The 57476-nt window shown below is 70.0% G+C and carries 54 protein-coding genes and 1 pseudogene (1 of these 55 running past the window's edge); 32 read left to right on the forward strand and 23 right to left on the reverse strand.

Annotated features, from left to right (window positions below; translation table 11 throughout):
• Positions 1-265: 265 nt before the first annotated feature.
• From AF1_RS08210 to AF1_RS37010, 9 genes and pseudogenes are all read left to right on the forward strand, one after another.
• Positions 266-1072 (forward strand): helix-turn-helix domain-containing protein, encoded by an 807-nt coding sequence (locus AF1_RS08210; protein WP_255218788.1) that lies wholly within the window; start codon positions 266-268, stop codon positions 1070-1072.
• Complete coding sequence (locus AF1_RS08215; protein WP_067794559.1) at positions 1063-1251, forward strand: DUF397 domain-containing protein; 189 nt, start codon at positions 1063-1065, stop codon at positions 1249-1251. Before AF1_RS08210 ends, AF1_RS08215 begins: the two co-directional genes overlap by 10 nt.
• Positions 1252-1389: 138 nt before the next feature.
• Positions 1390-1587 (forward strand): annotated as a pseudogene (locus tag AF1_RS33085) (YbaK/EbsC family protein); the annotation flags it as partial.
• A gap of 54 nt (positions 1588-1641) precedes the next feature.
• On the forward strand, positions 1642-1821 hold the full coding sequence (locus AF1_RS35755) for a hypothetical protein (protein WP_067794561.1): 180 nt from the start codon (positions 1642-1644) through the stop codon (positions 1819-1821).
• Positions 1787-2005, forward strand: coding sequence for a cupin domain-containing protein (locus AF1_RS37005; RefSeq protein WP_207393900.1), 219 nt, complete (start codon positions 1787-1789; stop codon positions 2003-2005). Before AF1_RS35755 ends, AF1_RS37005 begins: the two co-directional genes overlap by 35 nt.
• A gap of 288 nt (positions 2006-2293) precedes the next feature.
• Entirely contained in the window at positions 2294-3601 is a 1308-nt protein-coding gene (locus AF1_RS08225; protein ID WP_067794564.1) for a pentapeptide repeat-containing protein, read from the forward strand.
• Between the two features lie 389 nt (positions 3602-3990).
• Positions 3991-4185: a carotenoid oxygenase family protein gene (locus AF1_RS36195; protein ID WP_067794567.1), complete on the forward strand. Its 195-nt coding sequence runs from the start codon at positions 3991-3993 to the stop codon at positions 4183-4185.
• 428 nt (positions 4186-4613) lie between these two features.
• Positions 4614-5075, forward strand: coding sequence for an NUDIX domain-containing protein (locus AF1_RS08235; RefSeq protein WP_131732281.1), 462 nt, complete (start codon positions 4614-4616; stop codon positions 5073-5075).
• Between the two features lie 153 nt (positions 5076-5228).
• The gene (locus AF1_RS37010; RefSeq protein ID WP_131732282.1) at positions 5229-5618 is read left to right on the forward strand and encodes a WD40 repeat domain-containing protein; all 390 of its coding nucleotides are present in this window, start codon (positions 5229-5231) and stop codon (positions 5616-5618) included.
• Here AF1_RS37010 and AF1_RS08240 read toward each other — a convergent pair.
• Positions 5567-7780: a DUF262 domain-containing protein gene (locus AF1_RS08240; protein ID WP_165488292.1), complete on the reverse strand. Its 2214-nt coding sequence runs from the start codon at positions 7778-7780 to the stop codon at positions 5567-5569. The genes AF1_RS37010 and AF1_RS08240 overlap by 52 nt on opposite strands.
• Before the next feature lie 237 nt (positions 7781-8017).
• On the opposite strand from AF1_RS08240, the gene AF1_RS08245 reads away from it, so the two are divergent.
• Genes AF1_RS08245 through AF1_RS08255 form a run of 3 tightly spaced genes read left to right on the forward strand, consistent with a single transcriptional unit; the run spans position 8018 to position 10873 of the window.
• Entirely contained in the window at positions 8018-8353 is a 336-nt protein-coding gene (locus AF1_RS08245) for a DUF6879 family protein (protein WP_067794575.1), read from the forward strand.
• A gap of 14 nt (positions 8354-8367) precedes the next feature.
• A complete protein-coding gene (locus AF1_RS08250; RefSeq protein WP_067794578.1) occupies positions 8368-8658 on the forward strand; it encodes a DUF6082 family protein in 291 nt (96 codons plus the stop codon).
• A gap of 10 nt (positions 8659-8668) precedes the next feature.
• Positions 8669-10873 (forward strand): hypothetical protein, encoded by a 2205-nt coding sequence (locus AF1_RS08255; RefSeq protein WP_067794581.1) that lies wholly within the window; start codon positions 8669-8671, stop codon positions 10871-10873.
• A gap of 254 nt (positions 10874-11127) precedes the next feature.
• Here AF1_RS08255 and AF1_RS08260 read toward each other — a convergent pair whose 3' ends face one another.
• The 3 genes from AF1_RS08260 to AF1_RS34175 form a co-directional block, all read right to left on the reverse strand.
• A complete protein-coding gene (locus tag AF1_RS08260) occupies positions 11128-12747 on the reverse strand; it encodes a hypothetical protein (protein ID WP_067794584.1) in 1620 nt (539 codons plus the stop codon).
• Positions 12748-13252: 505 nt separating this feature from the next.
• On the reverse strand, positions 13253-14653 hold the full coding sequence (locus AF1_RS08265) for an MFS transporter (RefSeq protein ID WP_067794587.1): 1401 nt from the start codon (positions 14651-14653) through the stop codon (positions 13253-13255).
• Complete coding sequence (locus AF1_RS34175) at positions 14650-14817, reverse strand: hypothetical protein (protein ID WP_157419150.1); 168 nt, start codon at positions 14815-14817, stop codon at positions 14650-14652. The genes AF1_RS08265 and AF1_RS34175 overlap by 4 nt, the downstream gene beginning before the upstream one ends.
• Positions 14818-15082: 265 nt before the next feature.
• Between AF1_RS34175 and AF1_RS08270 the strand changes: the two genes are divergently transcribed.
• The 6 genes from AF1_RS08270 (at position 15083) to AF1_RS08295 (ending at position 20384) form a co-directional block, all read left to right on the forward strand.
• Positions 15083-15910, forward strand: coding sequence for a TauD/TfdA dioxygenase family protein (locus tag AF1_RS08270; protein WP_067794589.1), 828 nt, complete (start codon positions 15083-15085; stop codon positions 15908-15910).
• 74 nt (positions 15911-15984) lie between these two features.
• Positions 15985-16482 (forward strand): MarR family winged helix-turn-helix transcriptional regulator, encoded by a 498-nt coding sequence (locus AF1_RS08275; RefSeq protein WP_165488293.1) that lies wholly within the window; start codon positions 15985-15987, stop codon positions 16480-16482.
• 121 nt (positions 16483-16603) lie between these two features.
• Positions 16604-17455 carry a VOC family protein gene (locus AF1_RS08280; RefSeq protein ID WP_067794595.1) on the forward strand — a complete coding sequence of 284 codons (852 nt, stop codon included), beginning with the start codon at positions 16604-16606 and terminating at the stop codon, positions 17453-17455.
• Positions 17456-18721, forward strand: coding sequence for a CaiB/BaiF CoA transferase family protein (locus AF1_RS08285; protein WP_067794598.1), 1266 nt, complete (start codon positions 17456-17458; stop codon positions 18719-18721).
• A 262-nt stretch (positions 18722-18983) separates the two neighbouring features.
• Positions 18984-19751: an SDR family NAD(P)-dependent oxidoreductase gene (locus tag AF1_RS08290; protein WP_165488294.1), complete on the forward strand. Its 768-nt coding sequence runs from the start codon at positions 18984-18986 to the stop codon at positions 19749-19751.
• A gap of 72 nt (positions 19752-19823) precedes the next feature.
• The gene (locus AF1_RS08295) at positions 19824-20384 is read left to right on the forward strand and encodes a cysteine hydrolase family protein (protein WP_067794605.1); all 561 of its coding nucleotides are present in this window, start codon (positions 19824-19826) and stop codon (positions 20382-20384) included.
• Positions 20385-20514: 130 nt separating this feature from the next.
• Here AF1_RS08295 and AF1_RS08300 read toward each other — a convergent pair whose 3' ends face one another.
• The 9 genes from AF1_RS08300 to AF1_RS08340 form a co-directional block, all read right to left on the reverse strand.
• Positions 20515-21648, reverse strand: a complete 1134-nt coding sequence (locus AF1_RS08300) for an ABC transporter ATP-binding protein (RefSeq protein WP_131732285.1) — start codon at positions 21646-21648, stop codon at positions 20515-20517.
• On the reverse strand, positions 21645-23387 hold the full coding sequence (locus tag AF1_RS08305; RefSeq protein WP_067794608.1) for an ABC transporter permease: 1743 nt from the start codon (positions 23385-23387) through the stop codon (positions 21645-21647). The genes AF1_RS08300 and AF1_RS08305 overlap by 4 nt, the downstream gene beginning before the upstream one ends.
• Before the next feature lie 132 nt (positions 23388-23519).
• Positions 23520-24566, reverse strand: a complete 1047-nt coding sequence (locus AF1_RS08310; RefSeq protein WP_067794611.1) for an ABC transporter substrate-binding protein — start codon at positions 24564-24566, stop codon at positions 23520-23522.
• Between the two features lie 219 nt (positions 24567-24785).
• Positions 24786-25256 carry a VOC family protein gene (locus tag AF1_RS08315; RefSeq protein WP_067794614.1) on the reverse strand — a complete coding sequence of 157 codons (471 nt, stop codon included), beginning with the start codon at positions 25254-25256 and terminating at the stop codon, positions 24786-24788.
• Positions 25253-25738, reverse strand: coding sequence for a VOC family protein (locus AF1_RS08320; protein WP_084262589.1), 486 nt, complete (start codon positions 25736-25738; stop codon positions 25253-25255). The genes AF1_RS08315 and AF1_RS08320 overlap by 4 nt, the downstream gene beginning before the upstream one ends.
• Before the next feature lie 75 nt (positions 25739-25813).
• Positions 25814-27268: an aldehyde dehydrogenase family protein gene (locus AF1_RS08325; RefSeq protein WP_306303157.1), complete on the reverse strand. Its 1455-nt coding sequence runs from the start codon at positions 27266-27268 to the stop codon at positions 25814-25816.
• Entirely contained in the window at positions 27265-27579 is a 315-nt protein-coding gene (locus tag AF1_RS08330; protein WP_067794620.1) for a Dabb family protein, read from the reverse strand. The genes AF1_RS08325 and AF1_RS08330 overlap by 4 nt, the downstream gene beginning before the upstream one ends.
• A gap of 4 nt (positions 27580-27583) precedes the next feature.
• Positions 27584-28501, reverse strand: coding sequence for an alpha/beta fold hydrolase (locus AF1_RS08335; protein ID WP_067794623.1), 918 nt, complete (start codon positions 28499-28501; stop codon positions 27584-27586).
• Between the two features lie 95 nt (positions 28502-28596).
• A complete protein-coding gene (locus AF1_RS08340) occupies positions 28597-29742 on the reverse strand; it encodes an acyl-CoA dehydrogenase family protein (RefSeq protein WP_067794626.1) in 1146 nt (381 codons plus the stop codon).
• A gap of 247 nt (positions 29743-29989) precedes the next feature.
• Here AF1_RS08340 and AF1_RS08345 point away from each other — a divergent pair, with 247 nt between their 5' ends.
• From AF1_RS08345 to AF1_RS08355, 3 genes are all read left to right on the forward strand, one after another.
• Positions 29990-30958 carry a substrate-binding domain-containing protein gene (locus AF1_RS08345; protein WP_067794629.1) on the forward strand — a complete coding sequence of 323 codons (969 nt, stop codon included), beginning with the start codon at positions 29990-29992 and terminating at the stop codon, positions 30956-30958.
• Between the two features lie 31 nt (positions 30959-30989).
• Positions 30990-32078, forward strand: a complete 1089-nt coding sequence (locus AF1_RS08350; protein ID WP_067794632.1) for a zinc-dependent alcohol dehydrogenase — start codon at positions 30990-30992, stop codon at positions 32076-32078.
• 99 nt (positions 32079-32177) lie between these two features.
• Positions 32178-33173 (forward strand): alpha/beta hydrolase, encoded by a 996-nt coding sequence (locus tag AF1_RS08355; RefSeq protein ID WP_255218789.1) that lies wholly within the window; start codon positions 32178-32180, stop codon positions 33171-33173.
• Between the two features lie 108 nt (positions 33174-33281).
• Here AF1_RS08355 and AF1_RS08360 read toward each other — a convergent pair whose 3' ends face one another.
• Positions 33282-34253 (reverse strand): PDR/VanB family oxidoreductase, encoded by a 972-nt coding sequence (locus AF1_RS08360; RefSeq protein ID WP_067794638.1) that lies wholly within the window; start codon positions 34251-34253, stop codon positions 33282-33284.
• Positions 34254-34255: 2 nt separating this feature from the next.
• A complete protein-coding gene (locus AF1_RS08365; protein WP_067794641.1) occupies positions 34256-35518 on the reverse strand; it encodes a cytochrome P450 in 1263 nt (420 codons plus the stop codon).
• A 451-nt stretch (positions 35519-35969) separates the two neighbouring features.
• Between AF1_RS08365 and AF1_RS08370 the strand changes: the two genes are divergently transcribed.
• The 5 genes from AF1_RS08370 (at position 35970) to AF1_RS08390 (ending at position 40382) form a co-directional block, all read left to right on the forward strand.
• Positions 35970-36719 carry a FadR/GntR family transcriptional regulator gene (locus tag AF1_RS08370; protein WP_067794644.1) on the forward strand — a complete coding sequence of 250 codons (750 nt, stop codon included), beginning with the start codon at positions 35970-35972 and terminating at the stop codon, positions 36717-36719.
• Between the two features lie 303 nt (positions 36720-37022).
• Positions 37023-37787, forward strand: a complete 765-nt coding sequence (locus tag AF1_RS08375) for an enoyl-CoA hydratase/isomerase family protein (protein WP_067794647.1) — start codon at positions 37023-37025, stop codon at positions 37785-37787.
• A gap of 162 nt (positions 37788-37949) precedes the next feature.
• Entirely contained in the window at positions 37950-38789 is an 840-nt protein-coding gene (locus tag AF1_RS08380; protein WP_067794650.1) for a TauD/TfdA dioxygenase family protein, read from the forward strand.
• A gap of 50 nt (positions 38790-38839) precedes the next feature.
• Positions 38840-39769, forward strand: coding sequence for an NAD(P)-dependent oxidoreductase (locus AF1_RS08385; RefSeq protein ID WP_067794653.1), 930 nt, complete (start codon positions 38840-38842; stop codon positions 39767-39769).
• A gap of 130 nt (positions 39770-39899) precedes the next feature.
• Complete coding sequence (locus tag AF1_RS08390) at positions 39900-40382, forward strand: MarR family winged helix-turn-helix transcriptional regulator (RefSeq protein ID WP_067794656.1); 483 nt, start codon at positions 39900-39902, stop codon at positions 40380-40382.
• Between the two features lie 157 nt (positions 40383-40539).
• Here the strand turns inward: AF1_RS08390 and AF1_RS08395 are convergent, their stop codons facing one another.
• Complete coding sequence (locus AF1_RS08395; RefSeq protein WP_067794659.1) at positions 40540-41769, reverse strand: cytochrome P450; 1230 nt, start codon at positions 41767-41769, stop codon at positions 40540-40542.
• Between the two features lie 99 nt (positions 41770-41868).
• Here AF1_RS08395 and AF1_RS08400 point away from each other — a divergent pair, with 99 nt between their 5' ends.
• Complete coding sequence (locus AF1_RS08400) at positions 41869-42075, forward strand: ferredoxin (RefSeq protein ID WP_207393901.1); 207 nt, start codon at positions 41869-41871, stop codon at positions 42073-42075.
• 81 nt (positions 42076-42156) lie between these two features.
• Here the strand turns inward: AF1_RS08400 and AF1_RS08405 are convergent, their stop codons facing one another.
• Positions 42157-44766 carry a DUF4132 domain-containing protein gene (locus AF1_RS08405; protein WP_067794662.1) on the reverse strand — a complete coding sequence of 870 codons (2610 nt, stop codon included), beginning with the start codon at positions 44764-44766 and terminating at the stop codon, positions 42157-42159.
• 163 nt (positions 44767-44929) lie between these two features.
• On the opposite strand from AF1_RS08405, the gene AF1_RS08410 reads away from it, so the two are divergent.
• Entirely contained in the window at positions 44930-45775 is an 846-nt protein-coding gene (locus AF1_RS08410) for an SAM-dependent methyltransferase (RefSeq protein WP_242608555.1), read from the forward strand.
• Positions 45776-45784: 9 nt separating this feature from the next.
• Here AF1_RS08410 and AF1_RS08415 read toward each other — a convergent pair whose 3' ends face one another.
• Both AF1_RS08415 and AF1_RS08420 read right to left on the reverse strand, forming a co-directional pair.
• Positions 45785-46426, reverse strand: coding sequence for a bifunctional 4-hydroxy-2-oxoglutarate aldolase/2-dehydro-3-deoxy-phosphogluconate aldolase (locus AF1_RS08415; protein ID WP_067794668.1), 642 nt, complete (start codon positions 46424-46426; stop codon positions 45785-45787).
• A 341-nt stretch (positions 46427-46767) separates the two neighbouring features.
• Positions 46768-49290, reverse strand: a complete 2523-nt coding sequence (locus tag AF1_RS08420) for a collagenase (protein ID WP_242608556.1) — start codon at positions 49288-49290, stop codon at positions 46768-46770.
• Between the two features lie 267 nt (positions 49291-49557).
• On the opposite strand from AF1_RS08420, the gene AF1_RS08425 reads away from it, so the two are divergent.
• The 4 genes from AF1_RS08425 to AF1_RS08440 all read left to right on the forward strand — a co-directional run bounded on the left by AF1_RS08425 (position 49558) and on the right by AF1_RS08440 (position 54248).
• On the forward strand, positions 49558-51138 hold the full coding sequence (locus AF1_RS08425; RefSeq protein ID WP_207393902.1) for an alpha/beta hydrolase: 1581 nt from the start codon (positions 49558-49560) through the stop codon (positions 51136-51138).
• 262 nt (positions 51139-51400) lie between these two features.
• The gene (locus tag AF1_RS08430) at positions 51401-52252 is read left to right on the forward strand and encodes a DUF72 domain-containing protein (protein WP_067794726.1); all 852 of its coding nucleotides are present in this window, start codon (positions 51401-51403) and stop codon (positions 52250-52252) included.
• Positions 52253-52384: 132 nt separating this feature from the next.
• Positions 52385-52981 (forward strand): CBS domain-containing protein, encoded by a 597-nt coding sequence (locus AF1_RS08435; RefSeq protein ID WP_067794670.1) that lies wholly within the window; start codon positions 52385-52387, stop codon positions 52979-52981.
• A 34-nt stretch (positions 52982-53015) separates the two neighbouring features.
• Positions 53016-54248: an acetyl-CoA hydrolase/transferase family protein gene (locus AF1_RS08440; RefSeq protein WP_067794673.1), complete on the forward strand. Its 1233-nt coding sequence runs from the start codon at positions 53016-53018 to the stop codon at positions 54246-54248.
• A gap of 6 nt (positions 54249-54254) precedes the next feature.
• Here the strand turns inward: AF1_RS08440 and AF1_RS08445 are convergent, their stop codons facing one another.
• From AF1_RS08445 to AF1_RS08460, 4 genes are all read right to left on the reverse strand, one after another.
• Positions 54255-54821, reverse strand: a complete 567-nt coding sequence (locus AF1_RS08445) for an HU family DNA-binding protein (protein ID WP_067794675.1) — start codon at positions 54819-54821, stop codon at positions 54255-54257.
• Positions 54822-54902: 81 nt separating this feature from the next.
• On the reverse strand, positions 54903-55691 hold the full coding sequence (locus tag AF1_RS08450) for an SAM-dependent methyltransferase (RefSeq protein WP_067794678.1): 789 nt from the start codon (positions 55689-55691) through the stop codon (positions 54903-54905).
• Between the two features lie 8 nt (positions 55692-55699).
• Positions 55700-55879 carry a hypothetical protein gene (locus AF1_RS08455; RefSeq protein WP_067794681.1) on the reverse strand — a complete coding sequence of 60 codons (180 nt, stop codon included), beginning with the start codon at positions 55877-55879 and terminating at the stop codon, positions 55700-55702.
• Positions 55880-55985: 106 nt separating this feature from the next.
• Positions 55986-57476, reverse strand: partial view of an RNA polymerase sigma factor gene (locus AF1_RS08460; RefSeq protein WP_067794683.1) — the 3' portion only. Its footprint extends 99 nt past the window's final position; only the last 1491 of its 1590 coding nucleotides appear in the window; its start codon lies off the right edge, out of view; the stop codon is at positions 55986-55988.

Consider the following 57476-nt stretch of genomic DNA (forward strand, 5'->3'; position numbering starts at 1 on the left):
ACCAGGCACGGCACGAAGTCGTCCATGCCCCACCGGCCGGTGACCAGCCGCACGAACCGCCGCACCTCCGCGACAACTCTGAGGTCCTGCTTCACCACCATCTCGTTCTCCGCCGCCGCCTGGCCCATGACCTCTCCTCACTTTGTGTGGCGAACCCCACACATTGAGCCACTATCAGGCTTACGATTGGGCTTACCGCTTCGAAGTGGCTTGGAGCGGTAAGGAGATCCGGTCGGCGACAAGTTGCCGAGAGGGGAAAATGATCATGCCTCCACGGCGCCAGCATCCCAGGGAGTCGGCTGCACTCATTGCCTTCGGTCGACAGATGCGCCGCCTGCGGGAGGCCAAGGACATCAAGCAGGAGACGATCGCCCATCACACGAAGGTCAGCCCTGCGCAGGTGAGCCGGATCGAGGCAGGCAAGAAGCGTGCCACGCGCCCCTTCGTGGAGATCGTGGACGACTACCTGGAGGCCGGTGGAGCGCTGATCAGCCTGTGGGAGGACTTGAACAAGGACGGCCACCCGGTTCCGATCTGGTTCGACTGGCCACAGATAGAGGGTGATGCGGCGATCCTGGTCTGCTGGGAGCACGGCGTGATCCCTGGACTGCTCCAAACCCTGGCTTACATGTCAGTCCTGCTGAAGGGGAACCAGGAGGCGATAGACCTCCGCCTGCGACGCCAGTCCATCCTCACCAGGGACGACGGAACTCCCCCCACGCTCTTTGTGCTGTTGCTCGACGAGCATGCCCTTTACCGGCAAGTCGGCTCCGCCGAGACGATGAAGGAGCAGTTGGAGCACCTGCTCGACATGAGCATGTTGCCGAACGTCACGATTCAAGTAGTCTTGGCAAGCGGTGAGCACTCCGGCAACTCGGGCGACTTCATGATTGCAACGATGGAGGACCGCAGCGAGGTTGCCTACGTCGAGACGGCCATCCGCGGCATCGCTACGGACAATCCAGCGGACTTGTCCACTCTGGCGCGAACTTTGATCGAGCTTCGTGCACGGGCACTCACCGAAGATATGTCGCGCGAGGTGATTAGGAAGGCAATAGAAAAGTGGACCTGAGCAACGTTGCCTGGCGCCGGAGCAGCCGCAGCACCTCCAGCGGAGGCAACTGCGTCGAGCTGGCGGACGTGGCCGGTGCGGTGGCGGTGCGGGACAGCAAGGACCCGGACGGTCCCGTCCTCCTGCTGACCCGCGCGGCCCTGCGCACCGCCGTCCAGTCCGCCGCCGACACGCACTGACCCCCCGGCCCCAACCACCCCGCCGACCCCCGATCCACCAAGCAGCGGCGAGTCGTCCCGTCCCCGCCCCCCGACCCGGACGACCCGCCGCACCCCACTCTCCCCGCGGGCACCTATTCCGCCCAGGACAAGGCCGAGGAACTGGCCGACAGCCCCAGCGGCACCATGCTGCCCTTCAGCCACCACCCCGGGCTGGAGGTCATCGCCGACCCGGCGCTGCTGCGGGCACCGGAACTGTTCTTCAACGCAGCCCGGCTCGACCGCTCGATCGCCCTGCGTACCGACGACTACGTACGCCTGGCCGCCCACCGCCTCGCCCCCATCACCGCTCCCTGACCTGGCACCGCCCAGCCCAGGGGGACTCGACCCGCCGTCCGCCAGGAGGACACCGTGCCGCAGGCCGACTACGCGATCCACTACCAGCCGCTGTTCACCGCCCTGCAGACCATGGACGTCCAGGCGCTGATCGACCAGGTCGAGGAGCCCTGGTACAACCAGACCCTCATCCAGGTCGGGGTGGGTGCGGCTGGGAGTCATGCAGGGCGAGTTCCACTGGCACGAACACGATGAGCAAGGTGAGTTCTTCTTCGTCCTGGACGGACTGTTCCGCATCGAACTGGAGCATGCCGACACCGTCGAACTCGGTCCCCGCCAGGCATTCACCGTCCCCGCGGGGATGCGGCACCGGCCCCGACGTCCCCGTCCGCAGCGCCGTGCTGATGATCGAAAAGGCGGGCGTCATCGCCACCGGTGACTGACCCGCGGTCGGCCGGGGATCCCGGGCACGCATCACTTCCGCCGGACCGACGTGCAAGGGCCGGCCCACCGGTTCCGCCGCACCCGGCGCCACCGCCTGATGACCTGGGCACCGACGCCGAACGGGGCCTGATCTTTGGCTGCCGGAAATGGCGGGTGGCCATAGAGGAGTTTGGCTGGGTGGGGACAGCGCGGTTTGGGCATGGATTTGTGGCGCATCCCGTGATAGGGAGCGAGTATGGCACCACCTTGCCCGTTCAATACTCAGCTTCATGTCAACCCGAGTGTGATCGGCCTGGATATCACACGCCTGGTTGCGCACCTGCCTCGTTGGGCGGGTCGGCAGGCCACTGAGCCGGCCGACCGGCCCCGTGCCGAGGCCGCGATTCGGGGGCTGTACGAACTGGTCGGCGCGCCGCAGCCGCGGCTGGTGTGGATCGACTCTCCTCGCGATGACTCCGATTGGGACTGGAGCGAGTTCGGCACGCCGAAACCCAGGGCGATTGCGGCCGCTCACGGTGAGCCGGAGCCGGGTAAGTTCCTCCTGTATCTGCTCAGCGGCGGTCAAGCCAAGAAGGGCGGCCGGCTCGCTCGTAAACGTCGGCGGGGGATCTGGGATCGCCGGCTGGCGCTGTGGAAAGAGCTCGTCGAGTCCTGCGGCGGCTGGTGGCCTTTCGAGGAAGTCTGCCTTGTGTGCGAGCGCCCCGCCGAGGTCCGTCTCGCCTCCGCGCCACGGCTCGGGGAAGAGCTTCCGGTGCTGCATTGCCGCACGGGACCGGCGATACGCTACCGCGACGGTTTCCACCTGTACGCGCTGCACGGCAAGGTCGTCGACGAGAGCGCTGTCACCGGAGACCGGACAGAAACCAGTCGGCCATCCGGCCCACCCGGGGACCTGGCGGCACTGATCGAAGACAACAGTGCCGAGGCCATGGCCCGCCTCGCCGGCAAGGACCTGCGCGGGGCCGACCTGCGGGGCGTCCGGTTCCCCGAGGGCGCCGACCTCACCGGAGCCGACCTCAGCGGAGCCGATCTGCGTCACGCCGATCTGTCCGAGGCCGACCCGGGCCAGGCCGGGCGCCTGGGAGCTCAGTTCACCGGCGCCAAACTCATCGGCGCGGACCTTCGCGACGCCGAGTTCGGCATTGTCGGCGGTTTCGTCGGCGCCGACCTGACCGATGCCGACCTGAGCGGTGTCGGTCTCGGCGGCGCCCCCGAGGTCGGCTTCTGGTGTTTCAATGACGCCAGACTCGTGCGGACCAAGCTCATCGGCGCCCACCTGGTGGGAGCCATTTTCACCGGTGCCGACCTTACTGGCACGGATTTCTCCGGCGCTCTCCTGAATTACATTTCTGGACCGCTTCATACGAACGACGTAATGCACCACTTCGCTCGCTGCCGGTGGGACTCCACGACGAAATGGCCGAACACGGGCTGGGCCGAGGCTGTTCGCAAGGCATCCGATCCCGTCGACGGCCTGGGCACCTTCCGAGTACGCGAAGAGTCACCAGCCTCTCCAGCCGCACGACAAGAACCTCTCCCGCAGTCGAGCGCCCTTCCGGACGGCGACCCCTTCTTCGACTTCGGCCGCTGATCGGCGGTCGCGGGCGGTGGCCTCCCGTCCAGGACCGGCCCATCCGGACAGATGCGCCACCCCCGGTACGCCCCGATACCGGGCGACCAGGTGAGGCACTGGTCCAGGCCGCGGAGACCTTCGCGATCCTGGAGGACGCCGTGACCGCCTGCGCCGCCGCCGGGCTGCTCACCGGCGGCGAGCCGCGCGGAGTGGTACCGCAACCGGTGGGTCCGGTCCCGGCGCGTCGCCGCCGGACTCGACGAGAAATGGCCCGAAGGGCCGGTCTTCGACAACTTCGACTTCGCCCCGAACACCAATGTGCTCGGCCACGGTGGACACACGTTCGCCCTGATGGTGGGCGGCTGCCGGCCGTACGAGCTGAGCCGCGACCTTGACACGCTCGGACCGTGCGACTTCGGCGGCACGCTCAAGGGCGGCCCGCCGGGACGGTCGCACGGGAGACCCTCGACGACCGCGCGCAGGAGTTCCCCCGCGTCGACGAGCGCCTGACCTCGCTGCCGCATCGCTATAGCTGCACGGTCACCTCGTCCGCGACCGCCGAACTCGGCGGCGAGGGGCTCCTCAAACACGACCGGTACTGATCGATCATCTGCGCCGGTGAGCCGCCGTACCGACCCGCGGGCATCACCGCCGAGCCGACCGCCGCGTCCGCCGCCGGGCGCCGGGTGGAGGGGCGCCATGAGGCGGGCGATACGAGCGCTGTCCCTACTGACCGGCGGCCGACTCAAGCCGTGCCTCGGTATCCGGCAGGGCGGACGGCGACCGGGGACACCGGCCCGCCGACCTCAGCCACATGCGGGTGGAGAAGACCGGCGAGCACGACCTATGAGGCGCCCTGCGTCCGCTGTGATCTGCGGGTCGCCGAACGCCTGGCCGCAACCTCGCTGCGGATCGCCGTCCCCACCGAGGACAGTCCAGACGCACGCGCATACATCGACACCGCGATCAGCAACCTCGGCCAAGTCCTCAACACCCTCACATCACCGGCCGGCCGGACTACCCTGCCCACGTGACCACTTCATCGGGCATGGACGTCCAGCAGTTGCATGCCGACGCCGAGCGCGACGACATCGCCGAACTCGTGGTCGGCGCTGTCGTCCACACCGGCGGCCAAGTGCTTATCCTGCGCCGCTCGGCCGACGACGCGTTCATGGCCGGCATCGAGGAACTCCCCTCCGGCGGCGTCGAACCGGGCGAGGACCTGCTCACCGCGCTGGAACGTGAACTCGCCGAAGAGATCGGCGGGACCGGACCACTGCACATCGACCCTGGCTTCGTCACCCACTTCGACTACGTTTCCGGATCCGGCCGCAAGTCCCGCCAATACACCTTCGGCGTCGCCCACAACGACGGCCCCATCGTCCTGAGCACCGAACACACCGGCTACCGCTGGCTCCACCCGACCGACCTCGCCGACTCCGACGTCACCCCCGAAACCGCCCAGACAATCCGCGCCTGGGCCGCCTCCTGACCATCCGGCCCCCGGCTGCCCCGAACCCATGGCGAACGCCGCCGGGGTGGTGGCGGTGCAGGACAGCAGACCCCGGACCGTCCCGTCCTCCCACTGACCCGCGCGGCTCTGCGGACAGTCGTCGCCGGGGCTTCCGGGAGCGGCAAGTCCTCGATGGTGCAGGCGGGGTTACGGGCGCTTGCGTCCTACGACCGCACCGTCCGTCTCTGGGCGGGCAGGACCTACGCCGAGATCGGCGTGATCGGTGTCCATCGCGGTCCGGTCGTCTCCGTCACCTGGACTCCGGACAGCCGGGCCGTCGTCTCCGCCTCCATCGACGGCACCGCCCGGCTCTGGCCCTCTGGAATCCGCGGTGTCGACCAACCCCCTGCCCTACAGAACTCAGACAACCACGGGCCATCTTCGGCATCTGTCTCTGGGTACCGTGTGTCCAGGCCCGCCGAAACGATCCCAGGTCCCGCGTTTGCGCGAGCGCTTGACGTAGGAGGCGGTCAGTCGCGGATATTCATCCAGTGTGACGCGACGGCAGGGTCCATGCGGTAGTGCCAGCGGCCGTTGGCGTAGACGAATTCCAGGGGCGGGTTGCTGCGCCGGTAGTCCTGGTAGGTCTTACGGGCCATCGCGCCGGTAATGCCCGCGATCTGGCCGGTGACGTACCCGGATCCTTCCAGGTCCTCCCCGAGGAACAATTCTCCGGCTTTGTTCCCGGCGACGTAGTCAAGGAATCCCCGCGTGAGGTCGGTTGTGGACGCCGCGAATTCGGAGAGCTGCTCCCTGGTCCATTCCACACGCGGCAGTGCAATATCTTGGTCTGGGCTGCCGGTCTTTTCGATCACCTCGAGTGCCGGCACGCCTGAGGGCGGTCCCGGCCAAATCTCGCACAGGTGCGTGGTCATCTCGACTGCGCGCGTGTGAATATCGTCATCGGTCCAGGCATCCGGGTGATCGTTGATGAGGTTCTTCGACAGCACCAGCAGGCTGTATTTCTCCAGCAGGCTGCGTTTACCGAGTCCCGCTTCGCCACCGGTGGTCAGGCCCTCGGCCTGGCTGTCGGTCCAGGGACGGTGCGACAGCGCCCCGTTCAGACTCTTGGTCACCAGGGTCAGGTTCCCGAGCGTCTGGATCCGCCGGTCCCGGTCGGCGGCCTGTTCGGGGGTGAGCCGCGGCTCGGGATTCCAGTACATCGGCCACGCCTGCGGCATGACGTGCTCGATCTCCAGCTTCGCCGGCAGCACGACGTCCTCATGGAATTCCGTGCGCAGTTTCCGCTCGATGACCTCCAGCACCACGCGCAGGCGAGACTGGCGAAGATAGCCGTAGAGTTTCAGATGGGGGAGTTCCGCTTTCATCTGTTCATCGGACGGCCACAGCCGCGTGTCAGTCACCTGCGCGGCCAGGAAGGTGCGGACCGTATCGCCGGCCACGGTCACCTCGCTGCGGTCGAGCAGTTTGAGGATCGAGACCATCATACGGTTGACATCTTTCATCGTCATCCGCAGCAGCGTGCGCCGCAGCACCCAGCTTTCCAGGGCACGCAGCGCGATCTCGATCTGCTGCTCGGGCACCTTATGGTTGTCCGAGAGCAGCCACAGCAACAAGGGACTGGTTGCTGCCAACCCCATCATCTCGATGACACGAGAGTGGAAGGATCCCTGTGCCGTGTCCTCCGGCAGATTGGCCAGTGCCCGATAGGTATCAGCGTCCTTGCGGAACTCGCGGAGCAACCTGTCCGCGCTCGGCTCGTCGGCCATATGCGGTCCTGCATGCGTTGTGAACACCCGGAACACCTGTTCGGTCTTCACTTCTTCGCTCAGCCGCATGGTAAGCCAGTACTGCATGAAGATGTCGATCCGGGACCGCTGGTGACGACCCTGGGTGATCTCCGCTCGCCACCAGTCATCGTCGAAGTCGACCCAGTGGGTCTCCGTCCAAGCATCGACATCGGCCCCGATCCGGTCCCCCTGCTGAAACACCCAGTTCTTGATCAGATCGGCCTTCAGCAACGGCGTCCCCCGGTCGTTGAGGGTCTCAAAGATCAACTGTGGATCGTCGTGACCGGTGAGGTTGATCGCCACCAGAAAAAGGCGGTCGCGGAGCGTGGCCGACAGCGCGGTAGCCCGCTGATCCTCGGTTCCCGGGGGCTCGTTGCCGTCCAGATCGGGCGTGCCGGTCAACCAGGTGCGCGCCTCGTTGCCGAAGAACTTGTGCGCTTCCAGGATGCGGTGTTCGCCGCTCCAGTCAGGATCAGGGTCCATCGCCTGGGCGAACGCCGCCCGATCCTGCTTCGACGGCCACAGTTTGAACCGCTCTGGCCTTCCCCTGAACACCGATGACCGGTTCAGGATGAGTTCCTCGAGATCTTCAGCGAGAAGTTCGTGACCGCGCTCGGCGACAACCGATTGCACCGCATCGATCATCAACTGCAGCGTGGTGGTGCGCTGCTGCCCATCGATCACCCTGTGCCGGGTGACGTCACCCACGACTGGGGGCTTCGATTCGTAGACGACCGCGCCGAGAAAGTGGTGCGGCACTGCGGGCTGGTTACCGTCTGCGATAATTAGGCTTTCGGCGACCCGGATGACATCGGCCCACAGTGGCGCCCACTGATCCTCCTCGTTCCACACGTAGGGGCGCTGGAAGGGCGGGATCTCGTAGTGCATCTTCCCGTCGAACAACTGCCGAGGGCTCAGCGCATCAGCCTTCACGGTACCTACTCCCATGCCCACACGATTTGACACGTGCCACTTTTCCAGAAGCCACCGACAGTGCGAAACCCATTCGAGGCATGAGTGGTCATGGCCAGGCGCAGGTAGTAGGGACGACGGTTCACGAGGATGTCCGGGAGGGACCACGCTTGTGTGCCCAGCGCTCGTGTCCACGGGGAAGCGGAAGGTCTCCGGCCGCCTACCACGCCCACTTCGTCCGGGAGACGGCGCGTCCGCGTGGTCGAATTCCCCATCACCCCCTACGTCCAATGGGAACTGCACGCCCTCAGACTTCTCGCGGACGAAGGCTTCGGACTGACCGTCCTCACCGCCGAACAGGTCGCCTCACTGGAAACCCGCGCCCAGCTGCCCGAGGTGCTCGTCGTGGGCGACCTCGTCCTCTACGAGGTCCAGTACGAACCCGGCTGGACGCCCTGCGGAGCCCGCCGCATCACCGCACCCGACGTGATCCACGCGGCCACATCCGAAATCAAAGCCCTGTACGAACGCGGAGAACCCTTCCTGGACTTCTTCCACCGCGAAATCGCGCCCCTACCGGCCCCGGCCGTGTGAGTCACCATCCGTAGATGCCCCCGACCCGCCCCGGCCACGGCACGGAGAGGACACTCGGCCTCACCTTCACCACCCTGGCCGTCCTCGCCCTGCTCGGCATAGCCGCCACCCTCGACCTCCAGGCACCCGACACCAAGATCGCCCGCGAGGAGGCACGCCGCTCCGCCATCACCGGCCTGCTCAAAATGGCCATGGACGACCCCGACCTGGACAAGGCGTGGGGCCCGTCCCGGAAGGCGAAACCCGCAAAGCCCGGCGGCATCGTCAGCGCACTCGATCCTCCTGCCCTGCCGTGTGATCCTTAGGCTCACGAATGTGCCGTCCGGCTCGGGCCTCGGCGGCGGTCTGGACGGGGCGGGGATGAGCGGAAGACGCGAGGTCGACCAAGCCTCGAAGAGGTACGGCCTCAACAGTCTCAGGCGTTTTGCGGTCTCCCAGCTCTTGATCGGCGTCGGGCTGCTGATGATCTGGCCCTACGCCTTCGGCCTCATGGTGGAGGAAGTCGCGGCCACCAAGCGCGCCGCGAGAGGCGAGGGGGTTCCGGGCACGTTCACCGCACAAGCAAAGGAGTGCAGCCGAGGCGGATGTTCCTGGTACGGCGCATTCACGACCGACGGCCCCTTTCAGTTGACCGGCAGGACAGTTCAGCTGAGGGGGAAGGGCGACCATTCCGTTTACGCCGGGGAGGAGATCCCCGCCCTCGACGTCGGTTCAGGGATGTTCGTCCAGATGAAGGGCGGGTCGCCGGATTGGGGGCAGCCGTTCGGCACCGTGGTCCTCGCCGCTTTTACCGGAAGCCTCGGGGTGGGGTTGAACGCCGCGGTGCTGTGGGGCGTTCACCGGACACGGCCTTCTCGCGCGGCGCGCAGACGGCAGGCGGGGGAACGCGGGCGCCCCGCGCTGCGCGACCTCGCCGGCCGAGACAGGTGGGGCTGGTCGGCGCGGCCCGGCTCCTCCACGATCAGGGTGAAGATGGCCAGGTCCAAGGGGCGGACCCTGGCCGGGACGGTCTGCCTGCTCTCACTGGTGGCGTCGCTGCTGCTGTTCGGCCTGATCTGGGTCGTGTTCAACAAGGAGATCACCCGGGCCGAGCTGGTCGCGGGCTTGTGGGCGCCGCTCTTCGCGGTCGTCCTCGTGGGCGTCGCGGTCCAGACGCTCAGGCTGGTGCTGGTACGGCCCCGGATGTGGGTGACCGACGATGAGATCGTCATCTGGGACGGGCTGCTGCTGTGGAAGGTGCTGCGGATCCCGCGCACCGCAGTCGCGGCGGTCCACTGCGGCGACGAGCCGGGGCGGGGCCAGGTCAAGGGGGGCGTGGCCCAATTGACGCCGTTCCGGGAGGAACTCAACCTCGTCCTGCGGATGCGGGACGACATTTCTCTTCCCGCACGTCGGCTGCGGTGGGGGAACTGGTTCTGGGTCATGTTGACTCTGAAGGATCCGGATCCGCAGACGGGCATGCCTCAGCGGGGGCGTCCGGTCCGCCGGTTGTGCCTTCGGGTGAAGGAGCCGCGCAGAGTGGCCGCCGACCTCGACCGCTGGCTGGCGGAGGACGAGACACTTCCGTCGCCGGGGTTCGCGCCGGTCGATCACGCCCGTCACGGCACGGTCCGCACACACCGTGGCGTCGGCGGTTCGCGCGTCAAGATCAGGGGACGGCTTCCTCAGCCGGTGCTGGCCGAGTTCGTGAACGAGGGCCCCGGGACGCTGCGGGCCTGGCTTCGACGTACCGAGTTCGGCCGGGGGACCCCGGTCGTGGTGTGCGGCCCCGGCGCCCCGCCCGCCACAACCGTCCTGGACGACCGGCTTGTATCCGACAAGGCGCTCACGAAGAGGTTCCTGTACGTCGAGTCCGAGGGCCGGTGGACCGTCACGGTCAGCGGACCGGAACGCGCACGCGGGTTCACCGGCTCGGCCACGGGCAGCGGGTCCGAAGTGCTCGCCTACCAGGGGCCGGCTGGAATCGCCGTCGTGACATGCCCAGGTGGGCAACCCCACCAGGTCCACCTGCACGGGCCGAACCTGGCCGCGCTCCACGGCTGCGACCCGGTCGCGTCCACCGCCGTGCTCAGCCCGCCGGCGGGGGACGAGTCCCCGCCGAGCCGGAGCACGTTCGCCGTTCCGGCGCGGGCGATACTCCAGGTGAGAACCGCCGGGGCGGACTGGCGGATCGACGTGACACCCCTGGGACAGGCCGACGTGGACGCCCTTGCCCAAGCCAGAGAACAGGACGCCATCACCGTGCCGCCCACCGGCCACGTCCGGCCGTTCGAGCACTCCATAGCGGGTGACCGAACCGCAGTAGTGCGCTACCTGGGCCCACCGGGACCTGTGCTGTTCCGCAGCGGAGACACCTTCGGCCTCCTGCACCTCGACGCCACGCTGACCCCTGTTCGGACACTCGCTCTCCCGGACGGCGACACGGAAATCCGACTCCGCTCCCACACACTCCTCCAGGTCACCGGAGGCCACGGCACCTGGTCCCTGGAAGAGACCCACATCCTCCACCCGCCTCACTGACAAAGCAGGCCCAGACCACTCCCGCTTGAGCGCCCAGGTCGCCGCCCCGGGCAGTGGACAGCGAGGAGGCCGTCATGGGCGGCCGTTCCCTGCCGTTTCAGCGCGGCGAGCATCACCTGGGCCGCTCGCCCGGCACGCGCCGGCGAGAACTCCGATGTCGAAGGCCGCGGCTGGTCGCCGCCGGTCGCCACGCGGACGGACGGCGGTCATGCCGGTACCCCGGGCGGCGGCTCCGTCCGGGGTACCGGCGTGGATCAGCGGACGTCCACGTAGTCCCCGGTGCCGGTGGCGGAGAGGTAGGCGGCGCTGCCCGGGTAGACGGCGCGCCAGGTGCCGTCCAGCTTGGCGGTGAAGGATGTGCGGAACACCCCGTCGGAGGCGCTGCGGGTGGTCCCGGCCAGCGCCCACGACGACGTCCCCGCCCGCCGGAAGTAGATCTTCACCGTGGCGCCCGACCCCGGCTTCCAGCCGCCCACGTACCGGCTCAGCTTGCCCTGCACCGTCAGCGCCCGCCCCTTGCGAACCGGCTCCGGGGCGGCGTTGAACGAGGTGATGGCCGTCCGGTACCGCGCGTCGACGAAGTCGGCCCCGCTCACCGCCGGACGGTAGGCGGACGACCCCGCGTAGCGCACCCGCCAGTACCCGTCGCGCGTGGCGGGCGCCCCCACCGAGAACGCCCCGGTCGAACTGGTCGTCCCCTGGCCCGCACGCGTCCACCCGGACGTGCCGTTCGCGGAGAACTCGACGTCCACGGTGGCGCCCTTCACGGCCGCGCCGCCCGCCAGCAGCCGCCCTGACATCGTGACCGTCCCATCGAGCGCGACGGGCTCCGGCCCGGCGTTCGCCCCGCTGAACGCGGTGACGGCCCGCGCGGTCCCGACCTCCAGCGGCTGCCGGATCTCGCTCCGCACGAACAGGCCGGTCGAGTTGGGCACGTACTGGACGAGCAGCTCACCCGGGGACGCCGTGAACGAGAACTCGAACGAACCACCGTCGCCGAGCTTCTCGACCTTCCCGAGGTACCTGGAGCTGCCGCCGTCGAACGGCCTGCTCCAAGCCTCGACGGACTCACCCGGCCCCAGGAACACCGGCCCGCCCGTCCCCGCGCGCGTCAGCTCCCCCCGGACGGTGACCGTGCCGCCCGCCGGAACGGGGTTGGCGACGCCGACCCGCGCCGAGATCGCCGTGGCGGTCTGCCGGACCGTGACCGGGGTCGTCCCCCAGCCGTGGCACACCACGCCCTTCGCGTCGTTGGAGAGCTGGGGCCGTACCTCGGCATCGCCCCGCACGGTGAACCGCCCGTCGGCACCGGTCTCGGTGGCCCCCGGGGTTCCCAGGAGCTTCACGGGCAGCCCGCCCGCAGGCTGCAAGGGGGCGGCCTTGGACGTCCGGTAGGAGATGCCGCCGGACGCCGTCACCGTCCGGTGGTCGGCGTCGATCACCGCCGGCGTCGCGGTGACACCGGAGTAGACCGGCGTGTAACACGCCTGGAAGACGTTGCCGCTTTGCGCGAGCAGGCCGCCGTTCGCGTCATCCACGTTGACGACGGCCCAGTGCTCTCCCGGGTGCTCCTCAACGGAGATCGGCAGGCTCCCCTGCCAGGTGCCGTCCTGCGCGGTCCCACTGATCAGCCGGAGATCTCCCACCGCCGCCCAGCTCCCGCCGAACCGCGAATCGGTGAACCACGCCTGCACTCGTCCCACGCCCTCGCCCCGGACGTTCACCGTGACGGTCACCGGATGCGCGGGGTCGTCCCGATCCATCGCGGCGTGCACATACACATAGGGCGCCGCGGACGCGGCGGGCGCGGCGATCACGACAGCGGGCACCGCCAGGACGGCGGCGGAAACCAGGGTGAGAAAACGTCGCTGCACAGAGTCCTCCAGGGCTGCTCACCCTGGAGGACGTCCCGGCCCACCCCCGCGGATCACCTTGGAACGATCACAACTTGATCTCCAGGCCCCTCGGGCGGGCCGGGGCGACCGGGGCTCGCGCCAGGTGACGCCCGCGGCCGCATCGGACGGACGTGTCAGTTCAGATACCCTAGGGGGTATATTGGTGGAAGTGGAACCTCCCACCCAGCGGTCAGGGCCAACCGGCCCGCGACCCGACCCGAAGGAGAAAGCCCATGTGCCAGCGCGCCGTTTGCCGAAAGTGCCAAGGCGCCACCTACCGGGGCTGCGGCCAGCACGTCGAGCAGGTGCTCGCCGGAGTCCCCCGGTCCCAGCGCTGCACCTGCGGACAGAAGGAAGAGGCCGCCGGAAGCGTCTGGACGCGCCTGTTCCGCCGGGGCTGACCTCCGCCGCCTACCGGCTCATCGTCTTCGCCGAACTGACCGGAACCCGCCCGTTGCGGCCGGCCGGCTTCTGAGCCGACAGGTCACGGCCCGGACCGCAGCGTGCGCGGCAGCCTGCGGTCGAGGACGGTCAGGACGAGGACGAGGGCGGTCACCGCGATGAGCACGTCACCGATGCGGTGCAGCCCCGCGTCGTCCGGGCCGTCCCGGAACACCAGGCCGACAAGGCTGCCGGAGGCGATCGCACCCACATAACCGGAGGTCCTCAGCAGTCCCGCGGCGATACCGGTCTCCTGCGGGCCGGCCTGGGCGAAGACGGCGGCCTGGTTGCCGACGGTCGCGAGGCCGATCGCCACTCCCACCAGGGTCGTCAGGGCGACGATCAGTACCAGCGGTGTGCCACCGCCGGTGAACCTGATGGCCACCCCGACGGCGAGGGCCAGGGCGGCGCTCGCCGTGAGCGGCGCCTTGACCAGGCCGCGTTTCGAGACGGGACGGGTGACGAGGGCGCCGGCCGCGCTCATCGGCACGATGAGCATCCCCGCCAGCGTCGCCGGCAGGCCGCGGTCTTCCTGGAGCCACTGGGTGAGCCCGTACATCACGCAGTACGCGACGAGCATCGTTCCGGCGGTCCTCACGTAGGTGAGGGTGAGGCTTGCGTTGTCGAGGAGTGAGCGCACGTCGATGAAGGGATGGCGGGCCTTCGGCTCCCACCAGAGGAGCCCCGCGCCCAGCCCCGCTGAGGCGGCCGCGAATGGCCAGCGCGCGAGGTGCGGGTCGGCGAGGAAGGCGACCAGGAGGCAGAGCATGCCGCCGAAGAGCACCATGCCGGGGACGTCGAGGTCGGCGACGATTCGGCGCACGCCCCGGGCTGGTACGGGCCCGTCCGCGGGCGACCATCTCCAGGCCATGGCGAACACGGCCAGCGCCAGGGGGATGTTGATCCAGAACGTGGACCGCCAGCCGGCGAGGCTGACCAGGAGCCCGCCGAGCGGGAGCCCGAGCAGGACCGTCACCTGACTGGCGATCACGAGCGCGCCGAGTGTGCTTCCGGCCGGTGCGCCGCTGGCGTCGGCGCGGCGGCGGATCATGAGCATCGCCGTCGGGAAGGCGGCCGAGGTGCCGACTCCGAGCAGGACGCGTGCGGCCAGGAGGGTCGTCAGGTTCGCGGCGAGGGCGCCCACCGCGCCGCCGGCCGCCACGAGCAGTGTGCCCGCCAGGAACAGGCGGCGCGGGCCGAGCAGTTCGGCGAACCGTCCCATGGCGGGTTGCGCCACCGCGCTGGCGACGTACAGGACGGTCACCAGGAGCGCCACCCGGCCGACCGAGGAGTCCATGGCCGCCGCGATCGGAACGAGCGCGGTGGCGACGATCGAGCTGTTGACGGGGTTGAGGGTGGCGCCCAGGATCAGCGGGGTCGAGAACCGCCGGCCGAACGGGGGCCCGGGGTTCTCGGTGACGCGGGCCACCGGATGCGAGGTCATGGCCGCCGGGTCCCGGACGCCGTGTCGCGGCGGTCCCCGGCGGCGTGCTCGCGTCCGCGGACGGGGTCCGCCGAGGTCCGGACCGGCGGGTCGCGCTCCAGTACGGCGATCGTCTCGATGACCGGCCTGGCGGGGGCGAGAGGGGGCGGCGTATGGATGTTCATTGTAAGCAGGTTACCTGCTAAACAGGCAACCTAAACAGGTTGCCTGTTTAGTTGAGATACGGCACTTCGAGGGACGCGGAAGGCTCCCGAAGTCCTCCCTCCGATTCACTCCCCTCTTGCCAAGGATCCTGAACATGCTTAATGTGATCAGCATAAGGGTGTTCAGGGCTCCTGAACATCAGATGGCCTGATCCCGGTCGCCGGCGACTCTCGCCGTGGTGCGGAAGCAAGCCGACGTTGCCCGCTACTCGAGAAAGGCACCAGCATGAGGGCAGTCCCACTCACCGACAGCATCGGCGTCGAGCTCCAGGACCTCGACATGTCCAAGCCCTTCGGCCCCGACGAGGTCGAGGTCCTGCGAGAGGCGTTCGACACCGGGGGCGTCGTGCTGGTCCGAGGCCAGAAGCTCGCCGACGAGGACCAGGACCGGTTCGTCACCACGCTCGGCGAACTGCACACCTTCCGGTGGGGCACGACCGTCGAGTACCTCTCCAACGTCATCGAGGACAACCCGAGCCTGGCCGGCAGCCGCCGCCTGCTCTTCCACAACGACGGCGCCTACCGCGAAGACGTCGCGGCCGGTACCTGCCTCTACGCCCAGGACGTCTCGCCCACGTCCCCGCCCACCGCCTTCGCGAACAGCGTGCGCGCCTACGAGAACCTGCCGGAAGAGATCAAGGTCAAGATCGAGGGCCTGCACGCCTACAACATGTTCGACCTCAACGACGCGGACGCCGAGCAGAAGCGGATGCGGCTGTCCGACTACCCCGAGGGCGCCGACCTCTCCAGCGTCCAGGCCGCCGAGCACCCGGTCGTGATCACCGTGCCGCACTCCGGGCGGAAGGCGCTGTTCGTCAACGAGTTCAACACCAGCCACATCGTTGAGTACGGCCCGGATTCCGAGGAGGGGGAGGAGCTCCTCCAGACCCTTTTCGCCGCCCTCTACGACGACGCCAACGTCTACACCCACCACTACGAGAACGACGATCTCGTCCTGTTCAACAACCGCGCGGTCCAGCACGCTCGAACGGGTCAGGTCGACCACAACCCGCGCACCCTGCGCCGGCTCGTCCTGAAGACCCTGAACTGGTGAGCCGTCCGGCGGGGCCCGCGGCGGTGAACCGGCCGCGGGCCCCCGCCACCCCACCCGTCACCGAAGGGCGGATCGTGTCTCGTGAAACGGCGACGGCCGGCATCGTCTCGCCCGTGCCGCCGGCGGGCGACGCGGCGAAGCTCGCCGCCGACATACGGGCGGCCGCGGGGCGGCTGATCCGGCGCGTCAGGCACGAGAGCGGGACGACGCTCACCTGGTCCCAGAGCGTCCTGCTGAGCGGACTGGCGAAGCACGGTCACGCGACGGCCAGCGAACTCGCCGTCGAGAACGGCCTGCGGACGCAGACCGTCTGGTCGAGCCTCGTCACCCTGGAAGAGCGCGGGCTGGTCACGCGCCGGCGCGACGCGGCCGACCGCCGGAACGTGCACGCGTCCCTGACCCTGAGCGGCCAGAAGGAGCTGGAGGCGGACCGGCGGGCCCGCGAAGCCTGGATCGAGGGGGTCCTCGAACGCGAGTTCACCGTGGCGCAACGGGAGGTCCTCGCCCAGGCGGTACCCCTGCTCGTGCGGCTTGCCGGCTCCGCCGGCCAGACCGCGCCGGGCGGCGGCTGACCGGCGGCCGGGCCTGGAGCGGCCGCTTCTTGTGGCGGGCGGCCACCCTCTCTAGAATATGCGCATGGTATCCATATTTGGATGCCCGCGCCGCGTCGCCCCTCGAACACGTGGAGTCAACATGCTTCTGTCGCGTCTGGGCTACATCACCCTCACCGTCGCCGATCTCGCCCCCGCGGTCGACCTGTTCGAGACGTGCGGCCAGTTGCAGCTCAACGGGAGAACGCACGACCGTGCCTTCCTCGGCGGCGCCGGCGAACACCACTGGATCGAGCTTCGCCAGGATCCCTCCCGGCCACCGGGCCTCGCGAAGATGGCGTTCGAGCTCGATCCCGGCGCCGCGTTCGAGGACGTCGAGAAGGCCCTCGCCGGGGTGGGAGTCGGCTACGAGCGCTCCCGCAGCCTCCGGGAGGACTTCGTCCAGGAGGCCCTCCGGTTCACCGACATGGACGGCACCGAGGTCGAGGTGTTCAGGGGGATGGCGCGCATCGCGGGCGGTGCCCAGCCGAAGTGGGCGCGGCTCGAACGCCTCGTGCACGTCGCGGTGTCCGCGTCCGACTTCGACGCCTCGCTGGCCTTCTACACCGAAGTACTCGGGCTGGGCGTCTCCGACTTCATCGAGGACACCACCGCCTTCCTGCACGCGTCCGACGGCGCCCATCACTCCCTGGTGCTCCAGCGCCGTCCCGGCGCGCCCCGCTCGGTCGACCACGTCTGCTTCCAGACCGAGACCTTCGACGACGTCATGCGTGCCAGGGCGGTGGTCCGCCGCGCGGGTCTGGAACTGCGCGACGACCTCATCCGCCACGAGACCTCCGGGTCCATCGGCTTCTACTTCGAAGGACTTCCGGAAGGACTGGGCATCGAGTTCTGCTTCGAGCACGGGACCGTCGACCCGGCCACCCACCGCCCGAGGACGTTCGTCCGGAGCCTGCAGGCCAAGGACGTCTACGAACCGCCGGCAGGGTTCTGAGTGGACGGCGAACGCGAGGCCGCGCCCGCCGCCGCACCGGCCGAGGCGGCCTGCGAGAACGCGCGGGGGCCGCTGCACGGTGTCCGCGTGCTGGATCTGACCGGCACCATGTCCGGGCCCTTCTGCACGCTCCTGCTCGCCCAGCTCGGCGCCCGGATCGACAAGATCGAACCCCCCACCGGTGACGTCGTGCGGCACCTCACCCCCGGCAGGACCCCCGCCATGTCGCCGATCTTCCTCGCGCTCAACGCGGGGAAGCGGTCCATCGTCCTCGACCTCGCGAGGGAGCCCGACCGCGAGCTCCTCATGAGTTCGCTGCCCGAATACGACGTGGTCGTCCACAACATGCGCCCGCGGGCGGCGGCGCGGCTCGGGCTCACGGCGGAGAAGCTCGCCGCGGCCGGGTCCGAAGCCCTGCTGTGCGAGCTGGTGGGATTCGGGCCAGGCCCCTACGAGGACCGGCCCGCCTACGATGACACGATCCAGGCCGAGTCCGGCATGGCATGGGTGCAGGGCAACGGCGGGGAACCCGCCTACGTCCGCACGGCGGTGGCCGACAAGACCGCGGGCATGTACGCGGCGCTCGCGATCTGCGCGGAGCTGGCGTCCCGGGCGGCCGGCGGGCCGCGGCGCTCGGTCAAGATCCCCATGTTCGAGACCATGGTGGCCTTCACCGCCGTCGAGCAGATGGGCGGTCTCACCTACGAGCCCGCCAACGGCCCCGCTCTCTATCCGAGGACCGCGTCACCGCACCGCAAGCCCTTTCCCACCCGTGACGGCCACGTCAGCCTGATGCTCTACACCGACCGGCACTGGGCGGCCTTCCTGAGCCGGATCGGCCGGTACGACCTCGTCGACGAGCCCGCGTTCGCCACGCTCGCCGGGCGTACGGCGAACATCGACGAGGTCTATGCACTCGTGGCCGCCGAACTGCTCCAGAGGACCACGGCGGAGTGGCTCGACATCCTTGAGGAGATAGACGTCCCTCACGCGCGCGTCCGCTCGCTGCCTGATCTGCTCACCGACCGCCACCTCGCCGCCGCCGCGCTGTTCCACGAGGTGGAGCACCCGACCGAAGGGACGGTCCGGTCCGTGCGCGCCCCCTTCCTGTTCGACGGCCGGCGACCCGCGGACCTGGCCCCGGCGCGAGCGCTCGGCCAGGACTCCGCCGGCTTCAGGCGGGCCGGGCGGGGACGGACCGCGACGCAGCGGACGTCGCCGCCGGCCGAAGCGTCCCTCGGCTCCACCCCGCCCGATGAAGGGTGATCGGAGTGCCGCCCTCCCCGTTCGGCCGGCGCCGCCGCCGGACGGGGAACCTCCGCATCCGTTGCGGCAGGGCACGGATCACGCTTCGACCGAGGGCTGCGAATCCTGGCTCGGATGTATTGCTCGTCACACCACGGGGTTGTACTGTCTATCGCATGAACAGTCCTAACATAGGCATATTTACCCGCTTTTAGCGGGGGTGCCCCGGCAGAAGGGAAGCACGATGACGTCAACCCGACCCCACGACCCCTCGGAGGAGCAATTGAGCTCGCGGAACGGCGCCGGCCGCCTGGACGGTCGAGTCGCGATCGTCTCCGGAGGCGCGGGCGGGATCGGCCAAGGCGTGGCCGGGCTCTTCGTGGCGGAAGGCGCCTCCGTCATGGTGTGCGACCTGCCCGAGTCCGAGGGCAAGGCCGTCGCCCAGTCCCTGGGGCCCGCCGCCGGGTACACGGCGCTCGATGTACGCGACCCCCGGCAGTGGCGGAACGCCGTCGAGGCGTGCACCGCTCAGTTCGGCGCCGAACCCGACATCCTCGTCCAGACGGCGGGGATCATGGTTTTCGGTCCCGTCGACACGGGCGACCCCGAGCAGTTCCGGACCGCTTTCGAGGTCAATGTCATGGGAACCCTGAACGGCATCCAGGCGGTCGCACCCGGCATGCGGCGGGGAGGCCGGGGCGCCATCGTGGTGGTCACGTCCATGGCGGGTGTGACCTTCGCCTGCAAGGCCATGGGCCCCTACGCCGCCAGCAAGGCCGCGGCGTCCTCGCTGGTGCGAACGGCGGCCCTCGACTTCGCCGGCACCGGCATCCGGGTGAACTCCATCGTGCCGGGCCAGATCGACACGCCCATGTCGCGAGCGGCCGGCGTGACGGCCGAGTTCTTCGAGCAGATGCCCATTCCCCGCATCGGGCAGCCGCGCGACATCGCGAACGCGGCCCTGTATCTCTCCTCGGACGAGAGCTCCTGGGTGACCGGCACGGATCTGCTCGTCGACGGCGGCATGGAGGCCGGGCCCGTCCTGGGGTGAGCACCGCTCCCGCCGCACGGTCGTGACGAACCCGCCGCAGACATCGACCCCCGACAACATGAGGAAGCACACATGAGTGACCAGGCTCTGCTCGTCATGGACTTTCAACCCGCCGTCCTCCAGGCCGTCGGAGGTGATGAGAGCCCTGCCCTCGCGGCGGCCGTCTCAGCCGTCGAGGCCGCCCGCCGGGCGCAGGTTCCCGTCATCTTCGTCCGGGTCGCCTTCCGCTCGGGCTACCCGGAGGTGAACCCCTCCAACAAGGGCCTGTCTCCCCTTTCCGGGTACGGCGACCTCTTCGTCGAGACCGAACCGACCACCCAGGTGCACTCGGCCCTCGGCGGCGACGCCGGGGACATCATCGTGACCAAGCGTCGCATCAGCGCGTTCGCCGGCACCGACCTCGGCTCGATCCTCACCGGGCTCGGCGTCTCCCGCCTCGTTCTCGCCGGCGTCGTCACCAGCGGTGTCGTGCTGTCGACCGTCCGCCACGCCGGCGACGCCGACTTCGAGATCACCGTTCTGTCCGACGCGTGCGCCGACACCGACGACGAGGTCCACCAGGTCCTCATGGAAAAGGTCTTCCCCGGCCAGGCCGATGTCGTATCGACCAAGGAGTGGGCCGCCTCCCTCTGACCACGAACCGCAGCGGCGGGGCCCGGCCTCTTCGGCCGGGCCCTTCACATGCCGTCCGCCGAGTCGGCGAGGATCGAACCCCCGCACCCCGTGCGTGGGCCCTTCGAGTGCCGCGCGGGTCGAACCGGCTTCAGATGCGGAACGCGAGGAGTTTCGAGCCGGGCACCGAAACGTAAGCCTCACTGCCCGCCGCGGGGAGGTCGCGATCCACACTCCACACGCGCTGCTTCAACGGCCCCACGGACAGATCGGCCTCGGTGTGCGTACCGACGAACACCGAGGCGGCCACTGAGGCGAGCCAGGTGTTGGGAGAATCCGCCGGTGCCTCAGGCGCCACCGTGGCGCTTTCCGGACGCCAGATCAGCACCAGCTCGTCACCGACCGCCAGAGCGCGATCCCGATCGGTCGCCGACACCTTCCCGAGAGGCGTGTCCGCGATCACCTGCCCGTCGCCGTCCACCGACAGGACGGTGCCGGGGATCTTGTTCGCGGTGCCGATGAACGTCGCGACCTCCAGGGAGGCCGGCCGCGTGTACACGTCCCGAGGCGAGCCGAGCTGCCGGATCCTGCCACCGCCGAGGACCGCGATCCGGTCGGCCATCGCCATGGCCTCGCCCTGGTCGTGCGTCACGTACACGGCCGCGAATCCGATCTCCCGCTGCATCTCCAGCAGCTCGAACCGCAGTTCGTCCCGGACCCTCGCGTCGACGTTCGACAACGGCTCGTCGAAGAGGACGAGTTCGTCGTTGGTGACCAGGGCCCTGGCCAAGGCGACGCGTTGCTGCTGCCCCCCGCTTATCTGGGACGGGTAGGAGTTCCTGAGATCCCCGATGCCGATCCGCTCGAGAGCACGCGCCACCCGCCCGGGTATGTCATGCCTGGCGACCTTGCGGTGGCGCAGCGGGAACGCGATGTTGTCGTAGACGGTCATGTGCGGCCACAGCGCGTACGACTGGAAGACCATGCTGAGGTTCCGTCGTTCCGGTGGGACGAAGACCCGCGATCGGCCCGAGAAGTAGGTCCTGCCGCGCATCCGGATCTCCCCGCCATCGGGCTCTTCGAGACCCGCGAGGCAGCGCAGCAGCGTCGTCTTGCCGCAGCCGCTGGGCCCGAGCAGGACGACGAACTCCCCCTGGGCGATCTTCAGCGACACCCCGTCCATCGCGGGCACGGTCTGACCGTCTCGCCGTGTGAACGACTTGTGCAGGTCCTCGATCTCCACCAGGAGGTCCGGGGAAGGCCGCGCGGGGGTCACCTTGCTCACTTGTTCCTCGCTGTCCTGACTCGGCGTTCGGAGCGGCCGGAGAGCCGCCTGCCCAGGCCGGTTCCGATCAGGACGCACAAGGTCGTGATCAGGACGAGCATCAGGGCCATGGCGGCGAGATCGGCGAACTCTCCCTTGTTGTAGGTGTCGAGGAGCTGGAATCCGACGACGGGTTGCCGGCTGGAGGCGAGCATCGAGGCGACCTCCATGTCGCCGGTGATGTTGACGAAGACCAGCGTCCAGCCGGCGACGAGTCCGGGAGCCATGAGCGGAAGCTGGACGCGGCCGAAGATCCGGCCGTCTCCGGCGCCCGACACCGACGCCGCCTCGACCATGTCGTCGCTCACCTGGGCCGCCGCGGCGTCGGAGACGATCGACGCCTGGGGGATGGACGTGGCCATGTAGGCGACGACGAACAGGACGAACGTGCCCTGCAACTCGAAGGGTGGCCCCGAGTACGCCAGGATCATGCCGACGATCACGATGAAGCCCGAGACCACGATCGGCAGCCGGATGGCCGCCTCCAGCAGGCGTGTGACCACGCCGCCGTCGCGGCGGACGTGCACCGCCATCAGCGCGGCGAACAGGATGATGCCCGTGCCGGCCACGGCACCCAGCAGCAGGCTGTTGCCGAAGGCCGAAACGGTCAGTTCGTCCTCCCAGACCCGCCGGAAGGAGTCGAATCCGAGGTCGCCCCAATGGATGTTCGGGGTCCAGAATCCGTTGAGCGCGGTGATCAGCAGCCCCAGCACCGGCAGGATGCCGGAGACGACGAGGAAGCCGGCGATGAAGGCGCGGGCCGGCCATCGCAGCCGTCCGAGGCGCACCGTGCTCGCGTGCGCCCCGCGACCACCGGCCTGGACGAACATCCCGCTCTTCATGATGCGCACCTGGAGAGCCCAGGCGCCTCCGACGATCACCAGGATGAACAGGCTCAACGAGACGGCCAGGTCGGTCCGCGGCGGATAGGTGAAGTTGATGAGGCGGACGATCCGGACCGTCAGGACGTCGATGCCGGCCGGTGTGCCGATGATGAGCGGGATGGAGAACATCGCGAACCCGAACCAGACGACGATGACCGACGCCGCGGCGATGCTCGGCTTGAGGCCGGGGAGCGTGATGCGCCAGAACGTGCCGGCGGAGCCGGCGCCGGCGACACGGGCCTGCTCTTCGAGGTCTCCGGGCATGTTGCGCAGTCCGGCGGAGACGAACAGGAAGACGTACGGCACGAGCACGACGAAGTAGCAGAAGATCATGCCGTGGATCGAGAAGATGTTCAGGGGGCCGGTCTCGATCTCGATGCCGGCCAGGCCCAGAAGGTCTCGAAGCCACACGTTCAGCAGGCCCGCGCGCGGGGAGAGCAGCAGCGTCCAGCCGATGGCCATGGCGATCGAGGGAAGCAGGAACGGCAGCAGCGGAACGATGCCGGTGATGCCCCGGATCCGGGCGTCGGTTCGCTCGTTGAGCCAGGCCAGCAACGAGCCGATGACGACCGCGCATGCCCCCGCGACAGCGACGATGAGCGTGGAGTCGCGGACCAGCTCGCCGACGCCCGGCGCGGTGAACGCCCGTTCGACCGGATCGACGCTGGGCGCGCCGTCCACCCAGAACAGGCGCCACACGACCCGCACGAAGGGATAGGCGACCACCACCGCGACCACGGTGATGACGGCCAGCGAAGCGATCTTGAACGGGGTGGGCCGGCGCGTCGCGCGCGTTCTCGATGCGGCTGCGTTCATGTGGGGCTCTCTCGGAGGCTCGTCGGCCGGTGCGGGCGGCTGGGCGGCGGCCGGGCGAGAACGCCCGCCGGGCCGGAACGCCCGAGCGTTCCCGCCCGCTGCCGTTGGAACCCGTGCGAGGGCGGACGGCGCTCAGCCGGTGCCGAGTGCCGCGCCGACCTTGGCGGCCGTCTCCTCGGTCACCGTGGCCGGCTGCTTGTACTTCTCTCCCAGCTTGACGCCCTGGTCGAACGGCCCCGCCGTGTAGAGTTCCTCGACTCCGTTGACCGCTTCGCTACCGGACTTCGACAGCAGGTAGCTCAGGAAGAGGCGGGCGGCATTGGGGTTCGGGGCTTGGGCGCTCAATCCGGCGCACAGCGGGGCGCCTGTGGTGTCCTCGGGAAGGTTGAAGGCAAGGGGCGCCCCCTTCTTGGCGCCGGCCCCGGTCACCTGACCGGCGGTCGGAATGAGGATGGCGCCCTCACCGGCCGCGAGAGCCGCCACGGCCTGGCCGGTGTCGGGGTAGAAGCGTGCAGCCTGGGCGCCGAGGTCGCGCAGGAACCGCTCGCCGCGGCTCTCCAGGAGGAAGTCGTACACCTGGACGCGCGTCGCCGACCCCTTCGGGCTGGTCATGAGGATCCTGCCTTTCCACCTGGGATCGAGCAGGTCGTCCCACGTGGTCGGTGCTTCGGCCTTGTTGATCTCGTCCGTGTTGTACCCGATGCCGTAGGGAGCCGTCTGGATCGACGGCACCGCTCCACCGTCGAGCTTGAAGTTCTCTGGGTACTTCTCGTAGCCGGGCACGTTCGCCTTGTTCATGGCCACGACGATGCCCTTGCCGACCTGGGCTCTGACGAAGGAGCAGTCCGCGCTGACCAGGATGTCGGCCCGCACGGCACGGGCTTCGGCCTCCGAAGCGAACCTGGTGTTGATGGAGGAGCTGGCGATCTTCTCGATGGTCACCGGCAGGCCGATGGCCTTGGCATAGCCGTCGCTGAGGCGCTTGTTGAGGACCTCTTCGAGGTTCGAGTAGACGTAGACCGCCTTCTCGTCGACGGCCTTGTCGAACAACGCGGCTTGGTCGGGGTCCCGGGGACGTTTGGCGTCCTCGGCCGCGCCGCCTCCGCAGCCGACCAGCAGCGCTCCGGTGACGGCCAGGGTGAGCGCCGTCGCAGCGGCACGACGGATCAGTGAGGTCATGGGGGGCTCCTGCGGGTGAGACGGAGGTCACCGACACTTCATTCTGCTTATTCTAATCATGATTGTCAACTATTGGGTGACAACCTGCCGGCTTCTCACGACCGAGGGGGACGATGCCCCCTACCCCCTGACGGCAACGCCCGGCTTCATGAGGCGACCCCCAAGCCCGGCGGAGTGCGGCCAGCCGCCGCTTGACGAACAACGAATTAAAAGTGACTATCATCCGCCCTGATGCGGCTGCTTCATGCCCGGTGCCACGCCGGGGTAGTACTTTGCGAGCCCCGGACGCTCGATGGTGGAGTTGCAGCCCTCGATGAGGATGCCGAGCGTGCTCGCGAAGAACGCCGCCCGGGAGTCGGGTTCGGTGGGCCCGCCCCGGTGCAGCCAGTCGCACGCGGCGAGCCGCTCGCGCTCCTTGGACAGGTCCTCGGTCCAGTAGCCCATGTGGTGGAACGCCGTGCCCTTGGCCGGCTCGTTGGGTGTGCCCGGCACTCGTTCGAACAGTTCGAGCGCGCATGGCCCGGCAGTGGCGAAGGTCAGGCGGGTCTTGAGGGTGTAGGGCCGGCCGTTCTGGTCGACCGACTCTCCGACGTAGTGCTTCACCGGGAGCCAGTCGAGGTTGAGGGCGGCGCCGAACCGCTCCATTCCCTCTTCGAGGTTGTCGAGGGCGAAGGCGATGTGCCAGATCAACGCGATCCTCCGTTGGGGTAGAAGTGCTCCAGGCCGGGACGCGAAGTCAGCGTGCTGGTGGCCTCCAGCAGCACGTCGTAGGGACCCTGGGTGATCAGGATCCGCCGCAGCGCGGTCTCGGTCTGGTCGGCGAGGAAGGCGACGCACGGCAGGCCCAGGTCGGCCAGCCGTCGCTCTTCGGCCATCAGGTCGTCCGCCCAGTAGCCCAGGTGGTGGAACGCGGAATCGCCCCGGCGGACGTTGGGCGTGCCGGGGGAGGGCTCGATCAGCTCGATGGACAGGGGCAGGTCGAGGGAGAAGACCACGCGGGTGTCCAGCTCCCACGCGGCTCCGCCGGGGCCCTCAAGGGTCCGCTTGACGGTGTGGAGGTCCGCCCACTTCACGCCGAGGGCCGCCGACAGTTCGTCCATGGCGGGTTCGAGTTCGTCCACGATGAATCCCGCATGCCAGATCTGCCGTGCGGTCGGCGCTACTATGTTCATGGTATGCAGATTATCTAAGCGGAGCCCTCTCGTCCAGACGGGGCGCCGACATCGCTGGGCGATCGGGTGGGAAGTTCAGGGCGTGGACCACGTGATCCGGTCGGCGGACGGGAAGTTGACGGACTTGAGTTCCAGGAACTGCTCGATGCCGAACCTTCCGAACTCGCGGCCGTGCCCCGACTGCTTGTAGCCGCCGAACGGAGCCCTGACGTTGAGACGGCCGCCGTTGACACCGACCATTCCCATGCGCATCCGGGCGGCCGCCTCGGCGGCCTCGGCGTCCGGGCCCCAGACCGCGCCGACGAGGCCGTACTCGCCGTCGTTAGCGATCGCGATGCCCTCCTCGACGTCGTCGTAGGCCAGCACGCACAGCACCGGTCCGAAGACCTCCACCCTGGCGATCGTCATGGCGGGATCGACATCGGAGAGAACGGTCGGAGCCACATAGTGCCCGCCGCCGGGCACCGGGCCGCCGGGACCGCCGGCCACGACGCGCGCGCCGTCCTCGATTCCCCGGGTCAGCAACGCAAGGACCCGCTCCTTCTGCGCGGCGGAGATCAAGGGGCCGACGGTGACGCCTTCGGTGAACGGGTCGCCGATCCGCTGGGCCTCCACGAAGGCGGCCAGTGCCGCCTCGGCCGGGCCGACCTGATCGCGAGGGACGATGAGACGGGTCAGCGCCGCGCACACCTGGCCGGAGTTGGTGAAGCAGCGGGCGGCCGTCGCCGCCGCCGCGGTCTCGGTGTCGGCACCGGGAAGCACCAGCGAAGGGCCTTTGCCGCCCAGTTCGAGGGCGACTCGTTTCACCGACCGCGCGGCGACCGCTCCGATCTGGCGGCCGACCGCGCTCGACCCCGTGAACGAGATGCCATCGACGTCCGGATGCGCCGTCAGCGCCTCTCCGACGGTGGAGCCGAGACCGGTCACCACGTTGAGCGCTCCCGCCGGAAGGCCCGCGTCGTGCAGCGCGTCGGCCAGCGCGTAGGCGCTCAACGGCGCCAGCTCGGACGGCTTGAGGACGACCGTGCAGCCGGCCAGCAACGCCGCGCCGACCTTGGCCACCACCTGGTGGAGCGGGAAGTTCCACGGGGTGATGGCCACCACCACCCCCAGAGGCTCGCGCACGACCACCGTGCTGTCGATCCGCTCGGACCAGGCGACCTCCGAGGCCGCGTCGCAGAGCGACCCGAGCACCTCGATGGGCCGGACGACCTGGGCGGCCCTGGAGACCGGCAAAGGCGTCCCCACCTCTTTGGAGATGAGCTCGGCGAGATCGTCCACCTCGTTCGAGAGCCGCGCGCAGGCGTCCCGGACGATCCGGACGCGAGTCTCCAGGGGAGTCGCCGACCATCCGGGAAACGCGCTCCGGGCGGCACTGACCGCCTGTTCCGCGTCCGCGGAATCCCCCGTGCAGACACGGGCGAGGATCTCGCCCGTGGCGGGATTCTCAACATAGATCCGGCCGATCGAGGCCGAGCGCTCCCAGCGTCCGCCGATGAACTGGCCGCCGGCGCGGCCCACCGGGTTCACGCCGCACCCTCCCCGGCGGGGGTGAACTCGAACTGGACGACGGCCTGGGACGCGACGAGCCCGCGCATCACCTCGCGCACCACGTCATGCGCGGGATGAGCGCTGTAGGCGCGCCAGCCGCCGGCGTCGTCGAAGTCCGCGACGAGCGCGTAGTCACCGCCGCCCGGCCGCACGCCCGCGTCGGGCCCGTGGCTGAACGACCGCACGTCCGGCGACCGGGCGCCGAGGTCGTCCAGTGCGGTACGCACCCGCGCCGCCTGGTTCTCGTCGAGTGCCTGCTTCCAGGTCATCAGGACCACATGGCGGAACATCCGTTCACCCCGCACTCGTCACGGCCGCGGGCTGGGCGCTCTGCGCCGGTTCGCCGCGGAGGAACCCGACCTGCACGCGGTTGTACTCCTCGGGCTGCTCGAACTGCGGCCAGTGGGCGGCCTCCTTGATCAGGTGGAACCGCACGTCGGGAATGTGGGAGAACCCCGCGCGGGCGTCCTCCCACGAGTGGATCGGATTGCGGTCGCTCCAGATCACCAGCGTCTGGGCCTGCACCCGGTTCAGCCGCTCGGGAGTGAGCCAGTAGTTCCGCGCGTCCTCGGGATCGAAGATCTTCTCGAACAGCTTGGTGAGGGACTTCTTGATCCCCGGTCGCGCGTAGATCGCCTGCCGGATGCGCACGAACTCCTCGGGGACCTGCGCGGGGTCCGCGAACAGCCACGCGATCCGGGAGCGGACGGCCTCGTCCGTGGTGTGCCGCAGCGAGGCGGTCGTGCGCGCGAGCAGGTCGCCCACGTCCTCGGCCTGCCGTCCCCCGGTCGCGGGGAGGCCGCCGGAGGTGTTGAGGACCAGCTTGTTCACGCGGTCGGGATGCTTGATCGCCATCCACGCGGAGACGCGCCCGCCGAACGACTCGCCGCAGAAGTCGGCCTTGTCGATGCCGGCGACGTCAAGGAACCGCACCACGTGGTCGAGCACCTCCGCGGTGGTGTAGTCGCTGGTCTCGGGAGCGTCGGTGTAGCCGTGGCCGAGCATGTCGATGGCGTAGCAGCGGCGGTCCCGGCTGTGCGCCCCGAGATTGCGGACCCACGTTTCGGCGTGTCCGCCGCCGCCGTGCAGGAACACGATCGGGGCGCCTTCGCCCGCCTCGATGCTCCGGGTGCGCACACCGCCGACGTCATAGAAGCGCTGCTCGAAAGCGGTGCCGAGGAGATCGACCCAAATGGTGTCGCTGGGTGCCATATCGCTGCCTTTCGTTGCGGGAGAGTCGGGCCCCGCGTGCCGGAGGGATGACGCGGCTCGCGGCCCGCAGGGGCGGGGGCCGCGAGCCGCGGGATTCAACCGCGGGGATTCAGTAGCGCGCGCGAGATGAGGAGCCGGTGGATCTCGTTGGTGCCCTCGACCAGCTGGAAGACCTTCGCGTCCCGGTAGGCGCGGCCGACGCGGAACTCGGGGGAGACGCCATAGGCGCCATGGATCTGGACGGCCTCGGTCGCCACCCGCTGGGCGACGTCGCTGGCGAACATCTTGGCCATGCTCGCCTCCGTCCGCGCGCGCGAGCCGCGGTCCATCTCCTCTGCGCACCGGCGGACGAGGAGCCTGGCGGCCTGGATCCCGGTGGCCATGTCGGCGAGCTTCTGCCGGATGAGCTGGTGGTTCCCGATGGGCGTCCCGGCGATGACCCGATCGCGCGCATATGTGATCGAGTCGTCGAGGCAGCCCTGTGCGAGGCCGACCGCTCGTGCGGCGACGGAGAGCCTGCCCCGCTCGACGGCTCCCATGGCGATGCGGTAGCCCTCGCCCTCTTCGCCGAGAAGGCACTCGGGACCGACGCGAACATCCTCCAGCACGACCTCCCCGCTGCACAGGGGACGGAAGCCGAGCTTGTCCTTGAACGGATGGGTGGACAGGCCCGGAGTGTCGATCGGGATCACGAACGCGCTGACTCCGGCGCGTCCGAGGGCGCGGTCGCGCGTGGCGAAGGTGACGATGAAGCCGGCGATGTCGATGTTGGTGATCCACGTCTTGGCGCCGTTGATCACGAACCCGTCGCCGTCGCGGCGGTAGGCCGTCTCCATCGCGGCCACATTGCTGCCGGACTGGGGTTCGGTGACGCCCGCGCATCCGAAGATCTCGCCCGCGGCCAGCGGAACGAGCCATCTCTTCTGCTGCTCGGCCGTGCCGTGGTCGAGCAGGCCCGAACCGACGAGTGCGGAAGGCATGCTCATCAGGACACCGAGGCAATGGTCGGCGGTCGACATCGCCTCGATGACCGCCGCGTACGTGACGTGGTCCAAACCGGCGCCGCCCAGTTCCACCGGAACGGTCCCGCCGAACAGCCCGAGTTCGCGCATGCGGTCGAGGATGTCGCGGGGCAGTTCCTCGGCCTTGTCGTAGCCGGCGACACGCGGGGCCACGACGTCTCGTGCGAACGAGGACACCAGGTCCACCAGCGCTGCGGACTCTTCGGCGGAAGTGCTCACGGTGTCCTGCCTTTCGAACGGGCGGTCCGGTCATTCGCGGAGCGGCGGGACCGGGCTCGGCGGAAACGGGAGGGGACGGGGACGCGAGCCGGCGCTCATCGGCACCCGCCCAGCGCCGTGTCAACGTCCAGCGGCCCCGTCCGGCACGTTGACGACGAGCCGAGTCAGGTCTCTATAATATGAGCATGGTAACTATGATTAATCACCCGATCAAGCGCCGCCCCGCGCCGGTACGGGCCCCCGCTCGATGAGCGGGTCCCTGAAGTTCGTCTTCGGCGGCCGTTACGACCGCCTCGCCGACGTGCCGGAGGTCGCCGCTCGCACCGGGATCGCGTTGGAGCTGGAGACGCTCGCCAGCCCCAAGGACGCCTTCGCCGCCCTGCGCGACTCCCCGGACGTCGCCGGCGGCGAGATGTCGGTGTCCTTCTATATGACCGAGCGATCCCGCCTCCGGGACGCCTGCGATCTCGTGGCGCTTCCCGTGTGGGTCTCGCGCGCGTTCCGGCACTCCAACATCTACGTGCGGCGGGACTCCGGCCTCCGCACGCCGGCCGACCTGCGGGGCAAGCGCATCGGGTTGCCCGAGTACGGGATGACGATGGCGGTCTGGCTGCGCGGTCTCTTCGCGGACGAGTACGGCCTGGCGCCCGGGGACGTGCGATGGATCACCCACCGGGCCGCGACCGGACTGACCGAGGACGCGGTGAAGTACCCGTCCGGGGTCGAGATCGTGGCCGCGCCGCCGGGACGGTCCCCGCAGCGGCACCTTCTCTCAGGCCACATCGATGCCTGGATCGGGGCCGGGGTCGCCCCGCCGGCGCCCGGAGTGCGCCGCCTCTTCGAGGATCCGTTCGCCGAGGAGCGCGAGTACTTCGCCAAGTCCGGCGTCTTTCCGGTGATGCACGTGCTCGTGGTCAAGCGCGATGTCCTGGACGGTGACCGCTCCCTGGCGCCCCGGCTCTTCGCGATCTTCGACGAGAGCAAACGCCGGGCACAGGAGCGGCTGTGGTCGACCGGCGTCGCCTACTCCACTCTGCCGTGGGCCTTGCAGGCGGCAGAGGAGCAGACCCGGTTCATGGGCGGGGACCCCTGGCCGTACGGGCTGGCGGCGAACGCGCCCACGCTCGACGCCCTGATGCGCTACATGGACCAGCAGGGCCTTCTCTGGGACGACCTGCCGCTCAACGAGTTCTTCCTGCCGCTTGAGCCGGCATGAGCGGTCGCGCCGCCCCTCCCCGGGAGTCATCATGACCACGGAAACGACGACCGCCCCGATCGCGCGGGCGGCGGTGCTCACCGGCCGCCGGCGGATCGAGATCCGCGAGTTCCCGATCCCCGCGGTCGGACCCCGCGACGGAGTCCTCGCGATCGAGGTCAACGGTGTCTGCGGCTCCGACGCGGAGTTCTACGATGCTGCCCTCGACGGCTATCCGATGCCGATGACGCTGGGGCACGAGCCTGTCGGCCGGGTCGTCGCGCTGGGGGAGGAACTGCGCCGTGCCTCCGGCGTCGATGTCGGCGACAGGGTCGTCGTCAACTCGGCGATCCGCTGCGGACGGTGCGCGGACTGCGCGGCGGGCGGGGACTGCCGCTCTCGTTCCTACGGGACCGTCTCCCCCGACGAGCCGCCCGGACTGTGGGGCGGAATGGCGACGCACCTGTACCTGGCGCCGGGTGCCACGCTCATCCCGCTCGCCGAGCACGTCACGCCGGCCGCCGCGGCGTTCCACAACCCGCTCGCCAACGGCTTCCAGTGGACGGTCGAGTCCGGCCGCGTCGGCCCCGGAACGACGGTGGCCGTCCTCGGCGCGGGCCCCCGCGGCCTCGCCTGTGCGCTCGTCGCGGTCCACTCGGGTGCCGAGCACGTCACCTGGGTCGGCCTTCCCCGCGATCGCGAACGGCTCGCGCTCGCGGCCGGGTTCGGGATCCATGACACCTACGAGACGGGTTCCGACGACCCCGACGAGTTGCGGGACGCGCTCGGCCGGCCCGTGGACGTCGTCGTCGACACCACGCCCTACTCGACGTCGGCGGTCGAGCAGGGCCTCCACGCGCTCAAGCGGGACGGGCGGCTGGTCCTGGCCGGGTTGAAGGGCTCGGGTCGCAGGCTCGAACTCGAGATCGACCTGATCGCCCGGCGAAGGCTCACCGTCACCGGTCCCCACAGCAAGGGGCTGCGATCTCTTCGGCTGGCCGTCCGAGCACTGAACGACGGCGGCTGGAACCTGGACGCCGTCCCCTCGCGGGCGTATCCGCTCGACCATGCGGCGGCGGCCATCGAGTCGCTCGCCTCGGCCGACCCGGCGCGCCCGCTGCAGGTGCGCGTCCAGAACTGACGGACGAGAGGAGTGAACGGCGTGCGGACGGCATCGGCGCCGATCGGTCCGGCCGGGGGAGGTCTCCGATCGATCTTCGTGCGGACCCCCGGGTTGACCATGCACGCCCTGGCCGCCGGCATCGGCCGGCCCCGGGTGCCGATCGTGCTGATCCACGGCTTTCCGCAGACCTCGCACGCGTTCCGCCATCAGGTCACCGCCCTGGCGGCGCACGGCCATCCCACGTACGCGGTGGACACGCGCGGTTACGGCCGGACCGACAAGCCGGGCACCCGGGTGAGCCGCGCCCTTCTCGCCGAGGACATCCGGCGGTTCTGCCTTGCCGAGGGGTTGTCCGACGTCACCGTGGTCGGTCATGACTGGGGAGGTCTGATCGCCTTCAAGGCGGCCATCGACCATCCGGCGATGTTCACGCGCCTGGGACTCATCGACTCCCCCTGCACGGTCATCTCCCCCGACATCCCCCACCCGTACTGGTTCAAGGCGGAGCCGCTGCCCGAGGCGTTCCTCGCGTCCCACGCCGCGGACATGATCGAGGTCCGGCTGGGCGGCCGTGCCGGCACCGTCCTGGGCGATCGCCCGGGCAACGCCTACGGCAACACCCAACCCGAGCGCGATGTGCCTTTCTTCTCGGACGCGGACATCGCCCACTACGTCGCGAGCCTCGACGCGGCCTCGCGGGCGAACGCCGTCCAGTACTACCGCTACGCCATGCCGCTCCACCGGGTCATCGCGGATCCCGACGCACCGAACGGCGAGCGCTACCAGGCGCTCTCGGAGCGGGAGGTGGCGGCCATGTGGCTGCACCACGAGGGTTATGACGCGCACCCGTGGCGGCACGAGTTCCATGACTTCGGTCCCGAGGACCGTCACAAGCGGTTCCACGGGCCGTCGCTGCTGATCTACGGGAAGCAGTACGCGGCCCGCTTCCCCGCACACGCCGACGGGGTCCTGCCCAGTGGCGACCCGTTCGCCGAGCAGTATGCGCGGTATTTCACCGACATGACGGTCCGCGAGACCGAGGCCGGTCACTACATCGCCGAGGAACTCCCGGAACTGGTGACCGGGGAAGTGCTCGCTCTGGCCGATCGCTGACGACCAGGGCCGCTGCCGCCCGTCCCGGGGGCGGGGCCCGCGACGCCGGAAGCCCGGCCGCCCGTTGTCCCGGCGGCCGGGCTCCGCGGTCCGGCGGGGCCTGGAGTCCTACAGGTCGAGGACGAGCTTCGGTGTATGGGAGCGGCCCACACAGATCAGCATCGTGCCCTCTTCGTCGTGCTCTTCGGGCGACATGAGGGTCCCCCGGTGATCCGGCCGCCCGGCGAGCACCCGGGTCTCGCAGCTGCCGCAGTAGCCCTCCTGGCACGAGAAGCCCAGGTCGCTCCTGATCGATTGGGCCGCCTCCAGGATGCTCTCATCCGCCGCGATCGTCAGCGTCACGCCCGAAGCCGCGAGCTCGACCTCGAACGCGGTGTCCTCGCCGCCCGCCGCCGGAGCGGCCCCCGATGCCGTGAACCGTTCCAGGTGCAGCCGGTCGGCGACTCCGGCGGCCGTGCACGCGTCCGTCATGGCATCGAGCAGCCCGGCGGGACCGCAGCAGTACAGAAGAGCCCCTTCGGGCAGTGCTCGCACGATGCCGGGCACGTCCAGAAGACCGGCCTCGTCCTGGGGGACCACGGTCGTCCGCTCTCCGCCGAGGGCCGCGAGTTCCGAGACGAACGCCATGGAGGCTCGGGCGCGGCCGCCGTAGACCAGCCGCCAGGAGGCGCCGCGGCGCTCGACCTCCTCCACCATCGCCTTGATCGGCGTGATGCCGATACCGCCGGCCACGAACAGGTACTCGTCCGCGTCGACGAGCGGGAAGTGGTTGCGGGGAAGGCGAGCCTCGATCTCATCGCCGGCCTTGAGGTCACGGTGCACCTCGACCGATCCCCCTCGTCCCTGCTCCTCCCTGAGGACGCAGAACGTGTAGGAACTCGTGTCCGCGGGGTCCCCGCACAGCGAGTACTGGCGGGACAGCCCGGAGGGCAGCCGCAGTTCCAGGTGCGCCCCCGGCTCCCACGGCGGGAGCGGGCCGCCGCCGACGGCCTCGAACTCGAGCAGGAGAACGCTCTCGGCGACCTGCTCGGTACGGTCGAGGATCAGCTTGAGCCTGGAGTCGCCGGTGCCGTCGGCCATGGTCAGTTCCCCCCGCTCCTGTCCACCGGCATCGTGACGTCGTAGCGGATGTACCGGCTGCTCCCCTCCACGCCGGCGAGCTTCTGGACGCCCTCGGGGTCCTTGGTGACGCCGCGTTCCAGAAGGAGGCGCACCATCTTCGTCTGGATCCCCTGAGCCTCCTCCGAACCCTGCTCCCACAGCAGCATGGGACGGCCGAGGCAGACGTGCGGCCCGGCGCCGAAGGCCATCCCGAAATGCGGCACCCTCGGGTCCTCGACCGTCCGGTTCAGGTTGTAGACGCCGGCGTCGTCACCGAAGACCGACGGGTCGTGATTCGCCTTCTCGACCCAGCCGGAGACCCAGGCGCCGGCGGGGATGAAGCGGCCGCTGGACTCCAGCACGGTGTCCTCGACGGCCATCCGGACCAGGTACGGACGGGAGGCCCGGTGCAGACGCAGCGATTCCTTCACGGCGAGATTGATGAACTCCCGGTCGCCGACCCTCGCCCGGTCCCCGGGATGGTCGGCGAGCCACGTGAGCAGGTCGTCGATGGCCCAGGCGACCTGCCAGACGGGATTGTTGACCGAGGCCGAGAGCAGCGCGACCATCTCGCGGAAGATGAGTTCCTCGTCGAGCCGGGCGTCTTCGGGGACCAGGAGCAGGCTCGTGAGGAGGTCGGCGGGAAGCGCGTCGCGCTTCTCGGGATCATCGCCCGCCTCAAGGATCAAGGCCCTGCGGCGGGCGAGGCTGGGTGCGAACATCTCTTCGCGGATCTGGCGGCGCGCCTCCCGGGCGGTGTCCAGGATCCGCCGGCGCGCCTCGGGGGTGGCGTACTCGACGGTCAGGCCGCTGACGACGTCGGACCCCAGCCGCTGGAACCGCGCGACCGTTTCGTCGTCGTCGACGTTGTCCAGCCCGACGAAGGCGGCCGTGACGCGCCAGATCACCCGCTTGCAGAAGTCGATGAGATCAAAATGGATCATCCCGTCGCGGGGCTCGGCGGTCTCCTGGACGCGCTTGAGGTTGTGCGCGTACACGGCGTCGATGAGCTTGCCCTCGGCGCCCCACGGCTGCGACGCCCTGATCATCTTCATCACGGCGCGCCGGCGGTTCAGGTGCTCGCGCCCGTCGATCGCGATGAGGCTGCCATGGACGAACTCGTCGGACTCCGCCTTGGTGCCCGCGACGACGAAGTCGCGGCCTCGCCGCAGAACCTCCTCGACCTCCCGGTATTCGGTCAGGTCGATGAAGCTCCGCGCATCCCAGGACTGTGCTTGGCTCATGCTGAGTTCCTCAATTCGCGTTCCGGCCGGCCGAAGGTTGACGTTGTCTGCTCGCTGGGCGTGGGCCACGGTCCGACGGCTCCGTCCGGTCCGCCTCGGCCCCGAGCCGGGCGGGCGGCGGCGCGCCGGTCCCGCGTGAAGCCGTGCGCCGCCGGCGGGTACGTCATCGGCGTCGGGATCGGCGTGGCCGAGCCGAGAAGGGCTCTCTCCCGCGGGCCGGCGAGGACATCCAATGGCCAAGTATAGTTACCATGCACATAGTATAGGTGGATGCCGGCGACGCCACAACGGACCCGCATCCTCTTGGATCAGGGAGTTCCGACGGGGTCGGAACGCCGCGGATCTTTCCCTGCATTTGGTCGTCACAGATGTCAGGGAGGTTGTACTAGGCTGGAGGGCGGCGAACAGCCGAGAAGAAGGGCTCCCCGTGGCAGGTCCTGTGCAGAGGCCGATGAAGCAGTCCGAGATCGTGGCGCGCGACCTCACCAACCGCATCGTGTCCGAGAACCTGGCCGAAGGCACCCGGCTGCCGAACGAGCGCGAGATGCTGGAGACCTACCAGGTCGGTCGCAGCACCCTGCGCGAGGCTCTGCGGCTGCTGGAGAGCCGGGGTGTGCTCACCATCAGGTCCGGCCGCGACGGCGGACCGGTCGTGCGCGGTCCCCGCGCCTCGGACCTGGGCGAGGCGCTGACGCTGCTGCTGCAGTTCGAGCGCGTGCCGTTCTCCGAGGTCTTCGCCGCCCGGCAGGCGCTGGAGCCCCGGCTCGCGCGGATGGCGGCCGAGAACATGGACGACGAGACGCTCACCGAGATGGCCGCCTGCAACGAGCGGATGGCCGCCAACCTCGACGATCGCGAGCTGTTCCGCAAAGAGAACTTCCGGTTCCACGAGCTGGTGGCCGCGGCGGCGCAGAACAAGGTGCTCGAACTGTTCTCCGCGGCGCTGGAGTCGGTCGCGGACGGGCTCGCCTTCGGTGTGGTGGCCGGTCAGTTCACGCACGCCCACCGCGCCGTCGCGCTGGACGCCCACCGCAATCTGCTCAAGGCGTTCATCACACGCGATCCCGACGCCGCCGAAGAAGCGATGCGCGTCCACCTCGAAGAGGGCCGGGCCTCGTGGGTCGCCGCCTACCGGGACCTGTCACGCCGTCCCGTCCAGTGGGCATCAGCGGCCACACAGGCCACGCGCACCGAATTCTGATCCCGAGCGGCTCCCTCCATCTGGCAGGCGGGCGCTTCCCGCTTCCATGGGCGCCGCAAACCCCGGCGTTCCTTCACCCGGGCTTGCCGGCCCCCTGCGGCACGAGGCCGCTCTTATCGGGCCGGCCGAGGTCACCGCCGTCGAACTCGGCGTCCCTGGAATCCGCACCGAGCGGCCGCGCCCACGCCCGTTCCCTCTTCCGGGCTCGCAGCTCTGGACCATAACATGATTATGGTAGGGAGTTTTGTTATGGTCGATCGACCTCGTGGCCCTGCCGGGTCGTCCGAACTGGAGGGGGTTCGCATGAGCGTGACATCGCCGGTCGAGTACCGGGTCGTCGACAAGATCGCCTACATCCGGCTCAACCGGCCCGAAACGGCCAACGCACTCGACCTCGACCTTGCCCTCGCGCTGTGCGCCGCCGCGCAGGCGGCCGGCGGCGACGAGTCGGTCCATCTCGTGACACTGACGGCGGCAGGCGGACGTTTCTGCGCCGGTGGCGACCTCGCCGCCATGGCGGCCGACGGCGACACCGGGAAGTACGTGTACAAGCTCGCGACGGCCGTCGACACGTTCACGAAGATGCTGTGGGAGATGCCGAAGCCCGTACTGGCGAGCGTCCAGGGCGTGGCCGCCGGCGCCGGCCTGGCGCTCGTGCTGGCCGCCGACCTCGTCGTGGCGAGCCGCGATGCGCGGTTCCTGGCCGCGTACGGTGCGGTCAACCTGACTCCGGACTGCGGCCTGTCCTACCTTCTGCCGAGGAGCGTGGGCGAGCACCGCGCGCTGGAGATGACGCTCCTGGACCGGGTGCTGACCGCGGACGAGGCCGGCGAATGGGGCATCGTCACCATGGTCTGCGACAACGCCGAGCTGGCCGCCACGACGGACGCCCTCGCCCGCAGGCTGCTCGCCAGATCGTCGTTCGCGCTCGGCAACACCAAGCGGCTCATCAGGCAGGGCTGGGAGCAGACACGGGTGGACAGCGGCTGGGCGGAGACCGCTTCCATCGCACGGGCCGCCGCGACTCCCGAGGCCGCCGACGCCATCACGGCGCTCTTCCAACGCTGAACCGGCAGCGTCCGGGCGTGCGGCCATGCCGGCGCCGGCGGCCAGGCGGCCAAGGGCCCGCTCGGAGGGACCGCCGAAAACACAGGCAGCCTGTTGACTTGGGGGTCACCGGCAACCTACGCTCTATTTCTGTTAAGTCTTATCAGAGATAGGAGTACGGGTGTGGAGGTCGTTCCGCTCAAAGCCGCGCTGGGTGCAGAACTGCGAGGCGTGGACCTCACCGAACCTCTGGACGACCGCGACGTCGAGACCGTGCGCAACGCGTTCGCCGACCACTTCCTGCTGGTCGTCCGCGATCAGCGCCTCAGCGGCGAGGACCAGGACCGGTTCGTCCGCTACCTGGGCCCGCTCCAGCGGTTCGACAACGGCGCCTATCACCAGTTCATGACGAACCAGGCCGTGGAGAACGCCGCGGAGGCCGGTTCGGGACGGCTGCTCTTCCACAACGACGGCGCCTACCGTGAACGCCCCCGTGCCGGGACGTCGCTCTACGCCATCGACGTCTCACCGACGTCCCCTCCGACGAGCTTCGCCAACGGCGTCCGCGCCTACGAGCTCCTGCCCGGGGAGCTTCGGCGGAGAATCGAGTCGCTCAGCGCGGTCCACATCCTCGACTACGACGACCCCGAGCAGGAGTCGAACCGTGTCCGGGAGGCCGACTTCCCAGCCGGAAGGACCTTGGCGGACGTCCGTCATGCCGTCCACCCGATGGTGGTGACCCTGCCCCACAGCGACCGCAAGGCCGTGTTCGTCAGCGAGTTCTACACCAGTCACATCAAGGAGCTCGGGCCCACCTCCGAGGAGGGCGAGGATCTCCTGCAGCAGGTCTTCAAGATCCTCTACCAGGAGTCCAACGTCCACTCGCACCACTACCGCAACGGCGACCTCGTCGTATGGGACAACCACGCCGCGCAGCACGCCCGCTCGGGCTCGGTCGACTCCAACCCGCGCCACCTGCGTCGCCTGGTCCTCGACCGGCTGTCGTGGAGCCGGACGGCATGAGCACCGAGCCGGCCCCTCGGCCCAACGCCTCCACCGGACAGGAGCCACCAGTGAAGGTCGGAATCATCGGTCTCGGCAACATGGGCGAACAGATCGCCGCCGCCGTCATCCGGGCGGGAATCGAGACACACGTCTACGACATTCGTCCCGAAGCGATCGCGAAGCTCGTGGCACAGGGTGGCCACGGCGCCGCCTCGGTCAAGGAGCTGGCCGAGGCGGTGGACGTCATCGGAGTGGTGGTCCTCAACGAACAGCAGGTCAGCCGGGTCGCGGACGACATTGCCGCGGCGGGGCGGCCCCGTACGATGGTCGTCCACAGCACCGTCACGCCCTCCTATGTCCAGGAACTCCACACGCGCCTCGCCTCATGCGGGGTGGCCGTCGTCGACGCCCCGGTCGCCGGCGGCGTCGCACGTGCCAGGACCGGTGACCTCACCGTCATGATCGGTGGAGACGACGCGGTGGTGGCCGGCCTCGGTCCCGTGTTCGAGGCCATCGGCCGCGACATCTTCCACGTGGGCCCGGCGGGCGCCGGAACGGCGGTCAAGCTGGCCGTGAACTTCATGACCATCGCGGGCTACGCCCTTGAGATCGAAGCGATGGAGATGGTCCGGGCCTACGGGCTCACCGAGGACGCGCTGAGCACCGTCCTCACCACCAGCTCCGCGGACTCGCGTGCCGTGCGCCGGTGGGGCTTCCATGATCGTCTTCGGCGTGCGGCGCCCCCGGGGACCGAACCGTCGCACCTCGTCATGCGCAAGGACGTCGCCTCCTTCGCGACCGCCGGGGGCCAGGCCGGCCTGATCCTTCCGCTGGCGGCCGTCGCCGCGCAGACCCTCCTCGGCACGATCGAGAAACGCGACCGGTACCTCGACGAACTGGGCGACGTGCCTCCCGTTCCGTGCTGCGCGGCCTGCACCCAGGAACTGATCCCGCCGTTCCGGGAGGCGGGCGTGCACCCTGAGTGCGCCACCTCGTAGCCCGGACGATCCACGCCCGCTCTTCGACATCCCGGGTCGGATGGTCCCGCTGACCAGGGGCGGGCGTGGACGGCGAAAGATGCACAGGAAGACTGCGTAGGCCGCCTGAGGAAAGCGATAGGGTGGGCGCGTGGAGACCGATTCGACAACGCCGGAACTCGCCATGGCGCTGTCACTCGCGACCGCCAGGCTGCGGGCCCGCCTGCGCAGCGAACAGGCCGAGGTCACCACCGGCCAGAACATGTCCCAGCTTTCGGTGCTCGGCCGCATCTCCGAGGCGGGCACGACGACCGCCAGCGAGCTCGCCAAGGCCGAACACGTCCGCCAGCAGTCCATCGCCGAGACGGTGGCCGGCCTCAAACGGCAGGGGCTCGTGTACAGCCGGCCCGATCCGTCCGACGGCCGCAAAGCGCTCCTCAGCCTCACCGAATCCGGCGCGGATCTCGTCCGCTCGATCGTCGAGCACCGCGGGGCATGGCTCGCCCGCGCCCTCGACGCCCACGTCACGGCCGCCGAGCGGGCGGTGCTGGCGCAGGCCACCGAGATCATGTTCCGGCTGGCCGACTGCCCCCCGCTGCGCGAGGCACCCCCGCCCGAGCGCGAGACGCCCTGAGACGCATTCTCGACCCAGACCCGAAGCCTCGCCGGGCGCCGCACGGGTGCGCCGAACCTGTGTCAGCGCACCTGTCGCGGCGGCGGCGCCGGCCGCGACAGGTGCCCGCCACGGCGTGATTCGCTCCGCGCCCGGCCACAGCGGGGACGGGGCGAGATCAGCGGTGGAATCGCACCGGCATCGCCGTCCAGCTGTTGCGGATGATGTGGATCACCGGAGTGGCCGGCGCGGCGAGCTCGATGCGCGTGAACTCGTCCAGCAGCGCATTGAGCACGATCGGTGCCTCAAGGCGGACGAGTCGCGACCCCGCGCACACGTGCGCTCCGGCCGAGAAACTGAGGTGCTTGACGCTTTCGGCCCGGCTGACGTCGAAGCGGTACGGATCGGGGAAGACCGCCTCGTCACGGTTGGCGGCCATGTACATCAGGTAGACGTGCTGACCTTCCCGGATGAGCTGACCGTTGAGCTCGGTGTCCGCGACAGCTGTACGCAGGAACGCGCGCGCGGGAGTGACCCAGCGAAGTGTCTCCTCGATCGCGAGAGGGACCAGCGACCGGTCATCGCGGAGCTTCTGCCACTGGTCGGGGTGCTGGGCCAGTTGATGGACCAGCCCGGCGAGCAGCGCGCGGGTCGTGTCGCTCCCGGCCGCCATCATGGTCATGGCGAACATGACGACGTTGGCCTCGGAGACCTTCTTCTGGTCCAGCTCCGCCTCTAGCAGGACGGTGAGCAGGTCCTCGCCACCGGGATTCTGCTTCTTGGCCTCGATGCTCTCGATGATGTACCGCTGGAGGCTCTGGAACTCGGTCGCCGCGGCGCGGAGCTCGTCGAACGTGAGGTCGGCGCCGAGCTTCTCCAGCTCGTCGCTCCAGTGCTGGACCCGCTTGACGTCGGTGTCGGGGAGTCCGATCAGGTGCGTCGCGGCGATGATCGGGACCACGCTCGCGCTGGGGATCCAGTCGACCACCTCGCCGGATCCGATCCCGCGGACCAGGTCGCGGACGACCTCGGTGAGCGTGCCCCGCATCCGTTCCAGTGCGCGGGCCGAGAACGCGGGGGCGATGACGCGGCGAAGCTCCTGGTGCCGGGGCGGGTCGGTGGTGCCGACCTGCTCGCCGCCCTTGGGGAAGAAGCTGTCGGTCAGCAGCTCGCCGCCGGCCTGGGCCTGGTACTTCACGTCGTTCAGGAACAGGCCCCTGGAGCTGACGAACTCCGACGGGCGGCGGGTCACGGCGTGGATGTCGGCGTGCCGGGTGAGGACGAACGTGTCCAGGGGCTCGTAGTAGTAGAAGGGCTGCTCTCTCCGCATCCACTCGAACGTGGGCCACGGGTCGTCGAGGTAGAAGTGCGGGTCCTCGATCGGGACGGTTGGTGCGGCGACGGACATCTGCGCCCTCCGTAAATAGTGTTACTGTAATCAACGTAATGAGGGTCACATTGGGTCGTCAAGAGTCCGTGGCCCGCCGTCCATCGACCGGAGAGGCGGATGAGTCAGATGCAGCGTGTCGGAGCTGACCCCCGCGTATGCATGGGGTCCGGGCTCTGCGAACACATCGCGCCGACCCACTTCAAGGTGGAGAACGGCGCCGTGACCCTGATCGAGGAGGTCGTGGCTCCGGACCGGGAGGACGAGGTCACGGAGGCCGTCGACGCCTGCCCGACCAGGGCTCTTCGCCTTCTCTCGGGGCCCTGAGCGCGTCCCTGGTCTGGATGACGGTCTCGGGTTCTTCGCCCTGCGGCCGGCCGGGCGTCGTTCACGGCCTTTGCAGGCGGTTCAGGTGGACGCGCTGTGGACGAGGTCGTGGACGGCCTCGCTCATGGTGACCGGATCGATCTCGCCGAGCGGCACCGAGTCCTTCGGGGCATGGGCCGGGGCGGGGCCCGCCCACAGAACATTGATCTTCTGGTCCTCGCCCTCGCCGTACATGTAGTAGGAGAGGCCGGGGCTCAGGCCAGCCACGACGTACAGGCCCGCGGGGTCGCGCCGGGCGAGCCAGCCGCCCGCGAACTCGCCGGCCGCGTCCACGGACTCCCAGCGTCCCTGGGAATGACCCTTGGCCTTGCCGTAGGACAGCACCAGGCCCTCTACCCGGGCGAGCCGGTGCGCGGCGCGCTCGTCGGCCGTGAGCCGGTAGACGGGCCGTCCGAGCTGCGCGAACGGCTGGAGGATCTCGTAGCCGGCGAACAGTTCCGCCCAGGCGTCGAGGTCGTCCAGCAGGATCGGGTGGGCGATGCCGATGCGGGCGTCCGGCGCCGGGGTGAACGGGGCGCCGTCGACGTCGGCGCAGGTGCGGTCCTCGGCGACGCGGAAGGCGGTACCGCCATCGGTGATCCACACCAGCCGGCGGACGATGTGCCCCATCAGCGGGTGGGCGACGAACAGGGTGCGGAAGTCGTCCGGCGTCCAGCTCCGCCGGGTGGTCATGGCCTTTTCGAGGCGCTTGATCTCCTGGTCGGCGATCGTCCGCAGGTCCTTCTTGAGGCCGGTGAACAGGGCGTGCGCGGCCGGGGCGAGGGCCGGATCGTCCTTGGGGCCGGGCTTGGGCGCGCTCTTGCGGACTTTGCCGTTCGGCTCCACGACCAGCGGGACGAGCTGCCGGTCGAAGGTCACGGTGAACCGGCGCGGGCCGTAGTCCAGGACGAGGGCGCCCTGGGCGTCCAGGCCGAAGTCCGGGACGGCGCGGTCGGCCAGGGCGTCCGGGGTGATGCCGCGCGCGGCGGCGATCTCGTCGATCTTCCGGGTCGCCTTGGCTTTGAGCCCCTTGTACCTGCCCCGCCGGGTCAGCTCGAACAGGTGGGTGAGGGCGACGTCGGAGCCGATCTGGGCGAGGACGTCCAGTGCGGCGGCGGCCCGGCTGCCGGCGCCTTCGCCGGGCCAGATTTTGATCAGCGGGCTGAGCCGCCGCACCGTCGTGTCGTCGCCGATCAGGCCGAGCTGCGCCAGCGCCCAGTTGTGCCGGGTGGGCGCGCCGACCGCATACCAGCGCTGGAACAGCGCCCAGGAGAACTCGGCCAGCGAGTGCCGGTCGCAGAACTCGCGGACGGCCATGACATCGGGGGCCTTCTTGGCGAGCAGGTTCAGCAGGCACCTGGTCGCGTTCACGGGCAGTGCGCGGTCGCGGCCGCGGGTGAGGATCCGCGGAAGCAGCGCCGGGTCGGCCCAGTCCACCTTCGCGCTGTGGGCGGGCTTGCCCGCGAGCACGCCGGGCAGGTCGCCGCCGTCGGGGACCGCCGGTCGCGGCAGCAGCGCCTCGACGGCCCCCGAGGGCGGCGCCTCGGCCAGGCCGGGCTCGGTGTACAGCAGCCCGCGCAGCAGCCCGGCCGCTTGCAGGCCGCGGGTCGTGCCGTTGTCGGCCAGCGGCGCCAGCACCCGGAGCGCAAGCTCCGGATACCGTTCGGCCGCCTCCTGCAAGGCGGCGGGCACCCCCTTTTCACCCATGTGGTCGAGCAGGACGGGGAAGATTTCCTCGTCGGCGATCTCCAGGAGGGCCCGCACCACGATCGGACGCGTCTCATCGGCGTCGTCGTAGGGGTACCCGAGTGCCCTGCCGAGCAGCGGGAAAGCATCCGAGCCCAGCCCGTCGAGCAGCGTCCCGATCACGGCGGGGGTCACCGGTATCCAGCCGATCCGGTTGACGTGCGCGGCCCTGGACAGCGAGCAGAGCACGTGTTCGTGGTCGAGGACGCTCAGGCCGGAGGGGTCGTCGAGGGACTCGTCCGTCCAGGCCCTCTCGGTCGGGACGAGATAGGAGGCCGTGCAGCGCCTCCAGGCGTCGCCGCGGTGTGCCGCCAGACGCGCGACGGCGTCGCGGTATTCGGCGTCGGGAGCCGCCGCCAGCAGCGTGCGGAGCCGCTTGACCACCGTGTCCCCGGCGATCCACCGGCCCGCGGCGACGTGGTCGTCGCAGATCGCACGCCGGATCTCGCCGCGCCATCCCCTGGGCGGGTCGTCGTGGGCGTAGGAGACGAGCCAGACGACACCGCCGGAGTCGGAGGTCATCGGCCGCGGCACCGGGCCGAGTTCGATGGAGGACACCTCGGTGACCGCGCAGGCGGCGAAGGCGAGCCCGTGGTCCAGTACCCAGGCGTCCAGGAAGGCCGCGCCGTCGACGTCCTCCAGGTACTTCACCGCCACCGCGGCGGCGGCCGCCGCGCCCGCCGGGTCGGGCTCGCCGTCCAGCCATGCCCGGACGGCCTTGCCGAGTTCCGGGACGGTGCGCTCGTGCTCCAGCATCTCCTCGGCGATCGGGCGTGCCACGCGCGCCCAGTCGCGCGCCCTCCGCGCAGCGTCCTCGTCCAGAACGGGCCTCGGCCCCGGGATGCCGCCGTGCCTCGGATGGAAGTGCTCACGCCACTCGACCGGAATGTTCACTCTCTTGACCATGGCCCTGCAAGCTAGCGAGCCCGGCCGACATTTCCGTTACCCGTGGTAGTCGGCCGGTTGAGGACGCCGCGGGTGGTCCGGCCCTGTCCGCTGATAGCGGTGCCGGCCGTGGGATCGGTCGCTACCGTGGGCACATCGGACAATTTCACAAGGGGAGCGCAGGGTGACCGACGACCGTGAACCAATGATCCGCGACGACATCCCCGCCTCGGCGCGGGTGTACGGATGGGCGCTGGGCGGCAAGGACAACTACCAGGTCGACCGTGACTTCGCGTTGAAGACGGCGCCCGCCTTCCCGGAGTCGATCGACATCAGCCGGCAGAACCGGCTGTTCCTGTACCGGGCCGTGCGCTACCTGGCGACCGAGGCCGGGATCCGCCAGTTCCTGGACATGGGCTGCGGGCTGCCCACCAACAACAACGTCCACCAGGTCGCCCAGCGGTTCACCCCCGATGCCCGCGTCGTCTACGTCGACATCGACCCCATCGTGCTGGCCTACGGCCGCGCGCTGCTGGCGGGGGACGGCTCCACCATCGTGATCAACGCCGACTTCCGCGACCAGGAGGCCCTGCTGGCCCACCCCGACGTGCGGCGGCTGATCGACTTCGACGAACCGCTCGCGGTGCTCTTCCTGTCGGTCGGACACCACCTGACCGACGCCGACGATCCGCGCGGCATCCTGCACAACGTCATGGACCGTGCCGCGCCCGGCAGCCACCTGGCGTTCTCCCAGATCGTCTGCTCCGACCCCGACCGGGCCGCCGACCTGGAGGCCCGGATGAGCGCCGCCGGCATCCCCTGGCAGAACCGCACCCGCGAACAGGTCCACGCGCTCCTGGAGAACGGTCTGGAGCCGGTCGAGCCGGGTCTGGTGAACCTCCTGCACTGGCGGCCCGATCCCGACCAGCCGCCGCTGCCGCCCGTCCCCGACGAACTGGCCCAGTTCGTCGGCGCCTCCAGGATGGGGCGGGACATGTGCGAATACGGCGGTGTCCTCCGCAAACCGTGACGAGGGCGGTCATCGGGCGGCCGCGACGGCGGCGAGGAGGCGCCCCGCCCGGTCCGCCAGTTCGACCAGGGAGCCGCCGTCGAGGGCGTCGCCGAGCAGCGAGCCGCCGGCGCCGACCGCGAGGGCGCCCGCCGCGATGTAGCCGGCGGCGTCGTCGGGCCCGATGCCGCCCGCCGGCAGCAGGAGGACGTCCCGGAACGGGGCGCGGAGGTCGCGCAGGTACCGCGGCCCGAACACGCGGGCCGGGAACACCTTGACGGCGGTGGCGCCGAGATCCCAGGCACGGGCGACCTCGGTCGGGGTGAGGGCGCCCGGGTAGTAGGCGATGCCGTGCTCGCGCGCCACCGCCGCGACCTCCTCGCGGGTGTCGGCGGCGCCGAGGAACGACGCGCCCGCGGCCACGGCGGCGGACGCCTCGGCGGCCGTCCGGACCGTTCCGGCGCCGAGTTCGACACCGGCGGGCAGCCGGTCCCGGGCGGCGCGCAGCGCGTCCGGCGCGCCCGGGGCGTTCAGCGTGATCTCCAGGCAGCGGACGCCGGCCGCGACGAGGGTGTCCAGGACGGCGGGGACGCGGCCGGGGCGGGTGCCGTGCACGACCGCGACGACTCCGGTCGCCGTGAGCGCGTCTCCCGGCGCCAAGCGGGGACTCATGGTCGTCCTCCCAGAGGTACGTGCGGATCAGGTCGCCGGGGCGCGGCGGCGGCCCGTCCGCTCCACGGTCGTCCATCCCGTACCCCGTGAGCCGGACCCATTTCAGTTCGGCGAGCCGCTCAAGGCTCGCGGCGTACTCGGGCACGCGCGTGTCATGCGGGTTTTGCGGCGAGAACCGGCCGCCGGTGAACCTCTTATTAGAGCCTCGCCATTTGGTGATCAAGAAAATCGCCGCACGCCGGGCTTAAATACGACCGGAAAGGCTCGCCATACAGAAAAGGCTCGGGGCCGGACCATTGTGCGGTCCGGCCCCGATTGGGGTTTCAGCTACGAGTCAGAGCTCAGAACTGAGTCTGCACCGTGACCCCGCTGAAGGCGTTCTTTCCGTAGAGGGTGATGTAGTGGTAGCCGGCGGCCGGGCTGGCGACCGTGATGGACTCGTTGTTGCCGGCGTTGATGGACCGCTTGGTGTAGCTGGTCTCAGTGGCCCACGTGCTGCCGTTGTAGTACATGTCGGCGTCACCCGTCCCACCGGACGAGGTGATGGTCAGCGAGCTGACGCCCGACGGGACGTACAGGTACATGTAGTACAGGTCGCCCTGGGCACCCGACAGGTTGCTGCGCTTGCAGTTCCGGTCGAGCTGGCGGGCGTCGGTGCCGGTGCACTCGGTGCCGCCGCCTCCGCCGCCGCCACCGGCGGCCACGGCGACCTGCTGGGACGTGGTGCCGGTGGCACCGCCGTTGTCGGTCACCGTGAGGGAGACGGTGTAGGTGCCGTCGGCCCCGAAGGTGTGGGACGGGTTCGCCGCCGTCGAGGTGGCGCCGTCACCGAAGTCCCAGCGGCGGGAAGCGATCGTGCCGTCGCTGTCGGTGGACTGGTCGGTGAAGGAGACCCCGAGACCGTTCGCGGAGTAGGTGAACCGGGCGGACGGCGCCTGGTTGCCGCCACCGCCGCCACCGCCGGCGCAGGCACCCGACGCGCACGCGGCGAGCCAGGTCCACCAGTCGCTGTCGTAGCGGCTGCCGATCGTGCTGGTCAGGAACGTACGGGCGGCGTTCCAGTTACCGCTCCGGTAGTAGCCGAGCACCGTGGCGATGTCGTTCGGGTGCTTCTCGAACATGTACCGCACCGCCAGGTAGCCCCAGTAGTAGATGCGGGTCGTGTCGTGGCTGTAGGTGGTGTCGAACAGGGTGCTGAGCGCGTAGGTCCTGTTGGCGGCCTGCGCGATCGCCGAGTCGTTGACCACCTGGCGGTAGGAGTAGGAGACGTACTCGGCGAATCCTTCGATCCACCAGATGGTCGGCGTGGTGACGTTGGAGTTGAAGTCTCCGTACATGTCGAACCGGCCATCGAGGTAGTGCGTGTACTCGTGGTTGAGGTTCCAGATCTGGAAGGTGGGACGCACCCACTCGGCCTCGTAGGCGATGAACCTCGGCTGGTTGCCGGCCGCGGCGGGGTCGCCCTCCAGGTACATGCCACCGTTGTTGGTGTCGATGCCGAACATCGCACCGGCGTACGTCTGGTAGTCGGTGCTGGAGTTGAAGACGCAGACCTCGATCGTGCTGTTGTTGTCGTTCGCGACGGGCCTGTTCCCGTCCTTCACGAGGCTGTGGAAGTAGGCGTCCTGGTTCGTCAGGCTGGCGCAGCTCTGCTGCAGCTCCGACGAGGTCATGTCCTGCGCCCGGATCTTGATGCTGGAGCTGCAGGTGTAGTTGATCGTCAGGACGCTCGCCGCGAGCCGCTGCGAAAGGTTGCACGTGTCGTAGTACGTGCAGTTCGCCTTGTCGTAGGAGTCGGTCATCTCGGCGACACCGACCCACAGCGGGGCGGTCGGGCCGGTGATGGCGCTCTGGCCGAGCAGGCCCTTGGCCTGGGGCCTGACCGTGCTCTGGAGTGCGGTGTGCTGGAGGAACCGGGCCAGCTCACGTCCGGCGTTGGACGCCAGGTAGCTGCGGTCGGTGCTGAGCAGCGAAAGGTGGCTGGTGGCGAAGTTGTTGAGCGTGGTGAGGACGCTCGGGTCCGACTGGACCGCGGTGACGAACTCCGGCACCTGGTGGCCGCGGAACAGCACCGTGTAGACGTTGTTGACCGCGTTGAGCATCCACCAGGACGCGTCGTAGGAGCTGTTGTAGCCGGTCAGGAGCCGCTTGATCACGTAGATGTAGCGGGCGTTCTCCTCGGCGCTGTCGATCAGCGTGACCGCCTCGGCGAGGACCTCGCCGTTGGCGTCACTGACCGTCGACGACTTGGCGTTGCCGAAGAAGGCGTCCAGGCCGGACTGGATCGCGGCCTTCAGCGACGGGCCGTAGGTCCCCACGGTGGAGGAGTTGTACCAGTGGACGTAGTAACCGGCGCGCAGGTACAGCACGAGCTGGGCGGTGCCGCCGGTGTTGTCACCGGTGTAGTAGAGCCCGTTGTCGCGCAGCCCGTACGCGACGCTCGTCATCTGCGACTCGCGGAACGCGTAGTAGGCGTCCGTGCCGGTCAGGCTGAACAGCGAGTTGATGCAGTCGGTCGTCGACGCCTTGATCTGCTGAACAAGGGCGCTACCGGAGCGGCTGGTGAAGTCGCTCGCGCTGCACGTGGCGGCCGCCTTGGTGGTGGCGGTCGCGCCCTTCGCGCCCTTCTTCGTGACGTTCTTCATGGACGGACGCTGGTGCTTCGCCGGCTTGCGAGGCAGGTCCAGGTCGGTCTTCAGCGCGTCCTTGTTGGCGGCCAGCGGCGGGCGGTCCTTGGCCTGGAGCGGGGTCTTCTGGACGTGCTTGGCATCGTCACCGCCGAGCCGCGCGCTGATGGGCGGGGGCTTCGGAGCGGCGTCGGCGGCGGGCGCGGCCATGACGGCCGCGCCGAGAGCGACCGCCACCGACGCCACCAGGCATCGGGCTGATCTGCGTCTGTTACTCACGGGGGATTTCCTCCGGGGGTCATCCGGCAGGTACCGGATGGGTTCGCAGGGGCTCCGGGGGTCCAACTCCCGGAGGGTCGAAGGAAAGCGTGCGCCCGCAGTGTGCGGAGTGGATTCGCGCCGTGGTCATATCAGGTCCCATCGATCTGGGTTATGGACCTCTCACCCTTGACAATGGCTGAAATTTCACACTGCAATTGCACGTCCCCCCTTCAGGAGGTATCTGTGAGACTCCCGAGCAAGAGACGTGCTGGCGCCGCGATTGCCGCGTGCGGAGCCGTCCTGACCGCTACGGCACTGGCCGGCCCGCCACCGGCCGGCGCCGCACCGGTGAAGAAGCCGGTGCTGGACTGGAAGTCCTGCGGCGATCCCGACTACCCGACGCTGCAGTGCGCGATGCTGGAGGTGCCGCTCGACCACGCCCACCCGGACGGGCGCACCGTCAAGATCGCGGTGAACCGGCTGCCCGCCACCGCGCCGAAGGAGAAGCAGCAGGGGCCGATCCTGCTCAACCCCGGCGGTCCGGGCATCAGCGGGCTGTGGATGGCGTCCTGGATCCCGTCGCAGCTGCCGCCCGACGTCGCCGCCGCCTACGACTGGATCGGCTTCGACCTGCGCGGCTCCCAGGGCAGCGAGCCGCACATGGCCTGCGACCCGAACTACTTCGTGGGGCCCCGCCCCGACTTCCAGCCCAGCCAGGGCACCACGAACACCTGGCTCAAGAAGACGGCCGGGTACGTTAAGAGCTGCACCGAGAAGTACTCCTGGCTGCTGCCGCACCTGTCGACCGTCGACCACGTCCAGGACATGGAGAGCATCCGGCAGGCCCTCGGCGCGAAGAAGATCAACTTCTTCGGCTGGTCGTACGGGACCACGCTTGGCTCGACCTACACCCAGCTGTACCCCAACCGCGTCCGCCGGTTCGTCCTGGACAGCATCGTCGGGCCGTCGATCTCCTGGTACGACCACAACGTCCAGCAGGACCTCCAGCACGAGAAGCGGTTCAAGGCGTTCACCGAGTGGGTCGCCAAGGCCGACAACGTGTACCACCTCGGCACCGACGCGGACGACATCGAGGCGAAGTGGTACGCGATGCGCGCCAAGCTGCGCGCGAACCCCGTCGGCACCATCGGCCCGGACGAGTTCGACGACACCCAGGTCGCCGGCGGCTACAACATCCTGCGTTGGCCGAGGCTGGCCACCGTGCTGTCGGCCTACACCAACTCGGGTGACACGGCCCCGCTCGTCACGGCCTACAACCGGTACGCGGCGCCGGACCCGTCCGACGACTCGTTCGATCTGTACAACTCCGTGATGTGCAGCGACAGCAAGTGGCCGCGCAACTTCCGGTACTGGCAGAAGGACCAGGCCAAGGTCAACGAGAAGGCGCCCTTCTACACCTACAACAACATGTGGTTCAACGCCCCCTGCCTGTACTGGCCGGTCAAGGCGGGGCACCGCACCAAGATCACCGGGAAGGGGCTGCCTCCGGTGCTGCTCTTCCAGGCGACCGACGACCCGGCGACCCCGTACGAGGGCGGCCTGGACATGGCACGCGCCATGCCGAGCGCCAGCCTCGTCGTGGAGAGGGGCGGCGGCAGCCACGCCATCACCTTCTCCGGCAACCAGTGCCTGGACGACCTCCTGGTCGACTACCTCCGGGACGGGAAGGTGCCCGCCAACCGCGGCCTCATCGACCGTACCTGCGAGAAGAACCCCGACCCCGACCCGGTCTGGGTCGCCCCCGCTCCCGCGATCAAGGCCACCTCGGTGACCGGGAACGTTCCGCGCCAGTTCCGCACCTGACGCGGCTGCTCCCCCTGTGATCGCCCGGGCTACGTAGCGGGCGAGGGCCGGGCGCCGTCATCGGCGGCCCGCACGGACGCGGTACACGACCGCGACCGGCGGCACCGCGATGGCGGCGCCCGCGCCGTTTCCGGCCGCGGATCCCGGCGGCGCGGCCGACACCGGCCAACGGGGGCGGCCGACACCGGCCAACGGGGCGGGCGGCGCCCGCCGGTGGTCCGGCCGCGGCGGCCGCGCCGCGGTGCCGGTAGCGTCGGGCGGCATGCGGGTTCATGTGGGGTGCGCGATGTGGGCGCACACGCGGTGGCAGGGACGGTTCCTGCCACCGTCGCTGCCACCGGGGGAACGGCTGCGCGCCTACGCGAGCTGGTGCGACGCGGTGGAGGGCAACACGACGTTCTACGCGACACCCGCGCGGAGCGCGGTCGAGTCGTGGGCGGAGCAGACCTCGCCCGACTTCCGGTTCGTCGTCAAGCTGCCGAAGACGGTCACGCATGAGCGGCGGCTCGCCGGGGCCGGCGAGGAACTCCGGTCGTTCCTCTGGGCGATCGAGCCGCTGGAGTCGCGGACGCACGCGCTCTGGGTGCAGCTGCCGGGGTCGTTCGGCCCCGGGGACCTCGGGACGCTGGCCGCGTTCCTGCGCCGGCTCCCCACCGCGCACAGGTATGCCGTCGAGGTGCGCCATCCCGCGTTCTTCGAGGACGCCGGATGCGCGCGGGACCTGGAGCGGGTGCTCGGCCGGGTCGGCGCCGAATGGGTCCCGTTCGACACCACCGCGTTCTTCCAGAGCCCGCCGACCAGTGACGCCGAACGGGACGCGTGGACGAAGAAGCCGCGCGTGCCACGCCGGTCGGCCGCCCTCACCGAGCGTCCGATCGTCCGCTATCTGGGGCGGGACGACACCGAGCGCACCGTCCAGGGCTGGCGGTTCTGGGTGGAGCGGGTCGCCGGGTGGGTGCGCGAGGGCCGCTCACCGACCGTGTTCGTCCACACCCCCGACAACGCGGACGCCCTCCCGCTCGCCCGCCGCTTCCACGACGAGGTGAGAGCGCTGGCGCCGCAGGTCGAGCCGCTGCCGGAGCCGGTGCCGGCGGAGCCGCCCACGCTGTTCTAGCCGCCGGCGGGCCGGGACCAGGACGTTCGGCCCTGGGCTTTCACCGCCCCCTCGGCGATCATGGACGGGCAGGGGTCAGAAATGTCCTGCTCGGGTAGGTGAACGGCGTCCTCGCCGGAAGGAGAACACGCCATGCTGGTCCGGGAGGCGATGACCTCGCCCGTCGTCACGATCCCGCGGACGGCCACGGTCCGCCAGGCGATCCGCGTCCTGCACGAGCACGACATCACCGCGCTGCCCGTCGTGGACGCGGCGGGGCGGCTGGCCGGCATCGTCAGCGAGATGGACCTGCTGCGCGGGGTGTTCGAGCGGGATCCGCGCGCCTTCGCCCGGCCGGTCGCGACGACCGACAGCCCGCCGCCGCGCCTGGTCGAGGAGGTCATGACCCGCGAGGTGGAGACCGCGCGTCCCAACGGCGACGTCGCCACGCTCGCCGACACGATGATGCGGACGCGGATCAAGAGCGTTCCGGTGCTGGCGGGCTCGGAGATCGTCGGCATCGTCAGCCGCCGCGACCTCATCGCGATCCTCACCCGCGGCGACGCCCGCATCCGCGACGACGTGCTGGCCGCGATCGAGGAGTACGGGCCGGACGGGCGCACCTGGGACGTCTCGGTGCGGGACGGCGCCGTCGAACTGCGCGGCGTCGCCGGCGATCAGGCGCGCCGGATCGCCGACGTCCTCGCCCGGACCGTCCCCGGCGTCACCCACGTCTCGATCCAAGGATGAGGACCACCATGCCGACCAACCGGGGGCGTTCCTGATGCGCGTCATATCCGAGTCCCACCTCGCCACGGTGCTGGCGGACCTGCCCGGCCGGCCGCGGGTCGTGGCCGGCGGCAACTTCGCCACCCCGTGGCGCGCCCTCGCCGTGCTGGACGCGGCCGCCGCCGAGTACCGGCTGTTCATGCTCAACGCCCAGGGCGACCTGCCCGAGCGCGACGGCGTGGAGCTGGAGACCCCGTTCGTCGGGGCGGGCATGCGGGGGCGGGCGAACCTGCGCTACTTCCCGTCGCGGCTGTCGCTCGTCCCGAACCTGCTGAAGGGGTCGCTGCCGCCCGACGTCGTGATCATGCAGACGTCGGCTCCGCGCAACGGGACGGTCTCCCTCGGCGTCGAGGTCAACATCCTGCCCGCCGCCGTCGAGGCGGTACGCGCCCGGGGCGGGCTGGTGATCGCCCAGCTCAACCCGCGGATGCCGCACACCTACGGCGACGCCGTGATGACGATGGACGAGATCGACTACGCGATCGAGTCCGACGAGCCGCTCGCCTGCCCGGTGCCGCGGCCACCCGGCGACGTCGCCCGCGAGATCGGGGGACGGGTGGCGCGGCTCGTCCCCGAGCGGGCGACGCTGCAACTCGGCATCGGCGCCGTCCCGGACGCCGTGCTCGCCTCGCTCCTCGACCGGCGGGGCATCGGGATCTGGTCGGAGATGTTCAGCGACGGCGTCCTCGCGCTGGAGAAGGCCGGGGCGCTCGACCCGGACACGCCGATCACCGCCTCGTTCGCGTTCGGCAGCACGGAGCTGTACGACTGGGCGGACGGCAACCAGCGCGTCCGGATGCTGCGCACCGAGAAGACCAACGACCCGAGCCTGATCGCGCGCCGGCCCCGGCTGGTGTCGGTGAACTCCGCGCTCCAGGTCGACCTGTTCGCGCAGGCCAACGCCAGCCGGGTGCGCGGGGCGATCTACTCGGGGTTCGGCGGGCAGACCGACTTCGTGGTGGGCGCGCTGCACTCGGCCGGCGGCCGGGCGATCATCGCGCTGCCGTCCTGGCATCCGCGGGCGGACGTGTCCACGGTCATCCCGCGGCTGGCCGGGCCGGTCACCTCGTTCCAGCACAGCTTCATCGTGAGCGAGCAGGGCACGGCCACGATCTGGGGGCGCGACGCGGTGACGCAGGCCCAGCAGATCGTGGACCGGGTGGCGCACCCGTCCGCCCGCGACGAGCTGCGCGAGCAGGGACGGGAGCTCGGGTTCCCGCTGCGGTGAGCCGGGTCACTTGCCGGCCTTGACGCGGGCCTTCGCCTTCCCCGCCCTCTTCTTCCCGCCCTTCGGGCTCTTCGCGTCCTTGGTGTCCTTGGCGCTCTTGGTGTCCTTGGCGGGCGGGGAGGCGACCGCCTTGGCCTTGCCCGACGGCTTCTTGGCCTTCTTGCCGCCCTTGCCGCCCTTCGGCTTCTTCGGGGCGGGCGGCTCGACCGGCACGGTCACCGCCGTCGCCGGTTCGGCGGCGGCCTCCACGGCCGGGGCGGCGGGCTCCACGGCCGGCGCGGAGGCCGGGGCGGAGTCGCTCGCGGCGACGCGGTTCCGGAACGTCTGCCCGGACCGGAACCGCGGCACCTGCGCGGCGGGAACCTCGACCGGCAGGCCGGTGCGCGGGTTGCGGGCGCTGCGGGCCGGACGGGCGAGCCGGTCGAACGTCCCGAATCCGGTCACGATGACACGCTCCCCGGCGGACACCCGCTCCATCACGGTGTCGAACACGGCGTCCACATGCCGGCGAGCGGCGGTCTCGTCGCTTCCCGCGCGTTCCGCCACGACCCTGACCAGTTCACTGCGGTTCATGCGCCATGTCCTTCGCTAGGGCGGTATGTGCGGCCAGCCTAATGCCGCACGGCGCTCCGGTCCCGGCGATCCACGCCCTGGTCAGGGTGTTTTCCGGGCGACACCGCCGAGGGTGCCGACCCGGGCGGTGGCCGGGGCGTCGAACGGGGTCGGTTCGGGACGCCACCGGACGATCGGCACGAGGCCGGGTTCGACGAGATCGAGGCCGTCGAAGAACCCGGCGATCTCCTCCGCCGAACGCAGCAGGTAGGGGACGGCGCCGGTCTCCTTGTAGCGGTCGTGCGCCCGGATGTGGTCCTCGCCGGCCGAGACGCTGTCGGCGAGCGCGAGATGGCTGCCGGGCGGCAGGGCGTCCATCAGGCGGCGCACGATCGACCGCGCCTCCTCGTACTCCTGGACGTGCCCGAGCACGCCGATCATGGTCAGCGCGACGGGCCGGGACAGATCGAGCGTCCGCGCCGCGGCCCGGATGATCGCCGCGGGGTCGCGCATGTCGGCGTCGATGTAGTCCGTCGCGCCTTCGGGGGCGCTGGTGAGCAGCGCGCGGGCGTGCGCCAGCACCAGCGGATCGTTGTCGACGTAGACGATCCGGCATTCGGGCGCCACCCGCTGGGCGATCTCGTGGGTGTTGTCGACCGTCGGCAGCCCGGTTCCGACGTCGAGGAACTGGCGGATGCCGACCTCGCCCGCCAGATACCGGACGGAACGGGCGAGGAAGTGCCGGGCCGCGCGGGCGACCTCGACGATCGAGGGGAAGACCTGCCGGTACTGCTCCCCCGCCTCCCGGTCGACGGGATAGTTGTCCTTCCCGCCCAGCCAGTAGTTCCAGACCCGCGCCGAATGCGGGACGCTCGTGTCGATCTCGTCCATCACTCGCCCTATCCGCCGATGAAACCCTTGGATTTCAGCCGCATTTCGGCGACGTCCGCCCCCGGCCTCGCCGCCGGATTCCCGCAGGTCAGCCCCGGTACCTCGCTGCGCCCGCCGATGGCGGCGGCCTTGCCGAAATCGCGCTGATCGCCCTTGCCGCTGGCATCATAAATGGCACCCTCGGCCAATGTCGCGAGTCAGCGGCGGGGCGGCGCAGAAGACAGGGCTTGACCCTGCCGAGGCCCTGGAGAGGTCGAACCGGCGCGCCCGGCGGGCGGGCCGCCGGCTGAGCCGTCACAGCAGCGTGGCGCCCCAGACGACCGTCACCTGACGGGTCGCGCCCTCGGAGTCGGTGAACGTCAGCGTGCCCTGGCCGGGCAGGCCGATGAGCGCCGTGCGGAGGGTCAGTGTCACCCGCATCGTGGTGCCCTCCGACATCCCGCCCTGCATGTCCGACAGGACAAGCTGGTTCGTCGACGTCACCGCCGTCCACGACACCGGCCCGCTCCGCGCGGCGAGCTTCACCTGCGCGGTCTTGGTGCCGTGCATCTCGACCTTCACGGGGTGCACCACGAGGACGCCCGGCTCGGCGGGCGTATCGGGCGACGGCGACGGCGGCGACGGCGTCTGCGACGGGTCCTTGGGCTGCTGCGGGTCCTTCTGCTCGGTCTGCGGGCTGGCGAGCGGCGGTGCGGGACGGCCCTGAGGTCCGCCGCCGCCGTCGGGCCCCGGCGACGACGGCCTGCCATGCCCCGGGCCGCCCCCCGGCGCGTCGTGCGTGATCGACGGCTGTGGACGCGTGCGGAACGGCGGCCACGACAGCGTGCCGCCGCCGGGCCCCATCACCAACGTCGCGATGAGGGCGGAGACCAGCGCACCCACCATGCCTCCCCCGGTGAACAGCCACCGGCGGGTGAACGGCGACGGGACGTCCGGCTGGCTGGGCAGCCCGGACGGGGTGAGCGAGCCGCCCCGCGCGGCGATGTCGACCCGGTATCCGGCCAGTTCGGGGTCGGTGGCGGTGTGCATGACACGGTGCCGCAGCGCGGCCGGCAGCACGGGCGCGGGCGCCCGGCGCAGCAGCGCGGCGGACGTCACCCGGCGGCGGCGCAGGCAGCCGGCACAGCCGGCGACGTGCCGTTCGGCCGCCGGGTCGGTGGGGGAGTCGTCGGCCCGGCGATGCAGCACCCGCAACGCCCCCCTGCCCGGACGAGGCCCGGTGCCCTCCGCCCCGGCCGGGGCGCTCGCGGCCGGCCGGGTGACCGCCGCGGTTCCCTCGCGCCCGGCGGCGCACGCCTTCTCGGCGCGCTGGATCTCCTCCAGGAGCGCGGCCTCCAGCTGGGCGCGTCCCCTGCGCACGCGCGTCACGGCCCGCCGCGGCGACAGGCCGAGCGTCGCCCCGAGCCGGGCGGGACGCAGCCCGTGCCGGAACGCCAGGAGCATCACCTCCTGGTCGACGGGCTCCAGCCGGGAGAGGGCGCCGCGGAGGAGCCGGTGCAGCTCGTCCGAAGGCGGCCAGTCGAGCCCGGCGTCGTCGGTCTCGGCGTGGTCCGGGAACGGTGCATCGGAGAACTCGGCGCCCCGGTCCCAGAACAGGACCTTCGCGCGCCCCCGCCGGACGCAGCGGCGCCGGGCCGCCCCGTACACCCAGGAGCCCAGATGCAGGGGGTCGCGCATCCGGGGGGCGCGGCGGCAGGCGTCGATGAACGTGTCATGGACGATGTCGGCGGCGACCTTCTCGTCCCCCGTCATCGACATTGCGTAGTCGTAGAGGCGCTCGGCGTA

It is taken from the genome of Actinomadura formosensis NBRC 14204 (assembly GCF_001552155.1).
GTDB lineage: Bacteria > Actinomycetota > Actinomycetes > Streptosporangiales > Streptosporangiaceae > Spirillospora > Spirillospora formosensis.

Coding starts and splice junctions, on each gene's coding strand:
- AF1_RS08210 (WP_255218788.1), top strand. CDS start 266: ATGCCTCCACGGCGCCAGCATCCCAGGGAGTCGGCTGCACTCATTGCC.
- AF1_RS37005 (WP_207393900.1), top strand. CDS start 1,787: ATGCAGGGCGAGTTCCACTGGCACGAACACGATGAGCAAGGTGAGTTC.
- AF1_RS37010 (WP_131732282.1), top strand. CDS start 5,229: ATGGTGCAGGCGGGGTTACGGGCGCTTGCGTCCTACGACCGCACCGTC.
- AF1_RS08250 (WP_067794578.1), top strand. CDS start 8,368: ATGCCCCCGACCCGCCCCGGCCACGGCACGGAGAGGACACTCGGCCTC.
- AF1_RS08265 (WP_067794587.1), bottom strand. CDS start 14,653: ATGACCTCGCATCCGGTGGCCCGCGTCACCGAGAACCCCGGGCCCCCG.
- AF1_RS34175 (WP_157419150.1), bottom strand. CDS start 14,817: ATGAACATCCATACGCCGCCCCCTCTCGCCCCCGCCAGGCCGGTCATC.
- AF1_RS08270 (WP_067794589.1), top strand. CDS start 15,083: ATGAGGGCAGTCCCACTCACCGACAGCATCGGCGTCGAGCTCCAGGAC.
- AF1_RS08280 (WP_067794595.1), top strand. CDS start 16,604: ATGCTTCTGTCGCGTCTGGGCTACATCACCCTCACCGTCGCCGATCTC.
- AF1_RS08295 (WP_067794605.1), top strand. CDS start 19,824: ATGAGTGACCAGGCTCTGCTCGTCATGGACTTTCAACCCGCCGTCCTC.
- AF1_RS08305 (WP_067794608.1), bottom strand. CDS start 23,387: ATGAACGCAGCCGCATCGAGAACGCGCGCGACGCGCCGGCCCACCCCG.
- AF1_RS08310 (WP_067794611.1), bottom strand. CDS start 24,566: ATGACCTCACTGATCCGTCGTGCCGCTGCGACGGCGCTCACCCTGGCC.
- AF1_RS08320 (WP_084262589.1), bottom strand. CDS start 25,738: ATGAACATAGTAGCGCCGACCGCACGGCAGATCTGGCATGCGGGATTC.
- AF1_RS08330 (WP_067794620.1), bottom strand. CDS start 27,579: ATGTTCCGCCATGTGGTCCTGATGACCTGGAAGCAGGCACTCGACGAG.
- AF1_RS08335 (WP_067794623.1), bottom strand. CDS start 28,501: ATGGCACCCAGCGACACCATTTGGGTCGATCTCCTCGGCACCGCTTTC.
- AF1_RS08345 (WP_067794629.1), top strand. CDS start 29,990: ATGAGCGGGTCCCTGAAGTTCGTCTTCGGCGGCCGTTACGACCGCCTC.
- AF1_RS08350 (WP_067794632.1), top strand. CDS start 30,990: ATGACCACGGAAACGACGACCGCCCCGATCGCGCGGGCGGCGGTGCTC.
- AF1_RS08355 (WP_255218789.1), top strand. CDS start 32,178: ATGCACGCCCTGGCCGCCGGCATCGGCCGGCCCCGGGTGCCGATCGTG.
- AF1_RS08360 (WP_067794638.1), bottom strand. CDS start 34,253: ATGGCCGACGGCACCGGCGACTCCAGGCTCAAGCTGATCCTCGACCGT.
- AF1_RS08365 (WP_067794641.1), bottom strand. CDS start 35,518: ATGAGCCAAGCACAGTCCTGGGATGCGCGGAGCTTCATCGACCTGACC.
- AF1_RS08370 (WP_067794644.1), top strand. CDS start 35,970: ATGAAGCAGTCCGAGATCGTGGCGCGCGACCTCACCAACCGCATCGTG.
- AF1_RS08375 (WP_067794647.1), top strand. CDS start 37,023: ATGAGCGTGACATCGCCGGTCGAGTACCGGGTCGTCGACAAGATCGCC.
- AF1_RS08395 (WP_067794659.1), bottom strand. CDS start 41,769: ATGTCCGTCGCCGCACCAACCGTCCCGATCGAGGACCCGCACTTCTAC.
- AF1_RS08400 (WP_207393901.1), top strand. CDS start 41,869: ATGAGTCAGATGCAGCGTGTCGGAGCTGACCCCCGCGTATGCATGGGG.
- AF1_RS08405 (WP_067794662.1), bottom strand. CDS start 44,766: ATGGTCAAGAGAGTGAACATTCCGGTCGAGTGGCGTGAGCACTTCCAT.
- AF1_RS08415 (WP_067794668.1), bottom strand. CDS start 46,426: ATGAGTCCCCGCTTGGCGCCGGGAGACGCGCTCACGGCGACCGGAGTC.
- AF1_RS08430 (WP_067794726.1), top strand. CDS start 51,401: ATGCGGGTTCATGTGGGGTGCGCGATGTGGGCGCACACGCGGTGGCAG.
- AF1_RS08435 (WP_067794670.1), top strand. CDS start 52,385: ATGCTGGTCCGGGAGGCGATGACCTCGCCCGTCGTCACGATCCCGCGG.
- AF1_RS08440 (WP_067794673.1), top strand. CDS start 53,016: ATGCGCGTCATATCCGAGTCCCACCTCGCCACGGTGCTGGCGGACCTG.
- AF1_RS08445 (WP_067794675.1), bottom strand. CDS start 54,821: ATGAACCGCAGTGAACTGGTCAGGGTCGTGGCGGAACGCGCGGGAAGC.
- AF1_RS08450 (WP_067794678.1), bottom strand. CDS start 55,691: ATGGACGAGATCGACACGAGCGTCCCGCATTCGGCGCGGGTCTGGAAC.